Annotated in this window: 41 protein-coding genes and 1 tRNA gene (1 of these 42 running past the window's edge); 29 read left to right on the top strand and 13 right to left on the bottom strand. The window is 64.5% G+C overall.

The features are described 5' to 3' along the window. The first annotated feature begins 57 nt into the window (after positions 1-57). From ACSBQT_RS09715 to ACSBQT_RS09690, 6 genes are all read left to right on the top strand, one after another. Positions 58-1,005, top strand: a complete 948-nt coding sequence (locus ACSBQT_RS09715) for a metallophosphoesterase (RefSeq protein WP_410710780.1) — start codon at positions 58-60, stop codon at positions 1,003-1,005. A gap of 55 nt (positions 1,006-1,060) precedes the next feature. Next, positions 1,061-3,427 (top strand): transglycosylase domain-containing protein, encoded by a 2,367-nt coding sequence (locus ACSBQT_RS09710; RefSeq protein ID WP_435001647.1) that lies wholly within the window; start codon positions 1,061-1,063, stop codon positions 3,425-3,427. Positions 3,428-3,706: 279 nt separating this feature from the next. Then, positions 3,707-3,862, top strand: coding sequence for a hypothetical protein (locus ACSBQT_RS09705; protein WP_009883339.1), 156 nt, complete (start codon positions 3,707-3,709; stop codon positions 3,860-3,862). Between the two features lie 49 nt (positions 3,863-3,911). Further along, positions 3,912-4,385, top strand: coding sequence for a RidA family protein (locus ACSBQT_RS09700; RefSeq protein WP_062244853.1), 474 nt, complete (start codon positions 3,912-3,914; stop codon positions 4,383-4,385). Further along, the gene (locus tag ACSBQT_RS09695; protein WP_410710778.1) at positions 4,375-5,349 is read left to right on the top strand and encodes a hypothetical protein; all 975 of its coding nucleotides are present in this window, start codon (positions 4,375-4,377) and stop codon (positions 5,347-5,349) included. Before ACSBQT_RS09700 ends, ACSBQT_RS09695 begins: the two co-directional genes overlap by 11 nt. Then, complete coding sequence (locus tag ACSBQT_RS09690) at positions 5,346-6,113, top strand: MBL fold metallo-hydrolase (protein WP_410710777.1); 768 nt, start codon at positions 5,346-5,348, stop codon at positions 6,111-6,113. Before ACSBQT_RS09695 ends, ACSBQT_RS09690 begins: the two co-directional genes overlap by 4 nt. Positions 6,114-6,246: 133 nt before the next feature. Here the strand turns inward: ACSBQT_RS09690 and ACSBQT_RS09685 are convergent, their stop codons facing one another. Next, complete coding sequence (locus ACSBQT_RS09685; protein WP_101545702.1) at positions 6,247-6,924, bottom strand: Crp/Fnr family transcriptional regulator; 678 nt, start codon at positions 6,922-6,924, stop codon at positions 6,247-6,249. Positions 6,925-7,167: 243 nt separating this feature from the next. Between ACSBQT_RS09685 and nth the strand changes: the two genes are divergently transcribed. Both nth and ACSBQT_RS09675 read left to right on the top strand, forming a co-directional pair. Further along, positions 7,168-7,944 (top strand): endonuclease III, encoded by a 777-nt coding sequence (gene nth, locus ACSBQT_RS09680; protein WP_139468712.1) that lies wholly within the window; start codon positions 7,168-7,170, stop codon positions 7,942-7,944. Then, positions 7,941-8,672, top strand: coding sequence for an NUDIX hydrolase (locus ACSBQT_RS09675; protein ID WP_410710776.1), 732 nt, complete (start codon positions 7,941-7,943; stop codon positions 8,670-8,672). Before nth ends, ACSBQT_RS09675 begins: the two co-directional genes overlap by 4 nt. A 27-nt stretch (positions 8,673-8,699) precedes the next feature. Here the strand turns inward: ACSBQT_RS09675 and ACSBQT_RS09670 are convergent, their stop codons facing one another. After that, positions 8,700-9,545 (bottom strand): ABC transporter permease, encoded by an 846-nt coding sequence (locus ACSBQT_RS09670; RefSeq protein WP_435001646.1) that lies wholly within the window; start codon positions 9,543-9,545, stop codon positions 8,700-8,702. A gap of 58 nt (positions 9,546-9,603) precedes the next feature. Next, positions 9,604-10,563 carry an ABC transporter ATP-binding protein gene (locus ACSBQT_RS09665; protein WP_435001645.1) on the bottom strand — a complete coding sequence of 320 codons (960 nt, stop codon included), beginning with the start codon at positions 10,561-10,563 and terminating at the stop codon, positions 9,604-9,606. A 111-nt stretch (positions 10,564-10,674) separates the two neighbouring features. On the opposite strand from ACSBQT_RS09665, the gene ACSBQT_RS09660 reads away from it, so the two are divergent. Continuing rightward, complete coding sequence (locus tag ACSBQT_RS09660) at positions 10,675-11,676, top strand: TetR/AcrR family transcriptional regulator (protein WP_410710773.1); 1,002 nt, start codon at positions 10,675-10,677, stop codon at positions 11,674-11,676. A gap of 106 nt (positions 11,677-11,782) precedes the next feature. Here ACSBQT_RS09660 and ACSBQT_RS09655 read toward each other — a convergent pair whose 3' ends face one another. Then, positions 11,783-12,190 carry a phage holin family protein gene (locus tag ACSBQT_RS09655; RefSeq protein ID WP_025778074.1) on the bottom strand — a complete coding sequence of 136 codons (408 nt, stop codon included), beginning with the start codon at positions 12,188-12,190 and terminating at the stop codon, positions 11,783-11,785. 179 nt (positions 12,191-12,369) lie between these two features. Beyond that, positions 12,370-14,307 carry an acetate--CoA ligase gene (gene acs, locus ACSBQT_RS09650; RefSeq protein ID WP_410710772.1) on the bottom strand — a complete coding sequence of 646 codons (1,938 nt, stop codon included), beginning with the start codon at positions 14,305-14,307 and terminating at the stop codon, positions 12,370-12,372. 337 nt (positions 14,308-14,644) lie between these two features. On the opposite strand from acs, the gene ACSBQT_RS09645 reads away from it, so the two are divergent. From ACSBQT_RS09645 to ACSBQT_RS09605, 9 genes are all read left to right on the top strand, one after another. Further along, on the top strand, positions 14,645-17,236 hold the full coding sequence (locus tag ACSBQT_RS09645; RefSeq protein WP_435001644.1) for a hypothetical protein: 2,592 nt from the start codon (positions 14,645-14,647) through the stop codon (positions 17,234-17,236). 243 nt (positions 17,237-17,479) lie between these two features. Continuing rightward, positions 17,480-18,487, top strand: coding sequence for a septum site-determining protein Ssd (gene ssd / locus ACSBQT_RS09640; RefSeq protein ID WP_435001643.1), 1,008 nt, complete (start codon positions 17,480-17,482; stop codon positions 18,485-18,487). Further along, positions 18,484-19,656: a TadA family conjugal transfer-associated ATPase gene (locus ACSBQT_RS09635; protein WP_410710769.1), complete on the top strand. Its 1,173-nt coding sequence runs from the start codon at positions 18,484-18,486 to the stop codon at positions 19,654-19,656. The genes ssd and ACSBQT_RS09635 overlap by 4 nt, the downstream gene beginning before the upstream one ends. Next, positions 19,653-20,348, top strand: coding sequence for a type II secretion system F family protein (locus ACSBQT_RS09630; protein ID WP_410710768.1), 696 nt, complete (start codon positions 19,653-19,655; stop codon positions 20,346-20,348). Before ACSBQT_RS09635 ends, ACSBQT_RS09630 begins: the two co-directional genes overlap by 4 nt. A gap of 2 nt (positions 20,349-20,350) precedes the next feature. After that, positions 20,351-20,941, top strand: coding sequence for a type II secretion system F family protein (locus ACSBQT_RS09625; RefSeq protein WP_410710981.1), 591 nt, complete (start codon positions 20,351-20,353; stop codon positions 20,939-20,941). Between the two features lie 42 nt (positions 20,942-20,983). Beyond that, positions 20,984-21,586 carry a GNAT family N-acetyltransferase gene (locus ACSBQT_RS09620; RefSeq protein ID WP_410710767.1) on the top strand — a complete coding sequence of 201 codons (603 nt, stop codon included), beginning with the start codon at positions 20,984-20,986 and terminating at the stop codon, positions 21,584-21,586. A 187-nt stretch (positions 21,587-21,773) separates the two neighbouring features. After that, positions 21,774-22,019 carry a DUF4244 domain-containing protein gene (locus ACSBQT_RS09615; RefSeq protein ID WP_410710766.1) on the top strand — a complete coding sequence of 82 codons (246 nt, stop codon included), beginning with the start codon at positions 21,774-21,776 and terminating at the stop codon, positions 22,017-22,019. Positions 22,020-22,025: 6 nt separating this feature from the next. Further along, complete coding sequence (locus tag ACSBQT_RS09610; RefSeq protein ID WP_435001642.1) at positions 22,026-22,412, top strand: TadE family type IV pilus minor pilin; 387 nt, start codon at positions 22,026-22,028, stop codon at positions 22,410-22,412. Next, entirely contained in the window at positions 22,409-22,726 is a 318-nt protein-coding gene (locus tag ACSBQT_RS09605) for an Rv3654c family TadE-like protein (RefSeq protein WP_410710764.1), read from the top strand. Before ACSBQT_RS09610 ends, ACSBQT_RS09605 begins: the two co-directional genes overlap by 4 nt. Before the next feature lie 9 nt (positions 22,727-22,735). Here the strand turns inward: ACSBQT_RS09605 and ACSBQT_RS09600 are convergent, their stop codons facing one another. Beyond that, entirely contained in the window at positions 22,736-25,012 is a 2,277-nt protein-coding gene (locus tag ACSBQT_RS09600; RefSeq protein ID WP_410710763.1) for a DEAD/DEAH box helicase, read from the bottom strand. Between the two features lie 34 nt (positions 25,013-25,046). Between ACSBQT_RS09600 and ACSBQT_RS09595 the strand changes: the two genes are divergently transcribed. After that, entirely contained in the window at positions 25,047-26,705 is a 1,659-nt protein-coding gene (locus ACSBQT_RS09595; protein ID WP_410710762.1) for a methyltransferase, read from the top strand. A gap of 168 nt (positions 26,706-26,873) precedes the next feature. Continuing rightward, complete coding sequence (gene topA / locus ACSBQT_RS09590; RefSeq protein ID WP_410710761.1) at positions 26,874-29,612, top strand: type I DNA topoisomerase; 2,739 nt, start codon at positions 26,874-26,876, stop codon at positions 29,610-29,612. A gap of 73 nt (positions 29,613-29,685) precedes the next feature. Here the strand turns inward: topA and ACSBQT_RS09585 are convergent, their stop codons facing one another. Next, the gene (locus tag ACSBQT_RS09585) at positions 29,686-30,180 is read right to left on the bottom strand and encodes a GNAT family N-acetyltransferase (protein ID WP_410710760.1); all 495 of its coding nucleotides are present in this window, start codon (positions 30,178-30,180) and stop codon (positions 29,686-29,688) included. A 93-nt stretch (positions 30,181-30,273) separates the two neighbouring features. Further along, entirely contained in the window at positions 30,274-31,029 is a 756-nt protein-coding gene (locus tag ACSBQT_RS09580; protein WP_410710759.1) for a lipoate--protein ligase family protein, read from the bottom strand. Between the two features lie 109 nt (positions 31,030-31,138). Here ACSBQT_RS09580 and tmk point away from each other — a divergent pair, with 109 nt between their 5' ends. Both tmk and ACSBQT_RS09570 read left to right on the top strand, forming a co-directional pair. Further along, a complete protein-coding gene (tmk, locus tag ACSBQT_RS09575) occupies positions 31,139-34,069 on the top strand; it encodes a dTMP kinase (protein WP_410710980.1) in 2,931 nt (976 codons plus the stop codon). 1 nt (position 34,070) lies between these two features. Continuing rightward, positions 34,071-35,228: a DNA polymerase III subunit delta' gene (locus ACSBQT_RS09570; protein ID WP_062244797.1), complete on the top strand. Its 1,158-nt coding sequence runs from the start codon at positions 34,071-34,073 to the stop codon at positions 35,226-35,228. A gap of 55 nt (positions 35,229-35,283) precedes the next feature. On the opposite strand, the gene ACSBQT_RS09565 is transcribed toward ACSBQT_RS09570, so the two are convergent. Then, positions 35,284-36,402 (bottom strand): M20/M25/M40 family metallo-hydrolase, encoded by a 1,119-nt coding sequence (locus ACSBQT_RS09565; protein WP_435001641.1) that lies wholly within the window; start codon positions 36,400-36,402, stop codon positions 35,284-35,286. A 208-nt stretch (positions 36,403-36,610) separates the two neighbouring features. On the opposite strand from ACSBQT_RS09565, the gene ACSBQT_RS09560 reads away from it, so the two are divergent. The 4 genes from ACSBQT_RS09560 (at position 36,611) to ACSBQT_RS09545 (ending at position 39,243) form a co-directional block, all read left to right on the top strand. Then, positions 36,611-36,683 (top strand) — tRNA-Thr (locus ACSBQT_RS09560). Between the two features lie 559 nt (positions 36,684-37,242). After that, a complete protein-coding gene (locus ACSBQT_RS09555; RefSeq protein ID WP_410710756.1) occupies positions 37,243-37,632 on the top strand; it encodes a helix-turn-helix domain-containing protein in 390 nt (129 codons plus the stop codon). A gap of 542 nt (positions 37,633-38,174) precedes the next feature. Next, on the top strand, positions 38,175-38,528 hold the full coding sequence (locus ACSBQT_RS09550) for a helix-turn-helix domain-containing protein (RefSeq protein ID WP_410710755.1): 354 nt from the start codon (positions 38,175-38,177) through the stop codon (positions 38,526-38,528). A gap of 55 nt (positions 38,529-38,583) precedes the next feature. Beyond that, positions 38,584-39,243, top strand: coding sequence for a TIGR02391 family protein (locus ACSBQT_RS09545; protein ID WP_410710754.1), 660 nt, complete (start codon positions 38,584-38,586; stop codon positions 39,241-39,243). Between the two features lie 131 nt (positions 39,244-39,374). Here ACSBQT_RS09545 and ACSBQT_RS09540 read toward each other — a convergent pair whose 3' ends face one another. The 4 genes from ACSBQT_RS09540 to ACSBQT_RS09525 are packed head-to-tail and all read right to left on the bottom strand — an operon-like array spanning position 39,375 to position 43,798. Beyond that, positions 39,375-40,520, bottom strand: coding sequence for an NAD(P)/FAD-dependent oxidoreductase (locus ACSBQT_RS09540; RefSeq protein WP_410710753.1), 1,146 nt, complete (start codon positions 40,518-40,520; stop codon positions 39,375-39,377). Then, positions 40,517-41,953 (bottom strand): sodium:solute symporter family protein, encoded by a 1,437-nt coding sequence (locus ACSBQT_RS09535; protein ID WP_410710752.1) that lies wholly within the window; start codon positions 41,951-41,953, stop codon positions 40,517-40,519. The genes ACSBQT_RS09540 and ACSBQT_RS09535 overlap by 4 nt, the downstream gene beginning before the upstream one ends. Then, positions 41,950-43,101 carry an N-methyl-L-tryptophan oxidase gene (gene solA / locus ACSBQT_RS09530; protein WP_410710751.1) on the bottom strand — a complete coding sequence of 384 codons (1,152 nt, stop codon included), beginning with the start codon at positions 43,099-43,101 and terminating at the stop codon, positions 41,950-41,952. Before solA ends, ACSBQT_RS09535 begins: the two co-directional genes overlap by 4 nt. Beyond that, positions 43,088-43,798 (bottom strand): GntR family transcriptional regulator, encoded by a 711-nt coding sequence (locus ACSBQT_RS09525; RefSeq protein WP_435001640.1) that lies wholly within the window; start codon positions 43,796-43,798, stop codon positions 43,088-43,090. The genes solA and ACSBQT_RS09525 overlap by 14 nt, the downstream gene beginning before the upstream one ends. A 259-nt stretch (positions 43,799-44,057) precedes the next feature. Between ACSBQT_RS09525 and ACSBQT_RS09520 the strand changes: the two genes are divergently transcribed. The 3 genes from ACSBQT_RS09520 to ACSBQT_RS09510 all read left to right on the top strand — a co-directional run. Beyond that, a complete protein-coding gene (locus ACSBQT_RS09520; RefSeq protein ID WP_410710749.1) occupies positions 44,058-44,627 on the top strand; it encodes a cupin domain-containing protein in 570 nt (189 codons plus the stop codon). A 115-nt stretch (positions 44,628-44,742) separates the two neighbouring features. Beyond that, positions 44,743-46,143, top strand: a complete 1,401-nt coding sequence (locus tag ACSBQT_RS09515; protein ID WP_435001639.1) for a peptide MFS transporter — start codon at positions 44,743-44,745, stop codon at positions 46,141-46,143. A 27-nt stretch (positions 46,144-46,170) separates the two neighbouring features. After that, positions 46,171-46,558: the 5' portion of an FAD-dependent oxidoreductase gene (locus tag ACSBQT_RS09510; RefSeq protein WP_410710747.1), read on the top strand. It continues 740 nt past the right edge of the window; only the first 388 of its 1,128 coding nucleotides appear in the window; the start codon lies at positions 46,171-46,173; its stop codon lies beyond the right edge, outside the window.

Here is a 46,558-nt window from a genome sequence, read left to right as displayed (position 1 = left end):
CGCGCGAGGTTGCTGGGCCGCCGTCAGGTAGTAATGGGAGGGGATAGAGTTGGGGGAATGAAGAAGCGCGCTCTCCTCGCCGGTGCTCTGGCCGCCCCCACGGCCGCCGGAATCTGGGGTGCGGTCGTCGAACCGCACCTCTTCGCCATCCGCCGCCACACCCTGCCGATCCTGCCTGCCGGAGCCGAATCCATCCGGATCCTCCACGTCGCCGACCTGCACCTGGCGCCCTGGCAGAAGCACCGTGCCTCCTGGGTCAAAGCGCTCACCCGGCTCGAACCGGACGTCGTCGTCAACACCGGTGACAACCTCTCGGCCGATATCGTGCCCGACGTCCTCGACGTCTTCTCCGGTCTGCTCGACACACCCGGAGTCTTCGTCCTGGGGTCAAATGACTTCTTCTCGCCGCAGGCGAAGAATCCCGCGAAGTATCTGCGCTCGCCGTCCCAGGTCAAACACCGAGTGAACCCCGATCTCGATGTCGAGGCCCTCGTCCGCGGATTCGAAGAACCGACATCCCCGTCGGACTCGTCGGCCGGTAGTCAGGGATGGCATTTCCTCGACAACACCGAGGCGACCCTGACGATCAAGGGCACTCGGATCCACTTCACCGGGCTCGGCGACGCCCATATCGACCGCGACCGGATCCGTTGGAGTGGGGGAGCACCCGGCAAGGGCGTGCTTGAGCATCCGCGGTTCGATTCCGAGGCCGGGCTCAAGGTGGGCGTGACACACGCCCCGTATTCGCGGACCTTGGAGGCGTTCGCCTCGGCGGGGGCGGACCTCATCATGGCCGGACACACTCACGGGGGACAGATCCGCGTGCCCTTCTGGGGTGCGCCGGTGACGAACTGCGACCTCGATCGGACACGCGCACGCGGAGTCTTTCCGTACAGGAAGAGCCTCGTCGCCATCTCCGCCGGTCTCGGATTCTCACCGTACTCACCAGTGCGTTTCGCCTGCCGACCCGAAGTCAGCGTCTTGGAACTCGTCGCAATGGCCTAACCCGTTCAGCGGTTTCTGAAGATCTGCACAAGGCAAATTCGTTAAACTGGCTACCATGGTGTCTCCTGAGTCAAACGCCCCACCCACAAAAATGGGCGCGTTCATGCAGTTCGTGGCCGTCAGCGCAGTGGCGGGAATCGTCGCTGCCGGTCTGGCCATTCCCGGAGTCGGTGTCGCAACAGCCAGTGCGAACAGCGCTGTCGAGATCTTCGATTCACTCCCCGCGACCTTGGAGATCAAGGACCTCGGTGAGAAGTCGACGATGCTTGCCTCCGACGGGTCCGAGCTTGCGGAGTTCTACTGGCAGAACCGCCAGGAGGTCCCGCTGGATAAGATCTCGAAGGATATGCAGAATGCGACGATCGCCGTCGAGGACTACCGGTACTTCGAACACGGCGGCGTCGACATCGAGGGCATTGCTCGTGCAGCGGTGCACAATATGGTGTCCTCGACGACTCAGGGCGGATCGACGCTGACCCAGCAGTACGTGAAGAACGTGCTGGCAGAGAACGCGCATGCCGAGGAGGACTCCGAAGGTGTGGCTGCGGCGAAGGAGTCCGAAGGCACCGCCGGCTACGCGCGTAAGCTGCGCGAAGCTAAACTCGCTGTCGCGGTTGAGAAGAAGTACGACAAGAAGGAAATCCTCAACCGCTACATGAACATCAACAACTACTCGGGATCCCCGAACGTCTACGGCGTCGAAGCCGCCGCCTACCGGTACTGGGGCATCCACGCGAAGGATCTCAACATCCAGCAGTCGGCGATGCTCGCCGGAATTGTGCAGAACCCCTCGGCGTTCAACCCGCAGCGGTTCCCCGACCAGGTGCTCAAGCGTCGCAACACTGTGCTCGGGCAGATGCTCAAATACGACCACATCACGCAGAAGGAATACGACAAGGCGGTCAAGACCGACCTCGACCTCGACCTGCATGAGACCCCGAACGGCTGTTCGGCTGCCAAGAGCAAGGCAGAATTCTTCTGCAACTATGTCCAGAACGTCATCATGAATGACGACACCTTCGGCGACACGGCTGACGAACGCCTGGCCTTCCTCCAACGTGGCGGTCTGAAGATCAAGACCAGCCTCAACCCCGATATCCAGAAGATCGCGGACAAAGAGATCAAGAAGCGCGTTCCCGTCGGCGATCCCTCCGGTGCCGGCCATGCCCTGGTGACGATCGAACCTGGAACCGGTGAAGTCATCGCCATGGCCGAGAACCGTGAGTACACGGTCGGCGAGGTGAAGAAGAAGGACAAGAACAAGAAGACCTCGATCAACTACACCGTCGACAAGAAGCACAACGGCGGCGGTGGCTTCCAGGTCGGTTCGACGTGGAAGCCCTTCGTCCTGACGGCATGGTTGAAGGAAGGCAAGAGCCTCAACACCACCGTCAATGCGACGAAGCGCAATTTCCCGGCCAGCTCCTGGAAGTACGAGGGCTGTCCGAACATGGGCGGAGACTGGGACCCGAACAACGCCGGCGACGGTGAAGGCAAGGGTTCGATGACCGCGCTCGAGGCGACGAAGAAGTCCGTCAACACGGGCTACGCGGCCATGGGCAACCAGCTGAACATGTGTGACATCATGGATACCGCGATGGACCTCGGCATCCGCTATGGCAGCGGAGAAGCGCTCGACTACAAGGACAAGTCCGGCTTCATCCAAGCCCTGTCACCGTCGTCGATCCTCGGTACGACGGAGACCACCCCGATCGCCATGGCCGCGGCGTTCGCGACCTTCGCGAACGAGGGCGAATTCTGCGGACCGAAGCCGATCATCGAGATCAAGGACCGCAACGGCGAGAAACTCGACCTGCCCGGCGAAGGCTGCAAGCGAGTGCTCGACAAGGAAGTGGCCAAGGGCGTCGCCTACGCGCTGACTCAGACGTTCAACGGCGGTACGACGAGCTCGTTGAAGATCGGAGTGCCGGCAGGCGCCAAGACCGGTACGACGAACTTCGAGGTCGGTCACACCTGGCTGCTCGGCTTCACCAAAACCCTGTCCACAGCAGTGTGGACCGGTGATCCGGGGGGTACTCGCGACTGGCGCACCAACGGCGCCGGTGCCGTCCGAGGCCACATCTACGGTGCGACCATCTCCGGTAAGACCTGGCAGGCATACATGAGTCAGGCGGTGAAGGAGACCAAGGGTAACACCGGGTTCCCGAGGCCGAGCAGCAAGTACTTCTCCGGCGGCGGCTCCGGCGGTGGCGGCGGTTCGTCTACCGGCGGAGGCGGCACCGGAGGCGGCGGTGGCGGCACCGGCGGAGGTGGCGGTGGCGGAAGCCACGGCAACGGCGGTGGCGGCGGAAACGGCGGCGGCGGAGGCGGCAACTCCGGAAACAACGGAGGCGGCGGCAACAACGGCGGCGGAAACGGCGGTGGCGACGGCGGCGAGGCGCCTGGCCTCGGCGGCAACTGAGCCGATGAGATGCCGGTCGTGACAAGCCGATAGAACCCAGCGGAGACCGTTCCGGTGCAGGCGGGGAGGACCAGATCCTCCCCGCCTTCGCTGTCTCACTTTCACGGGTGTCGCCACAGCGAAACGGCAGTGACCGCCGCCCACGGAACACAGGTGCCCAGCGTGCCCAGTCTGGGCTAGTGTGGGGAACGGACCAGCGTCGTCGACCGCACCAGGAAAGCCTGGTCATACCGGATCACCCGGACCGCCTCGGCGACGCACCGACAACTCAGGAGAACCATGACCAAGTGGGAATACGTCACCGTGCCGCTCATCGTCCACGCGACGAAGCAGATCCTCGACCAGTGGGGCGAGGACGGATACGAACTCGTGCAGGTCGTCCCCGGCCCCGACAACAACGGACTCGTGGCCTACCTCAAACGCCCCAAAGAGTGATCTGAACCGGCAGGACCACTGACACCTCACCCCCACCGAAAGAAGAACAATGTCGAAGACCCTTGAGCGCCTGAACGAACTCGGCCTCGAACTGCCGGAGATCGCCACACCAGCCGGCGCCTACGTCCCCGCCCTGCGCACCGGCAATTACGTCTATACCTCGGGCCAGCTGCCCGTCGTCGACGGCAAGCTGCCTGCGACCGGTCACCTGGGCACGGACGTCGACCTCGACACCGGTTACCAGCTGGCACGCACCGCCGGGCTCAACGCTCTGGCCGCCATCGCCGGAGTCATCGGCGATCTCGACAAGATCGTGCGCGTCGTCAAGGTCACCGGTTTCGTCAACTCCGCCGACGACTTCACCCAGCAGCCGGCCGTCATCAACGGCGTGTCCGAGCTCTACGGTGAGATCTTCGGAGACCGTGGGCAGCACGCCCGCAGCGCGGTCGGTGTGAACACTCTGCCCCTGGGCACCCCCGTCGAGGTCGAGGTCATCGTCGAGGTCTCAGGCGATGCCGCTTAGCGGACGTACTCTTCCCGTTTCGTCGGAACTGCGGTGGCTGCTTGACCACTGGCAGTCCGACGGACGGTGGCCCGTCCCGGAGGCCCCGCGCCCCACCTCGGCGATCGTGCTGATCAGGGATTCCGCGGACGGGCTGGAACTCTTCATCACCCGGCAGCTCGACGCCCGCGGCGTCGAGGACCGCAACCGGTGGGCATTTCCCACCAGCAGCCTGCGCCCGGGCGATGTGCGGAAGCTGCCTCTGGCCGGATGGAATTCGGCCCGGTGCGCCCGTGCGCTGAGCATCGAGAACAAATCCCGCGCCCTGCACCACTTCTCCGCGGCCGCCCGCATCACCTTCGCAGCCACAGGAATCCTGCTCGCCGAGGATGTCGACCGGGAGATCGTCGCCACACCGCAGACGGACTGGCACACCACCCGATCGAGACTGTTCTCGAACGAAGTGTCCTGGTCACAGGTATTACGCGACCGTGACCTGAGGTTGCGTCCCGACCTGTGCAAACCGTGGCTGCGCTGGATCAACACCCCCACCCAGCTGCACCGGTTCGACACCACCTATTTCATCGCCACCGTGCCCTTCGGCCAGGACGTCGACTTCCTGTCGCCGAATGAGACCTCCGCCGGTTGGAAACGCCCCGGCCAGATACTTAACGAGGTGGGAGGAGACCCCGACCGCATCGGCGCGGCTGCCCGCATCATCGTCGAAAGCCTCGCAGAGGTCCCGACCGTGGGTGCGGCCATGGCGCAGATACGCAACGTCCACCCGCTGCGTCCGGAGATCGTCGATGACGACGGCGACTGGAAGGTCGTCATCCACACGGGCAAGGACCCCCACAGCAAAGGAAGCCTGCGCGACCGGGCCGTGGCCGTCGGCGAGACCGACAACGACCAGAGTCCCGGCTTCCTGACATTCAGCGGCGACGACGATGACGAAACGACAGACGAGGAGAACGACGACTCATGAGAATCCGTGCGAACAACCCCGGCCCGATGACCCTGACCGGTACGAACACCTACGTGCTCACCAGCCAGGATGACTCGTCCGCGGTCGTCATCGATCCGGGCCCGGAGATGGCCGATCACCGCGATGCCTTCCTCGCCGAGGTGGCCGACCGTGATCTGGCGGCGATCGTTCTCACCCACCAGCACGCCGATCATTCCGAAATGCTCGGGAGCATCGAACAGTGGGCACCAGAGGTTCCCGTCTACGCCGTGCTGGAGCGATTCGCACGTCATACGGATCCGGTGACAGACGGCGACGAGATCGCCTTCGGCGACACTCCGGCCGATGTGCTGCGCGTCGTTGCCACCCCCGGGCACACGAGCGACAGCATCAGCCTCATCCATGCCGGGGCCCTTTACAGCGGCGACACGATCCTGGGGGAGGGGACGACGATCGTCACCCACCCGGAAGGCTCCCTGGGTGACTACCTGGACTCTCTCGACCGTTTGAAGGAGCTGTTCGACGCCGGGGAGTTCGCCATCATCGAACCGGCCCATGGTGAGCGCATCGACGCCCCCGCCGAGGTGATCGACTACTACCGCTCCCACCGACTCGAACGCATCGAGCAGGTCAAAGCGGCACTGGAGCAGGGCGCGAAGACGGCCTCGGAGGTATGCGACATCGTCTACCACGACGTCGACCCCAGCGTGCGGCCGGCGGCCGAGCAGATCGTCAAGGCTCAGCTGGCCTACCTCGACGCCCTGCCCGCCGCCGACGACGCCTGAGAGCTGCGGAAGGGCTCGAACAGCGCAAGCTGACACCACGCCCCGAACACGAAGGACGCCCCAGCCGAATCGGCTGGGGCGTCCTTTCACTGCGGCGTCCACGGGCCACTGGGGCCGCACGTCGCCGGGAGGATCAGCGGGCGCGGTTGCGCATCCGGTCCATGTCGAGGATGACGACGGAGCGGGCCTCGAGACGGATGAAGCCGCGGGCGGCGAAGTCGGCCAGTGCCTTGTTCACGGTCTCACGCGAGGCACCGACGAGCTGAGCCAGCTCTTCCTGAGTGAGGTCGTGAGCGACGAGCACACCGTCGGGAGCCGGCTTCGAGAAGCGAGCGGCGAGATCGAGCAGAGCCTTGGCGACACGGCCGGGCACATCGGAGAAGACAAGGTCGCCGACGGTCTCATTGGTGCGACGCAGACGCTGGGCGAGGGCCTTGAGCAGGTTCATCGCGGCCTGCGGACGCTCGTTGAGCCAAGTGGTGAGGTCTTCGTGCTTGAGGCTGAGCAGCTCCGACTGGGAGACGGCAGTGACAGAGGTCGAACGCGGGCCCGGATCGAAGAGGCTGAGCTCACCGATGATCTCGCCGGGGCCGACCACGGACAGCAGGTTCTCACGGCCGTCGGAGGACTCACGGCCGATCTTGAGCTTGCCCGAGGAGACGATGTAGAGCTCGTCACCGGCATCGCCCTCATGGAAGAGCACGGTTCCCCGACGGAGACTCCGCGGGTTCATGAACTTCATCAATGCACTGGTGGCTTCATCGTCCAGACCTGCGAAGAGCGTCGCGCCCCGCACCACTTCAATATCCACTGGTTCCTCCTTGTCGTGATAATCACACACAAATCTACCTGGTCATCTGCATCGATACCAGCAAAGACGCGGGAGTGTGGCCCATCAGTATGAAAACCTCTCCCGCACCGCCCAACACGACTCCCGTCCACACCATTCCCGCAGCCGGCCAGAACAAGGTGCGCAGATCCGGGCGCGAACATGATTCACGGGTGTGACCGGCATGACTGCGGAATGACAGGGCACGGATTAGGATGGTGAGTCGTGTTGACTGTGGCAGAGAAGAGCGCGCGGAAGTTCGCGAAGGAGACCCCGCTGGGACGAACCCGCCGGGCGCGGAAGATCCATCGCATCCTCGCCGAGGTGTATCCGAACGCGAAGTGCGAGCTCGACTTCGAGACTCCGTTCCAGCTGCTCATCGCTACCGTCCTCTCCGCCCAGACCACCGATATCCGCGTCAACTCGGTCACCCCGAGCCTCTTCGCCGCCTTCCCCGACGCCCACGCCCTGGCCGTGGCCAATCTCATCGAGGTCGAGGAGCACATCCGCTCCACAGGGTTCTACCGGGCCAAGGCCCGCAACATCGTCAAGCTCGCGAACGAACTCGTCGATGAATACGACGGCGTGGTGCCGAACAAGCTGGACAAGCTCGTCAAGCTCGCCGGAGTCGGACGAAAGACCGCGAACGTCGTCCTCGGAAACGCTTTCGACACCCCTGGGCTGACCGTCGATACACATATGGGCCGGCTGGCCCGCCGCTTCGGTTGGACCGAGGAGACCGATCCGGTCAAGGCCGAGCACGAGATCGCGGCCCTGTTCCCGAAGAAGGACCTCACCATGCTCTCGCATCGGGTGATCTTCCACGGCCGCCGCATCTGCCATTCCCGCAAGCCCGCCTGTGGAGCCTGCCCCCTGACGGCGCTGTGCCCATCGTTCGGGATCGGGGAACTCGACCCGGACAAGGCACGTGCCATGCTTCGGTTCGAAATGGCGCCTTTGGCCACTCCCGCCGAGGAGGCTGTCCCCGAGGAGGGACGATGAGCGCCCGAATCCCCGACCTTCCACCCGAATCGGCGACGATCGCCGATGGGGCCCTGCGCGGGCAGCTCGAAGATCTCGCTGCCTCGCACGGGTCCCCGCTGTGGCTGCGCCGACAGAAGGACGCCGCCGAGCAGTCCGCCCGTGACGCCGCCGTTCTCATGCTCTTCGGGCGCGGGGGAGAGCCTCGCACCGAGGCGGGAGGCGCAGAAGCATCGCGCCTGGCCGAACTCGGCGTCGCCGATGTCGACATCGTTCTTCTACAGCGGGCCGCGACCCTGCGCCATCATCCCGGACAGGTCGCCTTCCCCGGTGGCGGTCGTGACCCCGAAGACGATTCCATGGCGGCCGCCGCGCTGCGTGAAGCGGAGGAAGAAGCCGGAATCTCCCCGGACACCGTCGACGTTCTCGGAGAGATGGGTCCACTCTATATCCCCGTCTCGAAGTTCGAGGTCACTCCGGTCATCGGCTATTGGCGTCAGCCGGGCCAAGTCCAGGTGATGGATCAGCGGGAGTCCTACTCCGTCTATCGGGTGGCCATCGCCGATCTCGTCGCCCCAGCCAACCGCGGAACCTTCGCCCGTCCCGATCTGAAGATCTCGACTCCGGCCTTCGACGTCGGAGTCCTCAAGGTATGGGGCTTCACCGCCGGCATCCTCGACTTCGCTCTCGACCATCTCGGCTGGGCCGGCGAATGGGACAAGAAGGCTCCCATCGCCATCGACTTCTGAATTCGGCCCCTGCGGATCCGGCCCCGGTCAGCGCTGCCCGGCCTTCGCTCTGAACAGCACCGCGGCCCACACCGCCGCCGCGCCGAGAATGAGCAGACACCAGCCGACAGCGAGATAGCCGGAAGCGCCCATCTCGGTGCCGATGAGCAGTGCGCGCAGAGCGTCGATGATCGGAGTGATCGGCTGATTGTCGGCGAACACCTCCAACCACCTCGGCATCGTCTCGACCGGCACGAACGCGCTGGAGACGTACGGGAGGAAGAGCAGGATGAAACCGTATCCATTGGCGGATTCGGGAGACTTCGCGGCGAGGCCGATAGCGGCGAAGAGATACGTGATCGCCAGAATGTAGAGGGTGACGAGTCCGACGGTCGCCAGCCATTCGCCCACTCCGGCGGAGGGGCGGAATCCGATGGCGACGGCGACGAGGAGGACGATGGAAGTGGCGAACAGATTCCTTGCGAGGCTCGCCGCCACGTGCCCGGTGATGACGGCAGACGCTCGCACCGGCATCGTCCGCAGCCGGTCGACGAACCCGGAGGTCATGTCCGAAGCTACCGACAGCGAGGTCGAGGCGGCACCGAAGCCGGCGCAGGTGAGGATGATTCCGGGGACGACGTAGTCGACGTAGCCGCCGTCGGGATCGAGGGCGCCGCCGAAGACGAAGGTGAACATGAGCATGAGCATCACCGGCAGAGCGACGGCCATGAGCAGCGATTCGACGTCGCGAACCGCGTGACGCAGGCTCCTGCCGATGAAGGTCGCCTCGGCGGAGAGCCCTCGAGGGCGTGTACGGGAGACCCCGCGGGGGAGGGCAGAAGCGGTGGTCGCTGCTGTGGTCGGTGTGTCGGTGCTCGGGTGACTGTGTGACATTGCGTTGTCCTCTCTGGACGGTGTGGAGAGCGGAGACGTGGGATTGGACATCGAACACTCAGTGAGGCGAGCCGGCAGAGGTGAACGCGAGGAAGACATCGTCGAGGCTGGGGCTGTGCAGCGAAACCGAGGCCCGAGGCGATCGGGAAGTCCACGGCTCGAGCGCCGAGGCGAGACCCGAGACGGTGCCGTCGGTGGCGATCTCATCCAGTTGAGTTCCGTCTGTTCCGCGGATCGACACGGTGTCCTCGCCGATGCGTGCCTTGAGTTCTGCCGGTGTGCCCAGACCCGCCATTCGGCCGCTGTCGAGCAGGCCGATCCGGTCGGCCAGTGCATCGGCCTCGTCGAGGTACTGGGTGGTGAGGAACACCGTCGCGCCGCCTCGGGAGAGCTCGCTGACTTCGTCCCACAGCTCCTGCCGGGAGCGGGTGTCCAGCCCGGTGGTGGGTTCGTCGAGAATGAGCACCTCGACGGGGACGACGAGGCTGAGAGCCAGGTCGAGGCGGCGACGCATGCCGCCGGAGAGTGCGGCGACCCGGGTGGACATGAAGGTTGTGAGGCTGAGCTTCTCGGCGAGGTCGCGGCTTCTCGCTTTCGCGGCACTCCGGCTCAGCCCGGAGAGCCGACCGAGGAGGACGAGGTTCTCTTCGGTCGAGAGATGGGCATCGACGGCAGCTGACTGTCCGGTGACGGCGAATCGCCGCTTCGCTTCGGCGGGTGACTGACGCACATCGACGTCCATGACCCGAACCGATCCGGCATCGGGGCGGACGAGCGTGGTGAGGATATTGATGCAGGTGGTCTTCCCTGCGCCGTTGGAGCCGAGAAGCGCGAAGACCTCGCCTCTGTGCACGTGGAGGTCGAGCCTGTCGAGGACGGTCGTCGTTCCGAAGCGCTTGCTTACCTGTGTGAAGGAGACAGCGGGAGGCCGGACATCATCCGTAACGATGTGCCCTGTCGGTTTCGGCGACGGAGCCGTTGAGTCATGTGCGGTGCTGGTGGAACTGTCGGTGGTCAAGGTGGGAGTCCTCTCACGAGTCGTGGTTCCGGGAAAAGAGTTCTGTATATGACAGAAACTGTATATGACACTAACACGCAATATATGCCATACACAATATAGACTGACGGCATGAGCACGGATGATCTGATCGAGCAGCTTCCCAGCGGAATCGCACTGGCCTGGGGTGTGGCGGCGACTCCCCAGCGGGGACCGAAGAGGGAGATGAGCGTCGAGAAGATCGTCGACGCTGCGATAGAGATCGCCGACAGCGACGGGATCCAAGCGGTGTCGATGTCGGCGGTCGCGAAACGACTCGGATACACGCCGATGTCGCTCTACCGCTATGTCAGCTCGAAGGACGATCTGCTCCTGCTCATGCAGGAGGAGGCGACCGGTCTGCCGCCGGAGGCTGCCGAGGAGGATCTCGGCTGGCGGGCACGACTCGGTGAACTCTACGAGGCGCAGTCACTGATCTATGTCCGACAGCCCTGGCTGCTGTCGATGCCGATCACTGGCAGCCCGATCACCCCGAACAGCTCGGCCTGGCTGGAGGCCGGCCTCGAGGCGCTCTCGGATACCGGTCTGACCGAAGAGGAGCGGATCGCCGTCTCCCTGCTCGTCACCGGTGCCGCCCGCTGGAAGGGAATGATCGCCGCAGGCTATGAGGAGCAGAGTCGAACGACCGGCTTGGATGCCGCCGAGGTGGCGTCCCGGGAGCAGCGGCTCTTCGACGCGGTCATCACCGAGGATGGGTATCCGTTCCTCAGAAAGGCGATCGATGCGGGGGTCTTCACCTCGGAGTCCGATCCCTTCGACTTCGGACTCGAACGCGGCTTCGACGGAGTGGAGGCCTTCATCGACGGGGTCGAGCGCAGGCGGAGCGGCGCCGAATCCGGGACGGCGGACGGCTCGGGCGCGACAGCCCCGGCCGACTCCTCCGGCGACGCTGCCGGGGAATCGGCTGATGGGAAGGCCATGATCGCTGATGATGACCCCGATGTCATCGCCGATAAGAAGCTGCGGGAGGCCCAGAAAGCCGTCAGGCAGGCGCAGAAGGTGCTGGCCGAAGCGCGCAAGCGGGAACGTCAGGTGCGACGTGAGGCCAAGGAGCGGGTGGCGAAGCGGCGCTGACTGCGAATGCGTTGAGTGAGAAAGTGACAAGCGGCGCCGGACACGATGTCCGGCGCCGCTTCATTGTCTCGCTGTCGAGGACCGAGCGGGTCCTGTCAGTAGTGGTTCAATAACGGGGTCCCGAGGGGTTCTTCACTGCGCGCTTGACCGAGGCCACGAGCGATTTGGCCGAGCCGATCGCGGTGCCGGGGACCGGGTTGCCCTTCTTGAACAGCGGGAGTGCGACAAGCACGAGGATGATCGCGATGACGGCGAGGATGCCGAAGACGATGAGGAAGCTGCCCCACCACGGCCAGCCCAGACCCTCATGGAATGCGGCCGCACCGGCGAAGATCACCATGAACGAGGACAGGAAGAGCAGGAAGAGCGCGACGACGGCCAGTCCCGCACCGATGCCCAGGTTCTTCGCACCGGCAGTGGCTTCGGCCTTGGCAAGGGCAATCTCTTCTTCGGCGATCGCTTTGGAATCGTCGCTGATGCCTTTGATCAGTTCGCTGATGGACCGTTCGGCCATGAGAGCTCCTAAATCGAGAACGAGGACAATCTAACTTAAGAGTAGTCTGAACGCGCCCTTCGGCCAAAGGCGAATCGGCGGGGAATCGGGAAAACCCGTCGGATCCCGACGACGGCCGCTATGCGGCAGGGTCGTCTGTCACCGACGGGTCAACCGAGTCCGGCCTCAGGGCGAGAGGCTCAGCTTCCTGCGACGGACTTCTCGATCTGGTCCATCACCGAGGCGTCGGCGAGGGTCGACGTATTGCCGACCTCCCGGTTCTCGGCGACGTCCTTGAGCAGACGGCGCATGATCTTGCCGGAGCGTGTCTTGGGCAGGTCCGTGACGATGTGGACCTTCTTCGGCTTCGCGATGGGGCCGATGTCCTTGCCCACATGCTGACGCAGCTCTTCGGCGGTCTCAGGAGAATCCTCGACGCCGCCTACGACGATGACGAACGCAATGACGGCCTGACCCGATGTGTCGTCGGCAGCGCCGACCACGGCCGCCTCGGCGACCTTGGAATGGGCGACGAGCGAGGATTCGATCTCCGCGGTGGACAGGCGGTGACCGGACACGTTCATCACGTCGTCCACTCGACCGAGGAACCAGATGTCCCCGTCCTCATCGCGGCGGGCGCCGTCGCCGGCGAAGTACGTGTTTTCGAACCGTGACCAGTAGGTCTCCTTGAAGCGCTCCGGGTCTTTCCAGATTCCGCGCAGCATCGACGGCCACGGGCGGCGGATGACGAGCAGTCCGCCTTCGGGGCCCGCCGGTTTCTCGCCCGAATCATCGACGACGTCGACGGAGATGCCGGGGATCGGACGCTGGGACGAACCGGGCTTGGTCGACAGCACGCCGGGCAGGGGAGCGATCATGTGGGCCCCGGTCTCGGTCTGCCACCAGGTGTCGACGATCGGGCAGCGCTCACCGCCGATGACGCGGTGGTACCAGCGCCAGGCCTCGGGGTTGATCGGTTCGCCGACGCTGCCGAGCAGGCGCAGGCTGGACAGGTCGTACTTCGCGGGGATCTCCTCGCCCCACTTCATGCATGTGCGGATCGCAGTCGGGGCGGCATAGAGGATCGTGGCCTTGTACTTCTCGATGATCTCCCACCAACGGCCCTGATGCGGGGTGTCGGGGGTGCCTTCGTAGATGATCTGAGTCGTGCCGGCGGCCAGCGGGCCATAGGTGACATAGGAGTGACCGGTGACCCAACCGACGTCGGCGGTGCACCAGAAGACATCCGTTTCGGGTTTGATGTCGAAGACGGCCTTCATCGAGTACAGCACCTGGGTCAGGTAGCCGCCGGTGGTGTGGAGGATGCCCTTGGGCTTCCCTGTCGTACCGGAGGTGTAGAGGATGAACAGCGGGTGCTCCGAGTCGAAGAACTCGCATTCGTGTTCGTCGCTGGCCTGGCCGACGGAATCCTCCCACCACTGGTCGCGGCCCTCGACCCAGTCGACGTCCTGACCGGTGCGCTTGACGACGAGGACGTGCTCGACCGGGGTGTCTCCCTGGGAGATCGCTTCATCGACGGCGGGCTTGAGGCTCGTGGGCTTGGCGCGACGGTAGCTGCCGTCGGCGGTGATGACGACGCGGGCTTCGGCGTCGATGATGCGCGAGTGCAGAGCATCGGCGGAGAATCCGCCGAAGACGACGGAATGTGCCGCACCGAGGCGGGCACAGGCGAGCATCGAGATCACGGCTTCGGGGATCATCGGCAGGTAGATGGCGACTCGGTCTCCGCTTTTGACGCCGAGATCGGTCAGCGTGTTCGCCGCCTTCGACACCTCGGCGAGGAGTTCGGCATAGGTGAAGATGCGGGAGTCGCCAGGCTCGCCTTCGAAGTTGATGGCCACCCGGTCGCCATTGCCGGCGAGGACGTGACGGTCGAGGCAGTTGTAAGCGACATTGAGCTTTCCGCCGACGAACCATTTCGCAAACGGCGGGTTGGTCCAATCGAGGACCTCGCCGAAGTCTTCGTGCCAATCGACGAGCTCACGGGACTGCTCAGCCCAGAAGCTCAGATAGTCTGCCTCGGCGCGTTCGTATTCGTCTGCCTTGACGTTGGCGTTCGCGGCGAACTGCTCAGGCGGGGCAAACGTCTCGGTCTGCTCGGCAGCGGTTTCGGTCATGCTTTCCCTCCGACTTCCTTGGTGGATCGAAAATTCTAGTTGCACTGTATACCTGTGCTCGAGGGCAGTGGAGGGCAGTTTCACTCGATGAGCGGGGAAATCGGGGGTAGCCGCCGCACAGTTCCTGTGGTATGGCTCACATGTTTTCGGCGGTCTTGGGGAGACCGAAGGGCCGCCTCGGCGGGAGAATGAGGAGTTATCGACGTGCCTGAGAATGGGCATATGAGTGCACAGGAGGCCTGTGTTCTGCAAGGATGGGGTCAGAGTCTGTCGGGATCTGTCCCGCGCGGACACGGAAACACTGTTAGCTTTTCCCCGAGATCGACTGGAGTCAGCGATGAGTTCGCCGCAACATCCAACCGGGTCCGGCCCACAGCCGTGGCAGGATCAGCCCCCGCAGTACCCGGGCCAGAACGTGCAGCAGCCCGGTGGCCAGCCGCCGGCCTACGGTTCGGGGCCGGGACAGTTCGGTTCGGCTCCCGGGCCGGCCTATGGTTCCGCACCGGGACCCTACGGTTCGGCTCCGGGACAGCCCGCCGCACAAGGACCCTATGGTTCAGCCCCGGCCCAGTACGGTTCGGGACCCGGCCCTTACGGTTCTGCTCCGGGTCATTACGGATCGGCGCCGGGACCCTATGGTTCGGCTCCGGGACAGGGCCAGTTCGGTCAGGCGCCCGCGCCGAAGCAGAAGACCGGCCCGGGAATCCTCGGCCCGCTGACTCTGCGCGACCTCTTCCTCCTGTTCGCCGGGCTGCTCGCCTTCATCGCACTGTTCGTGCCTTACCGGGGATACAGCTACGGCCTCGGCAGCGGGACGATGACTCTGTGGCACTGGAATGTCGCGGACATGGGCGCGCTCGTATTCGGAGTGCTCACGATCCTGCTCATCGTGGCGGCCGTGCTCGTCAACAAGCTCGGCAACAGCCGACTGCGGGTCGGATCGCTCAGCCTCGACCAATTCATCTCCGTGCTCTCGGCGATCGCCTTCACCTATGTGTTCGTCGATCTGCTCACTTCGGCGGTCTACTGGCATGTGGGTTCGTACCTGACGTTCTTCGCCGGCCTCATCGCGTTCTTCGCCGGAGTATTCACGATGCTGCCGTTCTTCGCCAAGGAATTCTCCGGCCGCGAGGACATCGAAACCCATCCGAAGGCGCGCCCTGTCACCAAGCACACCCAGCATCCGGCACCAGTGGCCAATGTGCCCGGTGCTGCCGGCCCGGGCGCCGGTGCACCCGGATTCACGCCCTACGGAGCGGCTCCGGCCGGTGCGGGACAGGCGGGGCCCGGTCAGCCGGATCAGTTCGGTCAGCCGGGCGGCCCGGGACAGTCCGGCCAGCCGACTCAGTACGGTGCGCCCGGACAGCAGGACCAGTTCGGCGGTCCGGGACAGTTCGGTGGTCCGGAACAGCAGAACCAGTTCGCCGCTCCCGACCAGCTGGCCCAGCCTTCGGACCAGCAGAACCAGCCCAGCCCCTACGCTCCGCCGCAGGAGCAGGATTCCGAGCGTTCGGCCGGCTCCTTCGCCGCACCCGCTGCTGCAGGCACCTCGGACGCGGGCGCTGCGCCCGAATCCGCGGAAGCGGCATCGGACCAGGCTTCGGCCGACGGGCCGGTGCACAGCACCGGTGACGGACAGACCTATCTGGGCCGTCACGATTCGGACGCCCCACAGCATTCGCAAAGCGAACCGACTCAGGCATTCGGCGTCGGAGCCGGCCAGCCGCAGACCGATGCGACCGGAGACCAGACCGCCTCTGCGGACAGCCAGGCCGCTGGATCGGGCAGCCAGCCTGCAGCGTCTGACGCCGAGTCCACGCAGTCAGATGACAAGTCGCACTCGGGCGCCGTGGCCGCTGCCGCAGGTGCCGGAGTGATCGGTGCCGGTGCTGCCGGCGTCGCTGCCGCGCATTCGGATTCCGAACGTCGCCGCGGCCGCCACGCCGCTCCCGAAACGGAGTCCGACGCGGAATCGACGCCCGGCGCGGAAACGACCGACAACGGGTCGGCAGCTCAGCAGGATGAGGCGAACGACGACACGTCCGCGGACCGGTCCGCTGCCGCCTCGGCGACGTCGGACGAGACCCCCGCAGTGGTGTCACCGGCCGAGGGCAGCGACCTGGTCTCCAAGGTCAACGCCAAATCGTCGGACACGAACGTCGCCGAAGGTGCGAACGTCGCCGGCGCGAACTCGGCTGCGCAGTCCTCGACGGATGCCGATCAGGCTTCGACAGGAAACGCATCGGAAGACGCGACCTCGGCAGATGCGGCGTCGAACGCTTCGCCATCGGATTCCCCGGCATCGACCGACGGGACCACGGCGCAGGGCTCGGACGACGACGCCAACATCCGCTCCACCGAAGCCACCGTCAGCACCCCGGCCGACGACAAGGTCGTGTCAGATGACGAACCCACCTCAGAAGGCAAGATGGGCGCGGACGATGACGAACAGGCGACCGCTGTGATGGAGCCGGCAGTCAACTCGGAGCGGACCACCGCTCCCGAAAGCGAAGAGCCGACTCAGTACGTTCCCGTGGCCGACTATGCCAACCGGCCGGAAACCGACGGGGGCGCGGAGAGGTCGAACGACGAGACCATGGCGCAGACTGCCGTCGACAACCAGCCGGTGCCCGCCGATGCGGGGCAGAACCGGTCCGGCGATGCGCCGAACAACGGACGGAACGCCGATCAGGACAATGGTCAGGCTGAGAGCCAGGACGGTGGGCGCCCCATCATCCAGGCCTTCTGGTTCGCCGTTCCCGAACCGCGCGAAGCCGTGGACGAGACCACCGGAATGCCGGTGTTCACGATCTACCCCGGTGACTGGTACCTCAGCCTCGAGGACAACGGATCCTGGTTCAAGGTCCGCGACTCCGACGGCAGCACCACTGGCATCCTGCGCAATATCGAAGGAATCCAGCGCGGTTGATCCGACCGGGATGCACTCGCACGTCAGCGTTGTGGACGGACTTCGGTCGAATCGGTGCCCGCCGACACCACACAATGTGATCGGCCGGTCGGCCCACAGCAGCTGACGTGGGCGGAGGCCGCCGACTGCCGCTAGGGGCGTCTCCTGTGACTCAACCTCACAGGAGGCGCCCCTTCGTCGTCCCATCCACAGGGCGGCACTCGGGTCTGGCCGGTGACAGCCGAGCGGGTCCAGGCTCGGTGCATGCAGGTAGCCCTCATCACCGACCTCGGTGCGATCACCGAAGAATGCGCCCGAGTGGCCGAAAGCATCGGCATCTCGCTGACCGTCCTGCCTCCCGACTCCGGAGGCTGGCAGTCCGCGTCGCTCATCCTCCTCGGCGAAGACGTCCGCGAAGCGCCCGCCACCGACCGGGCAGACACGATCCTCGTCGTCCTCGACGATGACGAACCCTCCTCGACCTGGGCGAGGGCCGCGCACCTCGGCGTCGACCAGCTCGCCGTGCTGCCTGCCGCCGCGGAATGGCTGAGCGGGCGGATGATCGCCGCTGTCGAACCGCCGACGGCACCTGGGACCACGGTCGGCGTCGTCGCCGGATGCGGGGGAGCCGGCGCCTCCGTGCTCGCCTGCGCACTCGCCCGGCGGGCCGGAGCCGATCACAGCACCGTCCTCGTCGACGCCGACCCGCTCGGCGGGGGACTCGACCTCGTCCTCGGTGCCGAACAGGCGCCCGGTCCCCGGTGGACCGACCTCAGTGCCTCCCGCGGACAGCTGCGGCCCTCCACCTTGGCCGAAGCGCTGCCCCGCCACGACGGACTCGCCCTTCTGTCCTGGGGACGAGACGACACCGTCGACCTCGATCCGGACGTCTTCGACGACTTCCTCGCCGCGGCCGGCCAGGCCTTCGACCTCGTTATCGTCGATCTGCCCCGCCACGCCCCGCCTCAGTGGACCCGGCGCTGCCATCACGTCCTCCTCGTCTCCCCGGCCCGGGTCCGATCCGCCGTCGCCTCCTCCCAAGTGGCCAAGCGGCTCTCCCACGCCCACCCGGATGTGCGCCTCGTCGTCCGTGAAACCGGGGCCGGCGGTCTCGACGCCGACCTCCTCGCCGATTCCATCGGGCTGAGCCTGGCCGGGAGCATCCGCGATGATCGGGGCCTGTCCGCCGCCGTCGACCGCGGTGAGGGAATCCCAGGCGGCGCGCACCTCGGCCGCCTCGTCGACCGATTGCTGGGGGAGTGGGTGGAATGAGCGAATGGCTCGACGCTTCGCTCGTCGCCGATGTCCGCAAAACGCTGCTCGACAATCCGGGGCCGGTGACCACGGCCGCTGTCGCCGAGGCGGTCCAGCGCACCGGGCGCGTGCTCGGTTCCTCCGCCCTGCTCGAACTCGTCACCCGGCTGTCCGCGCAGCTGTCAGGGGCCGGCCCCCTGCAGTCCGTGCTCGAGGTGCCCGGTACCACGGACGTGTTCGTCAACGGGCCCCGTGAGATCTTCGCCGACACCGGTGACGGTCCCCGACTGCTCGACCTGACACTGGGAGCGGAAGAGGATGTGCGGTCCTTGGCGGTGCGTTTGGCCGCCCTCGGCGGGCGCCGGCTCGACGACTCTTCCCCCTATGTCGACGTGCGCCTGCCCGATGGGGTGCGGATGAACGCGATCGTCCCACCGATCTCCGGGGAGACGACGACGATCAGCTTCCGCGTACCCAAACGGGCCGGATTCCCCTATTCCCAACTCTGCGCTGAAGGATTCGTCCCCGATGAGATCAGCCCTCTCGTCGCCGAGGCGGTCACCTCACGGGCGAACATCCTCGTCTCCGGCGGGACGGGCACGGGAAAGACCGTCCTCCTCGGCGCCCTGCTCTCCCTGGTCGAACCGATCCAACGCATCGTCATCGTCGAGGACTCCCGCGAACTCATCGTCACCCACCCGCACACCGTGCAGCTCGCCGCGCGTCAGGCCAACGTCGAAGGCGGCGGCGAAGTGACCCTGACCGACCTCGTCCGCAACGCCCTGCGGATGCGGCCCGACCGCCTCGTCGTCGGGGAATGCCGTGGTGCCGAAGTCCGGGACATGCTCACGGCCCTCAACACCGGTCACGAAGGTGGGTGTGCGACGATCCACGCGAACACCGCCGAGGCCGTGCCCAGCCGGGTGGCCGCGCTCGGTGCGCTGGCGCAGATGAGCCCGGACGCCGTGTATTCGCAGTTCTCCACCGCCATCGACCTCGTCATCCACCTGCGCCGCACGGGCTGCGAGCGGGGAGTCACGGAACTGGCGATCCCGACGAGGACCGGATCCGAGGGCGTGGTGATGGAACCGGTGTGGGGTCGCCCCGCACCGTCGACGCCCGGCACCGTCAATCGGCGTGCCCTGGCCCGGTTCGAAGCCGTGCTCGAACAGAAGTCCGCGCAATGATCGTCCTCACCGCCATCCTCGTAGCGGCCGGAGTCATCCTCGCCTCGCCCCCGGACCCTGGTTCCAGGCTGCGGGAGCTCCTGCCTCATGGCGAGGGCGGCGAATCGGTGCGGAAAGGCGTGCGCGCCTTTTTTCGCCGAGGCGGTCACACCGCCGATGATCAGTCCGAACGTCTGTGGGCGATCGCCGCTGTGGAGAACTGCGCCCACCTGCTCAAAGTGGGGATGACCCCGCAGGCGGTGATGAGCACGCTGAGTCGCCGCAACGACGCTCTGACCCCGATCTCACGAGCGATTTCCTTGGGCGAGGAACCCGGACGCGCCATCGCCACTCGCAGCTCCGGATTGTCGGAGACCGCCGCTCACGTGCTGTCGGGAATGGCCGCCGTGTGGACGGTGTCCGAACGCTCCGGAGCACCTGCAGCCGAGATGATCCTCCGGTATGCGGCGGCGCAGAGAGACGCCCTCGACGCCGAACGCGAACGTCGCATCGCCATGGCCGGACCGAGGTCGACGGTCCGGGTGCTCAGCTGGCTGCCGCTCATCGGCGTCGGTCTCGGGCTGCTCATCGGCGTCCGACCTCTGGAACTCATCACCGGGCTGCCGGGACAGCTGAGCATCGGTGCCGGCCTCCTCCTGTACGGGGTCGGCCGGTGGTGGATGCGGACGATGATGCTCAGGGCACAGAGGTGACCATGCTGATTGTGCTCATCGGGGTCTGCGTCGGACTCGGCGTGCTCCTGTGGTCCGGACCGACCCGCGGGAGACTGCAGAGCCTCCTCGGCGAGGGCCGATCCGTTCCCACCGACACCGAGGCAGCCACTGGGGAGGCAGGAACGCCGGAGTCGGGGACAGCAGGAGCGGTGGCCGATGATCAGCTCGCGTTCGACCTCGACCTCGTGGCGATCTGCCTGACCTCCGGCTTGCCGATTCCCGTGGCACTGACCCTGACCGCCGAGGCGACCGCTGATCGGTCGGGCCTGCAGAGGATCGCCCGTGCAATGACCATCGGAGGGCGCAGGCTCGCCGACGACGATCGTTTGCTGCCGGTGCTCGAGGTCTTCGAGTTCTCCGAACACACCGGCGTCGGCCCGGCACCTCTCATCGAATCCGTGGCCGAGGAGCTGCGGGCTTCCTCTCGCCGGCGTCGGCAGGAGGCAGCCGCCTCTCTGGGTGTGCAGCTGGTGCTGCCTTTGGGCGTGTGCATTCTGCCGGCGTTCCTGCTGCTGTCGGTCGTTCCGGTCGTCATCTCACTGCTGACCGACCTCACGACCGTGTTCTTCTGAAGCGGTGACCTGGTTTTCAGACTCGACCGATAGGCTCGGGACATGGCACCGGTCACACCATTCAATCAGCTGTCCAATGTCGAACAAGCCGAGGACTACGCCGAGAATCTCTTCATCGGTCGATCCGTGCGTCTGCGGCCGTTGAGGGAGGATGATCTGCCGTATCTCGAACAGTGGTGGTTCGATCCCTCGATCGTTGTCCTGCAGAATCACACGGTTCTGCCGCGGCCCGAAGGGGGTGTGTCCGAGCAGTTCTCGCAGTGGAGCGCGAACACCTCGAGCGAGGCAGTCGGCTTCAGCATCGAGCTGACCGAAACCGAGGAGTTCGTCGGCCATATCACCCTCTACGGACGCAACCCCATCAACCAGTCCGCCACTCTGGCGATCGTCCTCGGCCCCGAATTCCACGGCCGCGGATACGGTTCGGATGCGGTGCGACTGGCAGTGAAATACGGGTTCCTCCAACTGGGACTCAATCGCATCGAGCTGCAGACCTGGGCATTCAACACCCGCGGAATCGCCTCTTATACGAAAGCCGGATTCGTCGAAGAAGGCCGTCGACGCGAGGCCGTGTTCTTCAACGGTCGGCGCCACGATGAAGTGATCATGGCCATCCTCAGAGACGACTGGGCCGGCAACAGCTGAGGCGTCGGCGCCACTGACTCGCACGCCGTTTCCTGTGGACGGCGCCTCCACTCGCACACCGTGAGCCTGTGGATGCAGAACCCGTTTCCACAGGGGCGAATCCGGCCCTGGACACGGCAGCATGCCGACTCCCAGGCTGAAGGTCCGCTCGCAGAGTGCGAACGGGGTTTCAGCCAAGGAGGAGAGCATGGTTACCACATCACCGTCCCCGGAGATCGAGGATCCGCCGGCCGGGCACATCGAACCGGTCGAGGACCACAGTGAGATCGAACAGTTCTGGGAACCCGACGCCGGAGCGACCACAGCCGAATATGCGATCACCACTCTGGCCGCGTGCGGATTCGCCGCACTGCTCGTCGTCGTCCTCAAATCCGAACCGATCAAGGAACTCATCACCGGGGTCATCTCCTCGGCGCTCGGTCTGGGAAGCTGAACCGTCATGGCATGCGGACGCTCCTGTCAGCGGCAGGGAGGATGGGATCGCGATGCGGGAACGGCGACGGCGGAATTCGCCGTCGTCATGCCGGCCGTCGTTCTTCTCATCGTGCTGCTCGCGGGAGCCGCCGCTGTCGGGTTCTCCCAGCTGCGAGCCTTCGACGCGGCACGGTCCGCGGCCCGTGAGATCGCCCGCGGCGAACCCCAGGCCGCAGTCGTGTCCGAAGCGAAGAAGCACGCCGGTGACTCCTCCTCGGTCCGCGTTCGAGCCGACGGCGGATACTCGGTCGCCACGGTCACGATCGAACTGCCGGCCGCGATCTTCTTCCTCGACACCGTCGACGCGGATGCCACCGCACGTTTCGAAGGGGACCGAGGAGGGCCGTCATGACGAACATCGTCGTGGGACTCTGCTCGATCGTGCTCGTCCTCGTCACCGCCATCGGCAGCCTCGGCCAGGCCTTCGTCGCCCACAGTCGGGCACAGAGCGCCGCGGACCTGGCGGCGCTCGCCGCCGCAGACGCCGTGCGCGGACTGGCCACCGGGGAACCGTGTGAGACGGCGAAGGAGGTAGCGACTCGCAACGGCGGACACCTCAAGGACTGCCGTGCGTCGTTGAGTGAGCAATCCGCCTACGTCGTCATCGAAGTCGACATCCCGGGACCACTGCCGAAGGTCAGAGAGGAGGCGGTCGCCGGAAAATGAGAGGGATCGCTACCTGAGCACGGTGCGCAGCAGCCGCAGCGCAGCGTCCTTCTCCAACGGCTCGTTCCCATTGCCGCACTTCGGCGACTGCACACAGGACGGACAGCCGTCGATGCACTCACATGCGGCGATGGCGTCCCTGGTCGCCCCCAGCCATTCTTCGATGACCTCGCTGCCGCGCTCGGCGAAACCGGCACCACCGGCCAGACCGTCATAGACGAACACCGTCGCCCGCCCGGTGTCGGCGTGCAGGGCCGTCGACACGCCGCCGATATCCCAGCGGTCACAGCCGGCGAAGAGCGGCAGCAAGCCGATCGAGGCATGCTCGGCGGCGTGGACCGCTCCGGGCAGGTCTCCGGAGACGACTTCGGCCTCGTCGAGGACGCTCTGCGGAATCGTCCACCACACGGCCTTCGTCCGCAGCGTGCGCTCCGGCAGGTCGAGCTCATGTTCGGCGATGATCGCTCCACCGCGCTTGGCCCGCATCCGGTAGGCGACGACCTGATCCTTGACGTCGACGGTGCCGCTGCACACAGCCACCCCGGAGGGCAGAACCCGCTGCGCATCGGTGTCGACGATCGAGATCTCCGTCTGCGAGCGCGGCTGAGTCGTGTAGTCGACCTGGGCACGTTCGACGGCGACGATCCGGTCCTCGAGGTCGAGATCGAGGACGGTGAAGTCGATGCCCTGATGCGTGTACACCGCTCCCGGATGGGCTCCCGTATGTGCACCCGATTCGTCGACCGTGCCCAGCAGAGTGCCGGTGCTCGCTTCGACCAGGCTGAATTGACCGCCGCCGGAGCCGCGGATATCGGACAGGTCGGTCGCTGGTTGGTCCTTCGCCCAGAACCATCCGGTCGGACGTGCCCGAAGCATCTTCCGTTCCACGAGATCGTCAATGACTTCGGACGAACTGTCCGGGAAGTGCACGAGGTCGGCCGACTTCAGCGGCACCTCGGCGGCGGCCGCACAGAGGTGGCCGGAGAGCACGTGCGGATTGCCCGGATGGATGACGCCGGCGTCGACGGGGGAGTCGAAGATGACTTCGGGATGGTGGACGACGAAGGTGTCGAGCGGATCATCGCGGGCGATGAACACCGCCATCCACCGCTGCCCGGCTCTGCCCGCGCGTCCCGCCTGCTGCCACAGGGAGGCCAGGGTTCCCGGCCAGCCGGAGATGATGACGAGGTCGAGGCCGGAGATGTCGATGCCCAACTCCAGAGCGTTCGTCGATGCCACGGCCAGCAGCCGACCCGAACGCAGCGCCGTCTCGAGCATTCTGCGCTCTTCGGCCAGGTACCCGCCCCGGTATGCGGCGACCTTGCCGGTCAGGGTGTCGTCCACCTGGCCCACCTGGTCTCGGACCGTCTGCGCCAATGCTTCGGTGCCTCGGCGCGAGGCGATGAACGTGATCGATCGATATCCGGCGCACATGGAATCGGTGATGACATCGGCGGCCTCGACCAGGCCGCTGCGCCGGTCCCCGCCCGGTGACACAGGAGGCTCCCACAGGGCGAAGCTGCCGGCTGCACGTGGGGACGAATCCTCGGTCACCGCGTGAGCCGGCCGGCCGGTCAGCTTCGCAAAGGCCACATCCGGGTCCGCCATCGTCGCCGAGGCTCCGATGACGACCGGCGAGGCGCCGTAGTGGGCGGCGATGCGCAACAGGCGGCGCAGGATGAGCGCGACGTGGGAGCCGAACACTCCGCGGTAGCGGTGGGCTTCATCGATGACGATGAATCGCAGGTTCTTGAACATCCGGGTGAAGCGCTCGTGCTGGGGCAGAATGCTGCGGTGGAGCATGTCCGGGTTGGTGAAGATGATGTTCGCATGCCGTCGCGCCCAGTCCTTCGAGACCTGAGAGGTGTCCCCGTCATAGCTGGCCGGGCGCATGCCCTGGATGACGAACCGTTCGAGTTTGGTCAGCTGATCGGCGGCCAGAGCCTTCGTCGGAGCGATGTAGATCGCCGAGGCGGTGCGCAGCTTCCCGCGCGTCGCTTGGATCGCTTCGAGCACCGGCAGCCAGAATCCCAAGGACTTGCCCGACGCGGTGGGGGTGGCGATGACGACATCGGAACCGTCCCTGGCCGTCTGCGCCGCCTCGAGCTGGTGCTGCCACAGAGCGTCGACGCCGATGGAATGACAGGCGTGTTTGAGTTCCTCGTCGATCCAGTCCGGCCACTCGGCATCCCGTTCGAAACGCTGCGGGATATCGCGGACATGGACGATCCGCTCATCTCGGGCACCGAAACCGGTGACGATGTCGAGAAGAGCAGAGGAGGCCATGAGTCAATTATGGCGCAGTCGCTAGGATTCTTCTGTGACTGATCTGCCGTTGGCCCACCTGGGCGAGACCCTCTACCGTTCCGGATACACCGAACCACGGCTGCGCCGGTTCTGGGGCGGCCCGACCTCGGAGGCGCTGCTGCGCAACAACGCCGCCCCCGCCATCCACCGCTGTACCCGGACGCTGGCGGACCCGTCGTCGACGTTCGCCGACCGGGCCATGGCCAGTGCGGCGCTGCTCTTCCACTTCCACCGCCCAGTCCCGGTCGCCGAGGTCCGAGCCCTGCTGGGGGAGTCCTTCGACACCGCCGCCGAGGCGGGGCTGATCACCGTGGACGACGACGAGGTGATCGCCCCCTTCGCCCTGACCCCCTATGATCTTCCCGTCGGTGTTCCGCGCGGCTTCCGTCCCGGGGACGAGAACCTCTACCTCGTGGCCGACCACGGCACCCTGACCACACCGGATGTCCTCGACGGCGAGTTCGTGCTCGGACTCGGCGGAGCCGGCCGGACGCTGGTGTCGATCACCCCGCGCGATCACGTCGGTGTGGCCGCCGACATCGGCACCGGCTGCGGAATCCAAGCTCTGCTGCTGGCCCGCCACAGCGACCGAGTCATCGCCACCGACATCTCCCACCGAGCCCTGCGTCTGGCCGAACTCTCGGCTGGACTCAACGGCGTGACGACGATCGAATTCCGGCACGGCTCGCTGCTCGAACCATTGCACGAACCCGTGGATCTGCTCGTGTCGAATCCGCCGTTCGTCATCACCCCGCGCAGCACGGACACCACCTTCGAATACCGGGACGGTGGAATGACCGGGGACCGACTCGTTCGGGAGCTCTTCACCCGGATCCCCGAGAACCTCACCCCGGGCGGTCGTAGCGTCTGCCTCGGAAACTGGGAAGCCGCCTCGGTGACGGACGAAGGACCGGAGACCTGGGTCGACGATGACGACATGTCCGTATTCGTCATCGAACGCGAAGCCCTCGACCCCATCGCCTACGCCGAGACGTGGATCCGCGACGGCGGGATCCCTCGCGCCAGCACTGCCTGGAACGACGCAGTCGCCGCATGGCTCGACGACTTCGACACCAGAGCTGTGGATGAAGTCGTCTTCGGATACGTGCTGATGGCGAAGTCCGATAACGATGTGCCAACGATCGGCACCGACGACACCGCGATCGGCGACGCCGCCTCGGACGTCGACCGCGGACCGTCGGGGACGGCCGAGGGAGTGTTCAAGACCCGGGTCAGGGTCACCTCGGCGCCGGCGAACAATCCGCACGGACTCGCAGAGTTCCTCACCACGATCATCGCGATCCGGTCGTGGCTGGCAACGGCCGGACCGGAGGAGATCGCCGCGACCGCTTTCACCCGCTCACCCGACCTCGTCGAACATCGCCATTTCGTTCCCGGGGCGCCGGAACCCAACTCGATCACCTTGGAGCAGGGGATCGGCTTCGGGCAGATCTTCGACCTCGATACGGCGTTGGCCGGGTTCGTGTCCGTCGCGGATGGGACGCTGACGCTGCGACAGACTGCCGGGGCCTTGGCTCAGCTTCTCGAGGTCGATGCCACGGCACTGGAAGACCAACTCGTGGCCCAGGTCAGAGCCCTGTGCGCGGCGGGTGCACTGCTGCCCGACGGCGGTTCGATCGGGAGCTCGACGACGGGGACGTCGGCGGAATAGGGATAGGATCGGAAACCGTTGACCCCATGTTCGAGCCGAGATCGGACGAGGTCCGGGCAGCATCCGGGCCGCAAGGGCCGATGAGGAACGTGTCCGTTCAACAGTGTTACATTGGGCCGGATCGTCCGTTGCAGCGGGCAGCTGATGCCGTGAGAGGAATGTGAAAGCGTGACCACAACCGAGAAGAAGCCCCGTCGCCTCGTCATCGTCGAGTCTCCGACGAAGGCGCGAACGATTGTGGGATACCTCGGCGACGGTTATGACGTCGAGGCCTCCGTCGGTCATATCCGCGACCTGCCCACCCCTTCGGAGCTGCCCGCCGATATGAAGAAGGGGCCGTACGGAAAGTTCGCTGTCGACGTCGACAACAACTTCGATCCCTACTATCGGATCGACCCGGGCAAGAAGAAGAAGGTCACCGAACTCAAGCGTCTGCTCAAGGACGCCGACGAACTCTATCTGGCAACGGATGAGGACCGCGAAGGAGAGGCCATCGCCTGGCATCTGCTCGAAGTCCTCAAACCGAAGATTCCGGTCAAGCGCATGGTCTTCCACGAGATCACGCCTGAGGCGATCGACCGGGCCCTGGAGAACACCCGCGAAATCGACACCTCGCTCGTCGACGCGCAGGAGACCCGCCGCATCCTCGACCGTCTCTACGGCTACGAGGTCTCACCAGTGCTGTGGCGCAAGATCCGGGCCGGGCTCTCGGCCGGACGTGTGCAGTCCGTGGCCACCCGGCTCGTCGTCGAACGCGAACGCGAACGCATGGCCTTCGTGCCTGCCGACTACTGGGACCTCGATATCGATCTCGGTCTGCCGGACGGGACGAACCCGTTCGCCGCGAACCTCACCACCCTCGACGGGTCGCGGGTGGCCAGCGGCCGTGACTTCAACGACAAGGGCGAACTGAAGAACACCTCGGCAACGATCGTCGACCAGGCGCGAGCGGAATCCCTGGCCACGGAGCTGAACGGCAGCGCCAAGGATGCGCTGACGGTGACCGCGGTGGAGTCGAAGCCCTACTCCCGCCGCCCGGCCGCTCCGTTCACGACCTCGACCCTGCAGCAGGAAGCCGGTCGCAAACTGCGCATGAGCGCTCGTCAGGCCATGCGCACCGCGCAGTCGCTCTACGAGCACGGCTACATCACCTATATGCGTACCGACTCCTCGGCGCTGTCAGGACAGGCCATCGCCGCCGCTCGCAAGCAGGTGACCGAACTCTACGGTCCCGAATTCGTTCCGCAGTCGCCGCGCCAGTACTCGAGCAAGCAGAAATCGGCGCAGGAGGCCCACGAGGCGATCCGCCCCGCCGGTGACTCCTTCCGCACCCCGGCACAGGTGTCCAAGCAGCTGAACGGTGACGAGTTCCGTCTCTACGACCTCATCTGGAAGCGCACCGTCGCCAGCCAGATGGCCGACGCGAAGGGCAAGACCGCGACCATCAAGGTCAGCGCCGCCCTCGCCGACGGTCATGAAGCCGGATTCAGCGCCAGCGGCACCGTCATCACCTTCCGCGGATTCCTCGCCGCCTATGAAGAAGGTCAGGACGCGTCCCGCTACGACACGAAGTCCGGAGAGTCGCGGCTGCCGCAGGTCGAAGAGGGCCAATCGCTGTCGGTCGTCAAGGCCGAAGCCGACGGCCACACCACCGCTCCGCCGCCGCGCTTCACCGAAGCCAGCCTGGTCAAGCAGCTCGAAGAGCTCGGCATCGGCCGACCCTCGACCTATGCGGCGACGATCTCCGTCATCCAGGACCGCGGCTATGTGACCACTCGCGGCAACGCACTGGTGCCCAGCTGGTTGGCGTTCTCCGTCGTCCGACTGCTCGAAGAGCACTTCACCGGGCTGGTCGACTATGCGTTCACCGCTGACCTCGAATCCGAACTCGACCGGATCGCGATGGGCGAAGAGGACCGCAACGACTGGCTGGCCGGATTCTACTTCGGCGACAAGGGTCAGGACCGAGAGGGACTCAAAGCAATCGTCGACGACCTCGGCGATATCGATGCGCGCGAGGTCAACACCGTGGCCATCAGCGAAGGTGTGAACCTGCGGGTGGGCCGCTACGGTCCCTACCTTGAGGTCGCCTCGGAGAAGGACGGCGAGGACCCGAAGCGGGTCTCCGTCCCCGACGATCTGGCACCCGATGAGCTGACAGCGGCGAAGGCGGCCGAACTCATCGAATCCCAGGGCGACGGCGACCGCGAGCTCGGTGTCGACCCGGAGACCGGACACACCATCGTGGCGAAGAACGGTCGTTTCGGGCCCTATGTCTCCGAGGTGCTGCCCGAACCCGAGGAGAAGCCGAAGCGGGGTGCGAAGAAGCCGAAGCCGCGCACAGGTTCGCTGTTCAAGTCGATGGATCTGAACTCGATCGACCTCGAGACCGCGCTCAAGCTGCTCAGCTTGCCGCGCGTGGTCGGCCAGGACGAAGAGGGCACGGACATCACCGCGCAGAACGGCCGCTACGGGCCGTACCTGAAGAAGGGCACCGACTCCCGCTCCCTGACCGATGAGGAGCAGATCTTCAACATCACCCTCGAGGAGGCGCTGAAGATCTACTCCGAGCCGAAGCAGCGCGGCGGTCGACGTGCTGCGGCACCGCTGAAGGAACTCGGCGAGGACCCGGAGACGAAGAAGCCCGTCGTCGTCAAGGACGGTCGCTTCGGACCGTATGTCACCGATGGTGAGACGAATGCGACTCTGCGCAAGGACGACTCCGTCGAAGCCGTGACGCTCGAACGCGCCGCGACTCTGCTCGCTGAGAAGCGCGCGAAGGGACCGGCGAAGAAGAAGGCTTCGGCGAAGAAGGCCCCAGCCAAGAAGACGGCTGCGAAGAAGACGACGGCCGCCAAGACGACAGCGGCGAAGAAGACGAGCACGGCCAAGCCGAAGACTCCCTGAGTCGACGGCTACCGAGCTCGCGGCGATCACCGGTCACGACTTTGCGGTGACTCCAATCCCGTCAGGGGCGAGGTCAGCCGCGCGACGAATCTGCGAAGTCGGTGAGCGCCTGGCCGTCGAGTCGGTAGGTCTCCCACTCGTCCTGCGGCTTCGCACCCAGTGATTCGTAGAACCCGATGGACGGGGTGTTCCATTTGAGCACGCACCATTCGAGCCGCGTCAGTCCGCGCTCCTGGCAGATCTGCGCCAGCCGGCCGAGCAGCGCCTTTCCGGCTCCCGAGCCGCGATGTTCGGGCAAGACGAAGAGGTCCTCGAGCCAGATGCCGTTCCTGCCGGTCCAGGTCGAGAACGAATGGAACCAGATCGCGATGCCGATGACCTCGCCGCCCGCCTCGGCCACGAGACCGAACGTGTTCGCATGACCATCGACGGGGAACATCACTGCCGCGAAATCCGCCTCGGTGGCCTCCACCGCATCCGGTTCCTTCTCATAGACAGCCAGCGCGCGGACAAGCCGCAGGATCTCCGGCAGATCAGAGCGTTCTGCTTCACGAATGGTGACGGTCATGGTGTGTGCTCCCACAGTCGTTCGGTCACAGTAATTCAGCCTCCGCAGTTCGCGCGCTGTCCCGGCCTGTGGCGGCCACAGCTTTTGCCGACCTCACAGCCGGTGCTTGTCCGCGTGGGCGGCTACTTCGGCCAGCTCCTCGGCGGTGGGGGACAGGGGCGAATCCGGATTCGCGTCGGTATAGTAGGCGGCGAACGCCTCGGCGACGGAATCGATCGTCACCTCGGGATGGACCTCGCTGATCGATCCCCCCGTGGACGGATCCCAATCGATTCCGAGGGCGGCCTCGACATCAGTGAGCACCGCGCGGATCGGATCAGGGTCCTCGACGACGACGGACGACGAGAACAGCCAGGCACCGGAGACCACGCGCTGGGCGGTGCCGATCGCCTTGATCCGCCCGGCCACGTTGACGCTGTGCTCACCGGGGCAGTATTCGCCGGGAATCTCGCCGAGGCGGGCGTCGATGCCCAGCCCGCGCAGCACCTCGACATAGTCCTGGCCGAAACCGGTGAACCGTGCGTTGGTATTCGTGATGAATGAATCACTCGGTTCGATGTGATCGATGACCAACGACCCCGGATGGTAAGCGGCCGCACGCCCACCGAGGCTGCGCAGAGCAGGCGTGAAACCGTGATCCCGAGCCGCTTCGATGGCGGCGGCGAAACCCGGCAGGAAACGATCCCGGGCACCGAACGCCAGGGTCGGGGCCGGACGGTACATCCGCAGGGTCGCCCCGCGGCGTCCGGCCTTGACCGAATCGAGGAGGACGCGGGCGAAAGCGAGTTCCTCCACGGGGCCTAAGCCTTCTGCCGCCACCGTGGTCATCGCCAGTGAGTCAGTGTGCACGAGTTCAAGGGTAGAGGATCGGCAGGCTCCGGTCGGGTTCGGGTTGTCGCAGATCGCACTCGTTTCCAAGAGATATGTCAGTTCGGACAGATAGTGTAGGGCTGTGAGCATGTTGACGACTACAGGACACCGACTGCCCGGAGCCCCCGGCCGCCTGGTCACCGAGACCGCAGCCTGGGGTGCCCTGATCGTTTTAGTCGCGATCAGCTATGTCGTGGCAGGAACCAGCGGACTCGTCGCGACGGTGGGCGGACGCGCCTTCACCGCCATGGGAGAGTCTCTCAGCGCCGGAGGATTCGACAACCAGATGGGCAGTCTGTCGCTGCTCATCGTCTTCGCCCTCTCCTGCGCCGGTCTCTTCATCCCCGCAAAGGTCTTCGCTTCCCGCCCGCCGGCGGTGCGCAAGACCGCTCTGAGCATCTCTGCGATCATCGAAGCCGCCATCCTAGTCGTCCTCAGCCTTGCGCCCAGCGCCTGGTTGACCTGGGTCGCGGCCCTGTTCCTCGGCGCAGTGGTGGGTCTGCTCACGAGCATCAACCCCTTCAGACACGAGAAGCCGTGGCGCCGTGTCGGCATTCCCGCAGCCGTTCTCGTATTCGTCTCCTGCGCCTTCCAGATCCTCGGCGGATCCGCCGCAGGAACCCAAGCGCTCGGCTGGGTGTCTCTGCTGGTGGGAATCGGCATGGCTGCCGGTTCCGTCATCATCTTCCTCACCCCCGAACGCGCCCTGCACGCGGAGTCCGCGACGACCGGACAGTTCCCCGAACTCAAGGCCCGGGTCGCCCGTCCCGCAGAGTCGATTGCGAACCCGTGGGTGTGCATCGGCCTCTTCGCCATCCTCGGCGCCACCTTCATGCTCGCCCAGCCCACGGCGATCGGCCACGGCTATGGTCAGGCCGGGTTCGCGGTCATCATCGCCTGCTGCCTCGTCGGATGGGCCATCGGATTCGAGATGGGACCGACCTTCGCCCCCGGCATGTCCCGTCCGCGCGTGTCTACGTTCGCTCTGCTCGTCTCCGGTGTGCTGCTGCTGGCCACCGGCGGAATCAACGAACTCTCCGGCAAGGTCGTTCTCTCCGCTGCGATCGCATTCCTCGTCGGCATCGGTGTGCGCGCTCAGCCCTATGACTTCTCCCGCCGCTACGGTGCCGTCGCCGGTGCCGGACTGGCCCTGGTGATCAACGCCCTCGACCTCGGCGGCACGGTCGAGGTCGGCTCGAGCCCCGACTGGGTGCTCGCCCCCAGCGACGTGGCGTTCCTCATCTTCGGCATCTCCGCCCTCATCGCCGGAGTCATCGGACTCTTCACCTTCGATCCGCACCGATTGCAGGGCCTGTCCGTCGACATCGTCCACGGATTCCGCCCGCCCACCCAGCCAGAGGCTGCGGCAGGCGGACTCGGAAACTCGGCCGAGCGCCTCGGCGCCGGATTCTTCATCGCCATCGAAGGCGGAGACGGTTCCGGCAAGACCACACAGATCAAACGCATCTCCGCGGCTCTGGCCGATGACGGCTATCACGTGGAGGCCACCCGCGAACCCGGCGGCACCGAACTGGGCACGAAGATCCGCTCCGTCCTCTTCGACTCCGACCCGCCGAGCCCGCGCACCGAAGCCCTGCTCTTCGCCGCCGACCGTGCCCACCATGTGGCGTCCCTGGTCGACCCCAGCCTCGATGCCGGAAACATCGTCATCACCGACCGGTACATCGATTCGACGATCGCCTACCAGGCAGCGGGTCGCAGCTTCGACGAGAAGACGATCCTCGCACTGAGCCGCTGGGCCACACAGGGGCTCGTGCCCAACCTGACGATCGTCCTCGACATCGAACCCGAGGTCGCCGCCGAGCGGATGGGCAAACGTGGCGACAGCAACTACCTCGACGAGGAGAACCAGCAGTTCCACCAGCGAGTGCGCCAGACCTACCTGTCCCGTGCGCACAAGGAACTCGACCGCTACGTCGTCCTCGATGCGTCGGTCGACGCCGATGAGCTGACCGAGCAGATCCTCGCGGCCATCCGCGCTCGGCTTCCGCAGACCCTGGTCAAACGCGACACCGGCACCGAGGCGGCCCCCGCCGCAACGTCGAATGCCGAGCCCGACAGCGGCCCGGAACGCAGCTCCGTGCCGATCGCTGCCGTGGCCGCCGGAAGCGTGGCGGACGACGGTGCGGTCGAGTCGGACGACGAGAAGGACGTATTGCCCTCTGCTGACGGCTCCGCAGAAGTGGTCGGTGCCCCTGAGACCGAGGACGACTCTGTCGACAGCCGCAATACGGCAGACGGCTCCGCCGAGGACGACACCGACGCGGACGACACAGACGAACGCGATACGAGCGGCGAAGACGAGATGCACGAACGCGGACCGCGCTTCGTCCCGGCCTCCAGCGATCGGTTCGTTCCCTCTGCGATCACCGACGCCGAGGCCGAGATCTCCGGTGCAGTTCCCACCGAACGCGTCGACCTCGGGGCCGATCTGCGGGAGGATCCGGCCGCCTCGGCGAATGTGGAACGCTCCGCCGCTTCCGCATCCCCGGCATCCGCGGATGAGAATGCGGACCGGGATTCGGAAGGCGACGAGGAGGAACTTCCGTCCTTCTTGGAACCGAAGAGCTCGCATCGTTCAGATGAGGCCCCGAACCGTTCCGACGAGGACGCGGCGACCACGGTGCTGCCGGCCAGCGGGACCGCCTCGGAGGCGCTCGTCGACGACAGCGATGATGCCGATGGTGTGCCGACGGACCGAATCGTCGCAGATGAAGACGCGGAAACCCGGATCGTCAACCGTGTCGATGCCGAAGATGCCGAAACCCGCGTCGTCCACCGGGCCGATTCGAGTACCGAAGCCGGTGAGGATGACGCAGTCGATGACTCGGTCGATGCCGGGGACGCAGAGACCACGGTGCTGCCGGTCCGCACCGCCCGCGAGATGAGCCGTGAACGGCTGCAGGCTCAAGCCGAGATCGAACGGCAGGCTCGGGAACGTCTGCGCAGGCAGCGCGAACGCAGCACCCGTCGCTTCACCAACCCGGAGGATTCCTGAAGTGAGCGTCTTCGACGAACTCGTCGGGCAAGATGACGTCATCACCCAGCTCGGCTATGCCCTGGACAACCCGGCGGCGATGACCCACGCGTGGCTGTTCACCGGACCGCCCGGGTCGGGGCGGTCGAACGCGGCGCGCGCCTTCGCCGCCGCGCTCATCTCCGGGGGCACTGAATCGAATGACGTGACCGCCCGAGTGCTGTCGGGTCATCACGAGTCCCTGACGATCATGTCGACGCAGAAATCGGTCATATCGATCGAAGAGGTCCGTGAACTCGTGTCCAAGGCACAGGCGTCGCCCGTGAACTCGAAATGGCGCGTCGTCATCATCGAAGATGCCGACCGGATGATGGAACGCACAGCGAACGTGCTGCTCAAAGCCATCGAAGAGCCGCCTCCGGGAACCGTGTGGCTGCTGTGCGCGCCGAGTCCGATCGATGTGCTCACCACCATCCGGTCGCGGTGTCGTCCTGTGCGACTGCGCATCCCCTCTCGGGATGCCGTGGCACAGCTGCTGATGCAGCGCGACAACGTCTCGGAAGATCGCGCACACTGGGCTGCCGCAGTGGCCCAGAACCACATCGGGCGCGCGAAATACCTCGCACTCAACGAATCGGCTGATGCCGAACGTAAACAGATTCTCGCGATCCCCGGCAAACTCACCTCCGTGGGGGCGACGATCCGTTTGGCCGGCCGCATCGTCGACAACGCTGCCGAAACCGCGAAGTCACGAGTCGAAGAGCGCAACGCCGCCGAGCGGACTCAGCTGCTGACCACCTTGGGTGTCGAAGGGGAGAAGACGATTCCGCCGTCGGCCAGAGCGCAGATCAGGAAGCTCGAGGAGGAGCAGAAGCGCCGCTCGGTGCGGGCCCGCAACGATGAGCTCGACCGGATCTTCCTCGAACTCATGAGCCTCTACCGCGACATCCTCATGTACCAGCTGGGGATCCGTGACGGGTGGATCAACGCCGGCGAAGTCGATCTCATCGCCGAACAGGCGAACCGGGATGGTCCCGACACCACGCTGCTGCGCATCGACGCCATCACCGAGGCCCGGCAGCGTCTGCAGACGAACATGTCGCCGGTGCTCATCGTCGAAGCAGCCTTCGTGCTGCTGTCGAACCCCTGGCTGCAGGAAGACCGCACCGGCGCGATCTGAGTTCCGGGGCCCTGAATCGACGGCGTCGAGAAGCGCCGGGGGAGTAGTCGGCCCCTCAGCTCTCGCTGAGGAACTCTGTGACGAGTGCCGCGGTGAGTTCGATGCGGCGGGGAATCCAGATCTGCAGGGCATGTTCGGTGCGGGCGTGGGAGCCTCCACCGACGGTGCCGAGACCGTCAAGGGTCGGAGTGCCGACTCCGGCGGTGAAGTTGCCGTCAGACCCTCCGCCGACGGCGACGGACCGCAGCGGGGGATGCCCAAGTCGTCCGGCCAGCCGTTGGGCGCGGGCGTAGAGGCCCATCGCCATGTCCTCTTCGAGCGGAGCACGGTTGATTCCGCCCTTGAGTTCGATCTTCGCACCGGCCACGGTGGGCGTCAGGGCGCGCAGAGCATCGTCGATGCGCACCTGTTCATCCGCCGAGGCGGCTCTGGAGTCGATGCCGACGACGGCTTTGGCCGGTACGGTGTTCGTTGTCGAGCCGCTGGTCATCACGGTCGGGACGACAGAGGTTCCGGCCGAGGGTTTGTGCAGGCCAGCGATCTCGACGACCTGGTTGGCCACCTCGATGGTGGCGTTGATGCCCTTCTCCGGTTCGACTCCGGCATGCGATGCCAGGCCGGTGACTTCGAGCTGGTAGATCGCCACTCCCTTGCGAGCGATCTTGACGGCGCCGTCGGCGGCGCCGCTTTCGAACACGAGAGCGGCTTTCGCCCCGCGTGCTTCGTCTTCGATGATCTGTCGGGAACCCGGGGAGCCGAGTTCTTCATCGGCGGTGATGAGGAGGCTGACACCATCGAGGTGGCCGAGTTCGGAGCGGACCTTTGCCAACGCGTAGATGGCGATGAGCAGTCCGCCCTTCATATCATCGGCACCGGGTCCGCGGACCACTCCGTCCTTGACCGAATACGGAAAGTCAGCGAGCGTGCCGATGGGCCAGACGGTGTCGTGGTGGCCGATGAGCACGACCTTGCGCGGGCCGGCGCCGAAGCGCCACAGCACATGCGGGTGGCCGTCGGTCTCGATGATCTGAGGTGCGGCACCGAGCATTCCGGTGCCGATGCGCGAGACGAGTCTGGCGCTGCGGGCCAAGGAAGAGAGGTCGTTGGAGAACGACTCGCATTCGATGAGCGCCTGGAAATCACTCATGAAGTCGTCGGAGTCGAACTCTGCCATGGATGTCTCACCCTCGTGTCTGTGCCAACTGTCCTTTCAAGGTTAGCGGGTGCGTGACTGTTGCTGTGCGGCACCCGTTCGACGGCGGGCCAGACGCCCGGATGTCGCCCATCAGTAAGAGGGTGACGAAGCTCTCTGTCTTCACCGCCCAGTAGGGTGATCGCCGTTTTGACCGCTGGCAGAGAAGTTGGCTAAAGTTGGTTCGGTTGCCGCCTTAGCTCAGTCGGCAGAGCGATTCACTCGTAATGAATAGGTCGCGGGTTCGATTCCCGCAGGCGGCTCGGCAACAGCCCCTCTGATCAGCACAAATGATGATCAGAGGGGCTTTTTGTTTGGTTCAGCTGAGAGACACCTCGGGTTATAGGCCAAAATGTGTGTACAGCAGCGGCGTGTCCTACCCGTCGTTCTCACCGCGACCGGCCTCCCCAGCCTTTCTGGATGCCGTTACCGTCCTCGACACTGAACCCGGTCCCATACAACCGTTTCGTCTCTTCCCTATCCTGTCTCGGGCTTGATCACGACCGGCCGCTGACGGTCGAGTGCCCAGGCGTCTGCGGTGACGAAGGTCCACGGGTTCTTTGGTGCCTCGGTCCGCAGATACAACAGCCAATCGACCCCACGTCGGGCATGATCGATCGACAAGCCTCGATGGGCACGGAGGAAGTCCTTGATCGCCTTGTTCGGGACCAGATCGACTCTAGCCTCTGCACTGGATTGGCTGCACCAACTGGGTGCAGCCTTGCCTACAAGATTACACGATGCACTGCGATTTCACCAGTTTCAAAGTGCGGTACTGTGATTGCAGCAGTATCGACTTCCTCGTAGATCAGGAGACGCGCCGTGGCCGACACCTCGCCGACCGATACCTTCGCTCGACGCCTCCGCGAGGAGCGCGCCCGAGCGGACGTCAGCCAGACGGCGCTGGCCAAGCGGATCTCGGAGATACTCGGCTATTCCGTCGATGGGACTGCCGTCACGCGCATCGAACGGTCTCAACGGGCCGTCCGCCTTGATGAAGCCGTTGCTGCGGCTGAGGCCCTCGACGTGCCGCTCATGACCCTGCTGACCGCCACGAGTAGCGTCGACCGCAGGATCCGCGCGCTCCGGCGCGACCTCGAGCTGCAGGAGCAGCGAGCGAAGGCGGCAGAGTCGGAATTTCAGCAGGCGCAGTCCGCGATGGCTCATATCCAAAAGGAGATCGAGGGACTTGAGGCTTCCCTGGAGAACTGACCGCCGGATCGTATGCTCGCGAGCCGCGGCCCGGCGGCCAGGCTCTCCATGGTCGGCGCTGAGTGCCGGGCTGGACGCTCGTGGAAGGGCGGCAGGCGGTGGCGGTGCGAGCTCCGGTCACACAGGATGTGTGACTGCGAATTGCTTGGTAAACCAGACGAAAACAACCCCGGTCACACAGTCACACACCCTTTCGACCTCTTGCGCGTATGCGCGGGGGATCTATATGTATATATCCCCGCGCACGTGCGCGCATACTTCTTTCGAGGGGTATGTATGTGACTGGTCGTGAGTGAGCATGCAGTGATGTTGGTTTATGAGGCGAAATGCCGGTCACACACCTAGTCACACACACCATCACGCACCCAGTCACACGGGAATCCGCGTGTGACTGAGGCGAGCCCCCAACCATCCGCCTTCCTCCCGCGACTCCGGCCTGGCGGCGAGCCGCCGCCCGTAGGGCGGGGCCGCGAACCTCCCGCCTGTCCCCACGTCCACGGCAGTCCTCCCGCAGCCGTTGCCTTCGAGCCGATCCTGTGTCCGTGCCCCGCCATACAGTTGATGCCATAGCCGACTTCCCGCCCACGTCCCGCGCCTTCGCCGACGCCGTCCACCACTACCGCCAGCTGCGCGACCTCAGCCTCGACGAGCTCGCCTACGTCCTCTTCCAGCTCGGCCACGGGCTGACGACCGCGGACCTGCGCCGCATCGAGCACTGGGAGCGGGCCGCCACCGTCGACAACCTCATCGCCATCGCGGCGGCCCTCGGCGTACGCCCGGCGATCCTGCTCAGTCTGCGGATCATGAGTCGAGTCTCTCGCATGCATCTGCCAGGGAGCGGCAGATGCGGAGACTGCCGTGGCACGGACCTGCTGGCGGTATTCGGCAGTCAATGACAACATTGGAAATATGGCATCGCTCCCGTCTCGCTTCCGTACTTTCGGTACCACGATGGTCACCATCGTCCACCGCCCCGGTACCGAAGACGAGCAGCGATTTGACGTGGAGGCTCACATCCAGGCAAAGACCGGGTTCTTTGCTGTAGACACGCCGATATATGAAGGCGATGTCGTGGAGTTCCCGGACCCACGCGGCGGCACAGCTCGTAAGGTCGCGGCGGCTGTCGACGTCAACAATCCCACGGGGCCATCATTCCGCGGCATGGAGCACATCCACGTGACCTGGGGCGCTGCACCGCCGAGCCGAATAGCAGCTGTACGCCGACTGTCGATCGAGAACCTTCATGAGGACATCATCGGCTCATCGAGCGAACTGTTCGCCGACGGGCACTACGAAGCCGCCGTGAGCGAGGCATTCAAGTCGATCGAAGTCCGCGTGCGGGAGCTCACGGAGTCCACGCAGTCTGGCGTCAAGTTGATGGGTGAGGTGTTCGGCGGCTCGAACCCGCGGGTTTCTGTGTCCACCGCATCTGGTCAGAGCGGAAAGGACGAGCAAGAGGGGTTCGCAGCGCTCTTCCGTGGGGCGATGCTCGGAGTTCGGAATCCAAGGGCGCACGACCTGTTCCGGCCCCGGGACCCTCAACAAGCGTTGGAATACCTCGGATTCGCCAGCCTGCTTCATCGCCAGCTCGACGGCGCGACTGCGAAGTAGCGGCTCTCTCGCAGAGCGAGGTCTGAACGCCCGTCCGTACCGGAGCTTGGTCAAGTTTCGGCATAACGACTGACTTCGATTAGTGCGTGCCCGGGCGCTGATGCGATGCCCGGGCACGGCGATCCGCGGTCCTACTGTCGGCCGATGAAGGTAGAGGGTGTAGCGCTTACTACCCCGTCCGCGAATCGGCTTGGTCGGAACGCTTTGAGCAGCGGTGAGCTGTCTCCTCGAACTTCATCAGCAACGAGCCGTCCTAGTAGGGGAGCCATGGTCATTCCGCTGTGGGTGACAAGCGAGTAAGCCCGGTGGTGATCGTCGAGGTATCCGACGATGCTCAGCCCGTCTTCCGGGAAGCTGCGTCCGCTGAAAATGACGCGGTCCACTGGGATGTGCGTGCCAAAGAGCGATTGAAGCTCGGTCTCCATGACGGCCCGGACCTCGTTGTGCAGTCCCGGGCTCTCTCCTTCTTCGGTACGAGCTTCCACGGAAGGAATCTGGACGAACATGCTACCGTCGCGACGCGGACGAACGTTGATCTTGTCGGAAATGATGATCCGGTTGAGGTTCACGTCTGTGGGAGCAGTGACACCGAGCAGGCTGTGTGTCCGTGGTCCGGGCTGAGACAAATCTGCCACTGGTAGCAGGAGACCCGATCGATCTGCGATGGCTCCGGAGTCTGCGCCGGCTGCGATGATCACTTGGTCGAAGTCCCGTGTGCCTCCGTCAGCGAATTCCACTGTCGCCGTGTCTGAGTCGGTTCTTACGTGGACAACTTCTGCAACTTCCGGAACGACGGCGGCCTCTTCGAGGAAGCCCTCAATGAGGCTGCCGAACGCTTCGTTGTCCAAGTGAGCTTCGAGAGGAAAGTACAAGCCTGAGTCCGTCGGCCAGCTCACAGTGGGTTCAAGCTGGCGTAGGCGGCCAGAGTCGATTCGTTCGACCGGGTAGTCAAGCTCCGCCGATTCAGTGAATCGCTCGTCATATCCGGTCGCTTTGTCTGGTGAGCTGTCGAACATGATGCACCCGTGCTGGTGGAACCACGTTCCGTGACTGGCGAATCGTTTCTGGAACTCCTCGTGAGCCGCGATACCGGCACGGTTGAGCCGGTGGTATTCGGCGGGGAGTTTGTGGTTGGCGTTGATCCAGGCGAATGAGCGACTGCTTGCTTGTGCGTATGGTCCTGTCTTGTCGACGATCGTGACGTCGTGTCCGTCGTCGACGAGGTTGAATGCGGTGGTGAGTCCGAGGACTCCTGCACCGATGACGAGTATCTTCATGAAAGGGCTCCTTCTTTTTCGGAGAGTGCTCGGGCTTGCGGTTTCTTCACGGCAAGCATGATGAGGTAGGCGATGAGGCTCGCGATGATGCCGAAGATTGCGTAGGGAATGGTGGTTCCTGCGATGTGGGCGATTGCGCACACGACGAGACCGGCCGCCATAGAGACATATCCGACTGATACGTCGAGTTTCCATTTGTTGGTCAAAATCATGCCGAGGAGGAACGGCACGGCCAGCATCGAGGCCGAGTAGGCGTACGTTGCGACGAGCCAGTTGAGCGCGGTGGGGAAGACGATGGCAAGGACTGCAGCGATTGCGGAGACTGCGACGGTGCACCACCGAGACATCGCAACGAGGTCGGAAGATGTGTCCTTGTTCTTGACGAACGCTGGCCTGAGATCATTGACCAAGTTGACCACGACAGAGTGCAGTGCCGACCCGGTAGTTGAGACGATCGTGGCCATGAGGAACGCACCGTAGATTGCGATGAGCCAGACTGGCAATTGGGCGAGGAACCACCCTGCTGCCTGTTCGCGGCCGTCGACGCCGAACTGGTCGGTCATGCTGCGCACCGAGACTCCGACGATAAGTGCATAGATTCCGGATATGCCGATCAGAATGCTGCTGAGATAGAGGCCCTGTCGGGCCTGTTTGACGTTGCTGGCAGCGAAGATGCGCTGGTAGTAGAGCTGATTGGTCAGCGTTCCTGGGAGAATGGAGAACAGCCACAGCAGGATCGTCAGTCCACCTGCGGCAGTGAGCCCGGTAGGCATCGTGGTCAGCTCGGCCGGGAGGTTCTTCACGATCGTCGACGGTCCGCCGGCGTTGATGATCGCGTATGCGCCGACGACGATCGATGCGATGACCATGAAGACGCCGAAGAAGAAGTCGGACCAGGCGACTGATGTCAGTCCGCCGGGGAGGACGAATGCGATGGAGACCACGGCCATGATGATGATCAGTGGCGTGATCCCGATGCCCGTCACCGCGTTGAAGAGGTTGGCGAAGGCGATGAACTGCGTGGCCAACCAGCCGAACGGAACGACGATGACGGCCAGCGCGACCATAGAGAGCATGAGCCGGTGCTCACCATAGAGTTTCGTGAAGACTTCGGGAATGGTCGAGAACGTTCGGCGGCGCAGCCATCCAGCGAAGATCGCAATGACGAGAAGGCCGACGATGACGAAGATTTCGTACCAGAACACCGACAGACCCCATGCGTAGGCGATGCCGACGTGGGCGACGAGTACGCCGCCGCCGACTGCGGTGGCGTATTGGGTGAAGGCGATGACGTAGAGCGGGAGGTTACGGCCGCCGACGACCCAGGAGTCATTGGATTTGGCTCGTTTACCTACATAGAACGAGATGAGCGCCCCGATCCCGATGACGATGGCAGCAGTGACTGAGATGAGTACTGTGGTGCCGATGTTCATGACGAGCTCCGATCAAAGCGCTGAGAGTCCATGATGGCGATCGCATCTGATGAGGTGCCCGTTTCAACGAAGTCGCTGACGATGGAGCCCATCATCGGTGAGAATTTGAATCCTTGACCAGACATGCCCACAGCTAGAACGATGCGGGAGTCGGCGCTCGAGGGACCGACGATCGGTGCACCGTCGACGGTGAATCCTTCTGTCCATGTGGACACCCGGTAGGGAATGGGGTCGACTCCTGGCATGAGGCGGGCCACGGCGTGTTCGGTTGATTGGACGACTTCGTTTTCAATGAATCGGGGGAGGTCATCGACCGAGTCAAGTGTTTTCCAGGCGAGGTGGTGGGGAAGAATTTTGATTCCGAGTCCGTCGAGGGCAGGGAAGCAGGAGAATCCGCCTTCTGGATGTCGACGGATGGAGATCGGCATGTGTTCTGGCGTGTGCAATGGGACGTCTTTGGCTGGGAACCACATGGCGACCAAGCGCAATGCTTCGACGGTGCTGGAGTCGAACTCGGTCAGTTCGTTCACCCACGGGCCGGTGGAGACGACGATCTTGTCGAACGCGTGAGCGCCATCGGCGGTGTCGACCATGACCGAGTGGCTCAGTGATCGGATGTTGAGCACTCGGGTATAGGGCTTGAAGTTGGCCCCGAGTCGCTCGGCTTCCTTGCGTGCAGCCAGTACAGCAGCTTCTGGTCGAAACACTCCGGCAACCGGATCGAAGACGCCGACTTCGTCGCTGTCGAGCCCGAACTGCGGGTACCGCTTCGCCATCTCCGTTTGCGAGAGCACTTCGTGGTCGAGGTCCGCGGCCTGAGCACAGTCGATGACGGCGGCAACGTCTTCGATGTCGGGATGGCCGATCATGAGACCTTCGCACATGGTGAGTACGGAGGTGTTCTGATTCGACTGTAGCTCCTGCCACTTGTCGAAGGACTTCCTCAGGATGGGCACATACTCCGGGCCCTCTTTATAGATGGTCCGAAAGATTCGCGACTCGCCAGCCGATGCGCCTCGGTCGTTCGGGGAGTTCCACTGGTCGAATACGGTGACGTCGTATCCGCGTGTGGCGAGTTGCCATGCGGTCATCGTTCCGATGATGCCGGCTCCGACGACGGCGATTTTCTCGGGGTTAGCTGTTGTCAATTTGACTGACCTCCAGAGTCATATTTCGGGGGTGGATGTAGAACTCGGCGACCTCGATGATGGAGTCATCGGCCAAGTGAGTGGTGCGCTGTTGGCAGACGACTGGTTCCGAGGAAGAAATTTCGAGGTGGCTGGCATCGAACGTCTCCAGGAGAGCTGCTCTGAGGACGGTGTTTGCCCGTCTGATCCCAAGGCCGAGTGAGTTGTAATAGGCGATCGTGGTCAGGTGCTCCAGGTTCTGCGAGAGGACTTCTGGCGCACGGCTGAGATTGATGCAGCACCGTTCGAGAGCCAGTGGTTGACCATCAGCGCTGTACTTCATCCTCGTCAGCGCAGCAGTTGGTTGCCCTTTTGGGAACACGTTCCGGCTGAGTGGAAATGATTCGGCTGAGGAGACTTCGACGCTGACGACTTTATGGTCGCCGTCGACTTCAGGGCTGGTCAGCGAAGGATCCATCATCCGGAGCAGGTTGGTGCGCAGGCCAGTTGAAGCGACGATCGTTCCTGATCCGCGTTTGCGAGAGACGAGGCCGGCTTCCACCAACGCGTTCATTGCCTTCTGCACGGGGTTGCGACTGACGCCGAAACGCTCCATGAGTTCCTTCTCCGTGGGGAGTTTTTGCCCCACGTCGAAGAGCCCTCTGTGGATGTCTGCTTCGATGCTCTCGCGGATCTCAAGGTGCTTCGCCGTCGCCATACTGTGATGCTAGACACATGGATAAGAGATTGCAATAATATAAAGGTAATTACTTTTGAACCACCCGATCTATGGTGGCTCGGGAATGGTCCTCTGGGGAACGAACTTGGACGCGTCTGGGGTCGAGCTGAGCGCGATCTTTTGTGCCTGACTTAGGATCGAGCGATCGAGTTCGCCTTGGTCCGCAAGCATCATCAGCGAGACGGGAGTCGACTCAACCTGATTGACTTCAGAGTAAAAATAATTGTACTTTGAGTAAATGAGATCTGAGCCACAGAATGAGAATCTTCTCGGAGAACGCTTACGGAAGCGCCGTTTGGCTCTGCAGCTGACCCTCAAGGAAGTCGCAGAGGAAGCCGGCATCACGACGGGATACCTATCCCAGCTTGAGCGCGGCATTGCGATGGGAAGCGTGGCGACCTTACAAAACGTCTGCGGCGTGATTCGACTCAACGTCGGCGACCTGTTCAACGAACCGAATGTTGAAGGCAGCCCTGTCCTTCGGTTCGCCGATGCCGCGCGCAAGAGATTCGGCAATGAAGCGTCGAAGGTCAAGATTTCTCCGTCGCACTTCGATCATCTTGAAGTGCTCGTGGGGCACTTCGAGCCCGGTGGGGACACCGGAGTCGAACCCTACACTCACGGGGCGTCCGAGGAGATCCTTCTAGTCATCGAGGGTGAGGTCGAAGTCACCGTCGACGGCACGACCAACCGATTGGCCGCATTGGATTCGCTTCACTACAAGAGCGATCAACCCCACCGGGTGGCCGAAGCCACCGGCACCGCAGCCGCACGCGTCGTGTGGATGATGGCTCCTCCGACGTACTGAAACCAGTTGATTGCACCAACGACGCTGCTCCCATGAAAGAAGGAAGACGTTGACATCGATCCACAATGATGTGAAACCAGTGGCGCGCCAGGCCCGTGCGCGAAGTGTTGGAGGCATGGCCTTCACCGAGCTCTGGGAGAGGTTCTCCTTTTATGGCCTTCAGAGCATCCTGGCCTTTTACCTCCTCTACGAGCTCGACAGGGGTGGACTGGCTCTGGGTTCTGCTGCGTCGGCAGGGATTGTCGGCGCGTATGGGGGAGCGGTATACATCGCTCAGCTCGTCGGCGCGTGGTTGGGGGAGCGTGTCCTCAGCCCGAAGCGTCTCGTGCTCATCGGCGGAATAGTCATCGCCCTCGGCCATATCGCGCTGGCGTTCGTCCCGGGAATGCCAGGGCTCTCGGTTGGTCTCGTTCTTATTATTCTCGGAACGGGAGCGCTGAAGACCAACATCACTTCGATCGTCGGATTCGTCCTCGAGAACGAGACGGACGCCAGGAGGGACGCAGGTTTCTCGTACTTCTACATGGCGATCAACACCGGCGCAGTACTCGGGCCCCTCGCTACGGGGTTCGTGCAGGAGAGCTGGGGCTTCCACCCCGGATTTGCTCTCGCCGCAATCGGAATGATCGTCGCCCTCGTGCAATACGTGTTCTCGTCACGGAACCTCCCAGAACGGGCTGGGCAGATCACTCGCCCCCTGTCGCGGACGGGTGCACGCAATGCCATCGGCCTGACCTTTGTCGCGATCATTGCCATCATCATCGCCGCGTGGACCGGCGTGCTGGCTGCGGAGAGCCTGTCCACCGTTGCCACAGTGGTTGCTCTTGTCGCGGCGGCGATCTATTTCGGGGTGATGCTCTCGTCGAAGAAGGTCTCCAGGTCGGAGAAGCGGCGAGTTGGTGCATACATACCCTTGTTCCTGGCTGCTGGCTTGTACTTCGGATTCCTGTTCCAGAAGTTCACCGCCGTTTCGATCCTCATCCAAGACCGGGTGGATCGCGATCTCGGCGGGTGGTCCTTCCCTGTCGGGTGGGTCGCGATGGTCAGCCCGCTAGCGGGTGTGTTGGCCGCGCCGCTCATCGCGTCCCTGTGGAAGAAGCTGGGTGCGCGGCAACCGCGAGCCGGGGCAAAGTTCTCGATCGGAATGATCCAGATCGGCGTGGGCTTCTTCTTCATCCTTTTCATCTCCGCGTTGGTGTACCAGGAAGCAATTCCGGTGCTTCTGGTCCTGCTCTTCATGGTGATCGTCGGCAGTTCTGAGAACTTCGTCGGGCCCATTGGACTTGCACTGGCGACACAAATCGCGCCCAAAGCTTTTACCGCTCAGATGGTCGCAGTGAACTTCTTGACGCTGGCGCTCGGCTCGTCACTGTCCGGCCTGCTCGGACAACTCTTCGCAGCCATCCCGAATAATGCGTACTTCGCCGGTATCGGCACTGTCGCAGTTCTCGTGGGACTGATCCTGCTACTCGTGCGCAAGCCGCTGCAGCGAAATTTATACGCCGGACTGGACTGACCGTCGAACCTAAAGGAAGTTGATCGTATGAACACCCCTCGCATTGCAGTAATCGGAACGGGGACTATCGGCTCACAGGTGTTGTGGCAATTGGCTCGGCGGGGCGTCGATGCTGTGGGTTACGAGCTCTACAGTCCCGGTCATCCGCGAGGAGCCGCAGGCGGCGAATCGCGTCTGTTCAGGTACGTCGAGCTCGAAGACATGCGTTACTTCCCGGTGGTCCAACGTGCTGACGAACTCTGGAATGAGCTGCAGGAGACGGCCCTCCCGCGACTTCGCTCCTTGGACGGAGCGTTGACGATTATCGAAGAAGGCACTGTTGCATCGACAACAGCTCTAGGATCGGCCGAGCTTCTCGGTGACCGAGCCGAGGTGATCTCGCAGGATGCTATGAGACACCGATATCCGGACTTGA

The organism is Brevibacterium sp. H602, assembly GCF_051172395.1.
Classification (GTDB): domain Bacteria; phylum Actinomycetota; class Actinomycetes; order Actinomycetales; family Brevibacteriaceae; genus Brevibacterium.
This window is presented reverse-complemented; position numbering and strand designations above follow the sequence as displayed.

Coding starts and splice junctions, on each gene's coding strand:
- ACSBQT_RS09525 (WP_435001640.1), bottom strand. CDS start 43,798: ATGGCGACGGCGAAGCACCTTGAGATCCGCGAGAGCATCGAAGCAGAC.
- ACSBQT_RS09635 (WP_410710769.1), top strand. CDS start 18,484: ATGAGCGAATGGCTCGACGCTTCGCTCGTCGCCGATGTCCGCAAAACG.
- acs (WP_410710772.1), bottom strand. CDS start 14,307: ATGACCGAAACCGCTGCCGAGCAGACCGAGACGTTTGCCCCGCCTGAG.
- ACSBQT_RS09695 (WP_410710778.1), top strand. CDS start 4,375: ATGCCGCTTAGCGGACGTACTCTTCCCGTTTCGTCGGAACTGCGGTGG.
- ACSBQT_RS09710 (WP_435001647.1), top strand. CDS start 1,061: ATGGTGTCTCCTGAGTCAAACGCCCCACCCACAAAAATGGGCGCGTTC.
- ACSBQT_RS09520 (WP_410710749.1), top strand. CDS start 44,058: ATGAGATCTGAGCCACAGAATGAGAATCTTCTCGGAGAACGCTTACGG.
- ACSBQT_RS09675 (WP_410710776.1), top strand. CDS start 7,941: ATGAGCGCCCGAATCCCCGACCTTCCACCCGAATCGGCGACGATCGCC.
- ACSBQT_RS09630 (WP_410710768.1), top strand. CDS start 19,653: ATGATCGTCCTCACCGCCATCCTCGTAGCGGCCGGAGTCATCCTCGCC.
- ACSBQT_RS09585 (WP_410710760.1), bottom strand. CDS start 30,180: ATGACCGTCACCATTCGTGAAGCAGAACGCTCTGATCTGCCGGAGATC.
- ACSBQT_RS09690 (WP_410710777.1), top strand. CDS start 5,346: ATGAGAATCCGTGCGAACAACCCCGGCCCGATGACCCTGACCGGTACG.
- ACSBQT_RS09620 (WP_410710767.1), top strand. CDS start 20,984: ATGGCACCGGTCACACCATTCAATCAGCTGTCCAATGTCGAACAAGCC.
- ACSBQT_RS09600 (WP_410710763.1), bottom strand. CDS start 25,012: ATGGCCTCCTCTGCTCTTCTCGACATCGTCACCGGTTTCGGTGCCCGA.
- ACSBQT_RS09540 (WP_410710753.1), bottom strand. CDS start 40,520: ATGAAGATACTCGTCATCGGTGCAGGAGTCCTCGGACTCACCACCGCA.
- ACSBQT_RS09535 (WP_410710752.1), bottom strand. CDS start 41,953: ATGAACATCGGCACCACAGTACTCATCTCAGTCACTGCTGCCATCGTC.
- ACSBQT_RS09610 (WP_435001642.1), top strand. CDS start 22,026: ATGGCATGCGGACGCTCCTGTCAGCGGCAGGGAGGATGGGATCGCGAT.
- ACSBQT_RS09565 (WP_435001641.1), bottom strand. CDS start 36,402: ATGGCAGAGTTCGACTCCGACGACTTCATGAGTGATTTCCAGGCGCTC.
- ACSBQT_RS09700 (WP_062244853.1), top strand. CDS start 3,912: ATGTCGAAGACCCTTGAGCGCCTGAACGAACTCGGCCTCGAACTGCCG.
- ACSBQT_RS09715 (WP_410710780.1), top strand. CDS start 58: ATGAAGAAGCGCGCTCTCCTCGCCGGTGCTCTGGCCGCCCCCACGGCC.
- ACSBQT_RS09670 (WP_435001646.1), bottom strand. CDS start 9,545: ATGTCACACAGTCACCCGAGCACCGACACACCGACCACAGCAGCGACC.
- ACSBQT_RS09605 (WP_410710764.1), top strand. CDS start 22,409: ATGACGAACATCGTCGTGGGACTCTGCTCGATCGTGCTCGTCCTCGTC.
- ACSBQT_RS09705 (WP_009883339.1), top strand. CDS start 3,707: ATGACCAAGTGGGAATACGTCACCGTGCCGCTCATCGTCCACGCGACG.
- ACSBQT_RS09660 (WP_410710773.1), top strand. CDS start 10,675: ATGAGCACGGATGATCTGATCGAGCAGCTTCCCAGCGGAATCGCACTG.
- ssd (WP_435001643.1), top strand. CDS start 17,480: ATGCAGGTAGCCCTCATCACCGACCTCGGTGCGATCACCGAAGAATGC.
- ACSBQT_RS09545 (WP_410710754.1), top strand. CDS start 38,584: ATGGTCACCATCGTCCACCGCCCCGGTACCGAAGACGAGCAGCGATTT.
- tmk (WP_410710980.1), top strand. CDS start 31,139: ATGTTGACGACTACAGGACACCGACTGCCCGGAGCCCCCGGCCGCCTG.
- ACSBQT_RS09625 (WP_410710981.1), top strand. CDS start 20,351: ATGCTGATTGTGCTCATCGGGGTCTGCGTCGGACTCGGCGTGCTCCTG.
- ACSBQT_RS09615 (WP_410710766.1), top strand. CDS start 21,774: ATGGTTACCACATCACCGTCCCCGGAGATCGAGGATCCGCCGGCCGGG.
- ACSBQT_RS09515 (WP_435001639.1), top strand. CDS start 44,743: ATGGCCTTCACCGAGCTCTGGGAGAGGTTCTCCTTTTATGGCCTTCAG.
- ACSBQT_RS09655 (WP_025778074.1), bottom strand. CDS start 12,190: ATGGCCGAACGGTCCATCAGCGAACTGATCAAAGGCATCAGCGACGAT.
- ACSBQT_RS09645 (WP_435001644.1), top strand. CDS start 14,645: ATGAGTTCGCCGCAACATCCAACCGGGTCCGGCCCACAGCCGTGGCAG.